The sequence below is a fragment of the Micromonospora mirobrigensis genome (assembly GCF_900091555.1).
GTDB lineage: Bacteria > Actinomycetota > Actinomycetes > Mycobacteriales > Micromonosporaceae > Micromonospora > Micromonospora mirobrigensis.
The window spans coordinates 1-54,299 of record NZ_FMCX01000009.1 but is presented as its reverse complement, the minus strand read 5'-3'; the positions used below and the strand labels follow the sequence as shown (position 1 = coordinate 54,299).

Annotated in this window: 58 protein-coding genes and 3 pseudogenes (1 of these 61 running past the window's edge); 24 read left to right on the top strand and 37 right to left on the bottom strand. The window is 73.8% G+C overall.

The features are described 5' to 3' along the window. From mobA to GA0070564_RS24920, 3 genes are all read left to right on the top strand, one after another. Positions 1 to 571, top strand: partial view of a molybdenum cofactor guanylyltransferase gene (gene mobA, locus GA0070564_RS24930; RefSeq protein ID WP_091613870.1) — the 3' portion only. It extends 29 nt beyond the left edge of the window; the window shows 571 of its 600 coding nt (coding positions 30-600); the start codon falls outside the window, past its left edge; it ends in the stop codon at positions 569 to 571. Beyond that, complete coding sequence (locus GA0070564_RS24925; RefSeq protein ID WP_091614211.1) at positions 568 to 840, top strand: DUF6457 domain-containing protein; 273 nt, start codon at positions 568 to 570, stop codon at positions 838 to 840. Before mobA ends, GA0070564_RS24925 begins: the two co-directional genes overlap by 4 nt. A 76-nt stretch (positions 841 to 916) precedes the next feature. Beyond that, the gene (locus GA0070564_RS24920; protein WP_091613867.1) at positions 917 to 2,017 is read left to right on the top strand and encodes a T3SS (YopN, CesT) and YbjN peptide-binding chaperone 1; all 1,101 of its coding nucleotides are present in this window, start codon (positions 917 to 919) and stop codon (positions 2,015 to 2,017) included. An 81-nt stretch (positions 2,018 to 2,098) separates the two neighbouring features. On the opposite strand, the pseudogene GA0070564_RS30575 reads toward GA0070564_RS24920, so the two are convergent. Together GA0070564_RS30575 and GA0070564_RS24910 are read right to left on the bottom strand one after the other, a co-directional pair. Continuing rightward, positions 2,099 to 2,182: pseudogene (locus GA0070564_RS30575) on the bottom strand (hypothetical protein); the annotation flags it as partial. Between the two features lie 2 nt (positions 2,183 to 2,184). Further along, complete coding sequence (locus tag GA0070564_RS24910; protein WP_091613864.1) at positions 2,185 to 2,640, bottom strand: Lrp/AsnC family transcriptional regulator; 456 nt, start codon at positions 2,638 to 2,640, stop codon at positions 2,185 to 2,187. 59 nt (positions 2,641 to 2,699) lie between these two features. Between GA0070564_RS24910 and ddaH the strand changes: the two genes are divergently transcribed. Further along, positions 2,700 to 3,533, top strand: a complete 834-nt coding sequence (gene ddaH, locus GA0070564_RS24905; protein WP_342672581.1) for a dimethylargininase — start codon at positions 2,700 to 2,702, stop codon at positions 3,531 to 3,533. Between the two features lie 75 nt (positions 3,534 to 3,608). Here the strand turns inward: ddaH and GA0070564_RS24900 are convergent, their stop codons facing one another. Both GA0070564_RS24900 and GA0070564_RS24895 read right to left on the bottom strand, forming a co-directional pair. Next, a complete protein-coding gene (locus tag GA0070564_RS24900; protein ID WP_091613857.1) occupies positions 3,609 to 4,802 on the bottom strand; it encodes an ABC transporter substrate-binding protein in 1,194 nt (397 codons plus the stop codon). Between the two features lie 87 nt (positions 4,803 to 4,889). Next, complete coding sequence (locus GA0070564_RS24895) at positions 4,890 to 5,666, bottom strand: prolyl oligopeptidase family serine peptidase (RefSeq protein ID WP_091613852.1); 777 nt, start codon at positions 5,664 to 5,666, stop codon at positions 4,890 to 4,892. Between the two features lie 52 nt (positions 5,667 to 5,718). Here GA0070564_RS24895 and GA0070564_RS24890 point away from each other — a divergent pair, with 52 nt between their 5' ends. Beyond that, positions 5,719 to 6,321: a bacterial proteasome activator family protein gene (locus tag GA0070564_RS24890; RefSeq protein WP_091613849.1), complete on the top strand. Its 603-nt coding sequence runs from the start codon at positions 5,719 to 5,721 to the stop codon at positions 6,319 to 6,321. A 42-nt stretch (positions 6,322 to 6,363) separates the two neighbouring features. Here the strand turns inward: GA0070564_RS24890 and GA0070564_RS24885 are convergent, their stop codons facing one another. The 3 genes from GA0070564_RS24885 to GA0070564_RS24875 form a co-directional block, all read right to left on the bottom strand. Beyond that, positions 6,364 to 7,182 (bottom strand): HAD family hydrolase, encoded by an 819-nt coding sequence (locus GA0070564_RS24885; protein WP_091613846.1) that lies wholly within the window; start codon positions 7,180 to 7,182, stop codon positions 6,364 to 6,366. After that, on the bottom strand, positions 7,182 to 8,003 hold the full coding sequence (locus tag GA0070564_RS24880) for an HAD family hydrolase (protein WP_091613843.1): 822 nt from the start codon (positions 8,001 to 8,003) through the stop codon (positions 7,182 to 7,184). The genes GA0070564_RS24885 and GA0070564_RS24880 overlap by 1 nt, the downstream gene beginning before the upstream one ends. A 179-nt stretch (positions 8,004 to 8,182) precedes the next feature. Continuing rightward, a complete protein-coding gene (locus GA0070564_RS24875) occupies positions 8,183 to 8,926 on the bottom strand; it encodes a hypothetical protein (RefSeq protein ID WP_091613839.1) in 744 nt (247 codons plus the stop codon). 160 nt (positions 8,927 to 9,086) lie between these two features. On the opposite strand from GA0070564_RS24875, the gene GA0070564_RS24870 reads away from it, so the two are divergent. The 3 genes from GA0070564_RS24870 (at position 9,087) to GA0070564_RS24860 (ending at position 10,877) form a co-directional block, all read left to right on the top strand. Beyond that, positions 9,087 to 9,518 carry an OsmC family protein gene (locus GA0070564_RS24870; RefSeq protein WP_091613836.1) on the top strand — a complete coding sequence of 144 codons (432 nt, stop codon included), beginning with the start codon at positions 9,087 to 9,089 and terminating at the stop codon, positions 9,516 to 9,518. Between the two features lie 177 nt (positions 9,519 to 9,695). Next, a complete protein-coding gene (locus GA0070564_RS24865; protein WP_091614208.1) occupies positions 9,696 to 10,037 on the top strand; it encodes a metallopeptidase family protein in 342 nt (113 codons plus the stop codon). 117 nt (positions 10,038 to 10,154) lie between these two features. Further along, positions 10,155 to 10,877: an AIM24 family protein gene (locus GA0070564_RS24860; protein WP_091613833.1), complete on the top strand. Its 723-nt coding sequence runs from the start codon at positions 10,155 to 10,157 to the stop codon at positions 10,875 to 10,877. A 58-nt stretch (positions 10,878 to 10,935) separates the two neighbouring features. Here GA0070564_RS24860 and pheA read toward each other — a convergent pair whose 3' ends face one another. From pheA to GA0070564_RS24835, 5 genes are all read right to left on the bottom strand, one after another. Next, the gene (gene pheA, locus GA0070564_RS24855; protein WP_091613829.1) at positions 10,936 to 11,895 is read right to left on the bottom strand and encodes a prephenate dehydratase; all 960 of its coding nucleotides are present in this window, start codon (positions 11,893 to 11,895) and stop codon (positions 10,936 to 10,938) included. Between the two features lie 10 nt (positions 11,896 to 11,905). Beyond that, positions 11,906 to 12,640: a hypothetical protein gene (locus tag GA0070564_RS29510; RefSeq protein WP_176730830.1), complete on the bottom strand. Its 735-nt coding sequence runs from the start codon at positions 12,638 to 12,640 to the stop codon at positions 11,906 to 11,908. Between the two features lie 129 nt (positions 12,641 to 12,769). Continuing rightward, positions 12,770 to 13,159, bottom strand: coding sequence for an ACT domain-containing protein (locus tag GA0070564_RS24845; RefSeq protein ID WP_091613822.1), 390 nt, complete (start codon positions 13,157 to 13,159; stop codon positions 12,770 to 12,772). A gap of 73 nt (positions 13,160 to 13,232) precedes the next feature. Beyond that, the gene (locus GA0070564_RS24840) at positions 13,233 to 13,691 is read right to left on the bottom strand and encodes a hypothetical protein (protein WP_091613817.1); all 459 of its coding nucleotides are present in this window, start codon (positions 13,689 to 13,691) and stop codon (positions 13,233 to 13,235) included. A 178-nt stretch (positions 13,692 to 13,869) separates the two neighbouring features. Continuing rightward, entirely contained in the window at positions 13,870 to 14,607 is a 738-nt protein-coding gene (locus GA0070564_RS24835; RefSeq protein ID WP_091613813.1) for a hypothetical protein, read from the bottom strand. A 163-nt stretch (positions 14,608 to 14,770) separates the two neighbouring features. Here GA0070564_RS24835 and GA0070564_RS24830 point away from each other — a divergent pair, with 163 nt between their 5' ends. After that, positions 14,771 to 15,982, top strand: a complete 1,212-nt coding sequence (locus tag GA0070564_RS24830; RefSeq protein WP_091613808.1) for an arginine deiminase — start codon at positions 14,771 to 14,773, stop codon at positions 15,980 to 15,982. Positions 15,983 to 16,012: 30 nt separating this feature from the next. Here GA0070564_RS24830 and GA0070564_RS24825 read toward each other — a convergent pair whose 3' ends face one another. From GA0070564_RS24825 to GA0070564_RS29505, 13 genes are all read right to left on the bottom strand, one after another. Continuing rightward, the gene (locus tag GA0070564_RS24825) at positions 16,013 to 16,897 is read right to left on the bottom strand and encodes a DUF5926 family protein (RefSeq protein WP_091613805.1); all 885 of its coding nucleotides are present in this window, start codon (positions 16,895 to 16,897) and stop codon (positions 16,013 to 16,015) included. A 60-nt stretch (positions 16,898 to 16,957) separates the two neighbouring features. Next, positions 16,958 to 17,374, bottom strand: a complete 417-nt coding sequence (locus GA0070564_RS24820; RefSeq protein ID WP_176730829.1) for an ATP-binding protein — start codon at positions 17,372 to 17,374, stop codon at positions 16,958 to 16,960. Positions 17,375 to 17,449: 75 nt separating this feature from the next. Then, the gene (locus GA0070564_RS24815; RefSeq protein WP_091613796.1) at positions 17,450 to 18,907 is read right to left on the bottom strand and encodes a sensor histidine kinase; all 1,458 of its coding nucleotides are present in this window, start codon (positions 18,905 to 18,907) and stop codon (positions 17,450 to 17,452) included. A gap of 106 nt (positions 18,908 to 19,013) precedes the next feature. Continuing rightward, positions 19,014 to 19,805, bottom strand: coding sequence for a glycerophosphodiester phosphodiesterase (locus GA0070564_RS24810; RefSeq protein WP_091613791.1), 792 nt, complete (start codon positions 19,803 to 19,805; stop codon positions 19,014 to 19,016). Between the two features lie 13 nt (positions 19,806 to 19,818). Continuing rightward, on the bottom strand, positions 19,819 to 20,154 hold the full coding sequence (locus tag GA0070564_RS24805) for a rhodanese-like domain-containing protein (protein WP_091613788.1): 336 nt from the start codon (positions 20,152 to 20,154) through the stop codon (positions 19,819 to 19,821). Between the two features lie 61 nt (positions 20,155 to 20,215). After that, complete coding sequence (locus GA0070564_RS24800) at positions 20,216 to 21,238, bottom strand: LCP family protein (protein ID WP_483819062.1); 1,023 nt, start codon at positions 21,236 to 21,238, stop codon at positions 20,216 to 20,218. A gap of 107 nt (positions 21,239 to 21,345) precedes the next feature. Continuing rightward, positions 21,346 to 22,563, bottom strand: coding sequence for an LCP family protein (locus tag GA0070564_RS24795; RefSeq protein WP_091613786.1), 1,218 nt, complete (start codon positions 22,561 to 22,563; stop codon positions 21,346 to 21,348). 165 nt (positions 22,564 to 22,728) lie between these two features. After that, on the bottom strand, positions 22,729 to 23,946 hold the full coding sequence (locus GA0070564_RS24790; protein WP_091613783.1) for an LCP family protein: 1,218 nt from the start codon (positions 23,944 to 23,946) through the stop codon (positions 22,729 to 22,731). Between the two features lie 66 nt (positions 23,947 to 24,012). Continuing rightward, positions 24,013 to 24,990, bottom strand: a complete 978-nt coding sequence (locus GA0070564_RS24785; protein WP_091613780.1) for an NAD-dependent epimerase/dehydratase family protein — start codon at positions 24,988 to 24,990, stop codon at positions 24,013 to 24,015. A 95-nt stretch (positions 24,991 to 25,085) separates the two neighbouring features. Beyond that, complete coding sequence (locus GA0070564_RS24780; RefSeq protein WP_091613777.1) at positions 25,086 to 26,759, bottom strand: solute symporter family protein; 1,674 nt, start codon at positions 26,757 to 26,759, stop codon at positions 25,086 to 25,088. After that, on the bottom strand, positions 26,737 to 27,105 hold the full coding sequence (locus tag GA0070564_RS24775) for a DUF485 domain-containing protein (protein WP_091613774.1): 369 nt from the start codon (positions 27,103 to 27,105) through the stop codon (positions 26,737 to 26,739). The genes GA0070564_RS24780 and GA0070564_RS24775 overlap by 23 nt, the downstream gene beginning before the upstream one ends. Before the next feature lie 166 nt (positions 27,106 to 27,271). Continuing rightward, on the bottom strand, positions 27,272 to 27,847 hold the full coding sequence (locus tag GA0070564_RS24770; protein ID WP_245670236.1) for a flavin reductase family protein: 576 nt from the start codon (positions 27,845 to 27,847) through the stop codon (positions 27,272 to 27,274). 155 nt (positions 27,848 to 28,002) lie between these two features. After that, positions 28,003 to 28,212: a hypothetical protein gene (locus GA0070564_RS29505; protein WP_176730827.1), complete on the bottom strand. Its 210-nt coding sequence runs from the start codon at positions 28,210 to 28,212 to the stop codon at positions 28,003 to 28,005. 196 nt (positions 28,213 to 28,408) lie between these two features. Between GA0070564_RS29505 and GA0070564_RS24765 the strand changes: the two genes are divergently transcribed. The 3 genes from GA0070564_RS24765 to GA0070564_RS24755 all read left to right on the top strand — a co-directional run bounded on the left by GA0070564_RS24765 (position 28,409) and on the right by GA0070564_RS24755 (position 29,736). Continuing rightward, the gene (locus GA0070564_RS24765) at positions 28,409 to 29,194 is read left to right on the top strand and encodes a helix-turn-helix domain-containing protein (RefSeq protein ID WP_091613771.1); all 786 of its coding nucleotides are present in this window, start codon (positions 28,409 to 28,411) and stop codon (positions 29,192 to 29,194) included. Then, positions 29,191 to 29,382 carry a DUF397 domain-containing protein gene (locus GA0070564_RS24760; RefSeq protein ID WP_091613769.1) on the top strand — a complete coding sequence of 64 codons (192 nt, stop codon included), beginning with the start codon at positions 29,191 to 29,193 and terminating at the stop codon, positions 29,380 to 29,382. Before GA0070564_RS24765 ends, GA0070564_RS24760 begins: the two co-directional genes overlap by 4 nt. 96 nt (positions 29,383 to 29,478) lie before the next feature. Continuing rightward, on the top strand, positions 29,479 to 29,736 hold the full coding sequence (locus tag GA0070564_RS24755; RefSeq protein ID WP_091613766.1) for a hypothetical protein: 258 nt from the start codon (positions 29,479 to 29,481) through the stop codon (positions 29,734 to 29,736). A gap of 217 nt (positions 29,737 to 29,953) precedes the next feature. Here GA0070564_RS24755 and GA0070564_RS24750 read toward each other — a convergent pair whose 3' ends face one another. From GA0070564_RS24750 to GA0070564_RS24715, 8 genes are all read right to left on the bottom strand, one after another. After that, the gene (locus GA0070564_RS24750; RefSeq protein ID WP_091613764.1) at positions 29,954 to 31,633 is read right to left on the bottom strand and encodes an ABC transporter permease; all 1,680 of its coding nucleotides are present in this window, start codon (positions 31,631 to 31,633) and stop codon (positions 29,954 to 29,956) included. After that, the gene (locus GA0070564_RS24745; RefSeq protein ID WP_091613761.1) at positions 31,618 to 32,382 is read right to left on the bottom strand and encodes an ABC transporter ATP-binding protein; all 765 of its coding nucleotides are present in this window, start codon (positions 32,380 to 32,382) and stop codon (positions 31,618 to 31,620) included. The genes GA0070564_RS24750 and GA0070564_RS24745 overlap by 16 nt, the downstream gene beginning before the upstream one ends. A gap of 126 nt (positions 32,383 to 32,508) precedes the next feature. Further along, positions 32,509 to 34,149: a sodium/solute symporter gene (locus GA0070564_RS24740; protein ID WP_091613759.1), complete on the bottom strand. Its 1,641-nt coding sequence runs from the start codon at positions 34,147 to 34,149 to the stop codon at positions 32,509 to 32,511. 1 nt (position 34,150) lies between these two features. After that, entirely contained in the window at positions 34,151 to 34,546 is a 396-nt protein-coding gene (locus tag GA0070564_RS24735) for a DUF485 domain-containing protein (protein WP_091614201.1), read from the bottom strand. Positions 34,547 to 34,651: 105 nt separating this feature from the next. Continuing rightward, complete coding sequence (locus GA0070564_RS24730) at positions 34,652 to 36,364, bottom strand: DUF4153 domain-containing protein (RefSeq protein ID WP_091613756.1); 1,713 nt, start codon at positions 36,362 to 36,364, stop codon at positions 34,652 to 34,654. Next, positions 36,361 to 37,449, bottom strand: a complete 1,089-nt coding sequence (locus GA0070564_RS24725; RefSeq protein WP_245670214.1) for a sensor histidine kinase — start codon at positions 37,447 to 37,449, stop codon at positions 36,361 to 36,363. The genes GA0070564_RS24730 and GA0070564_RS24725 overlap by 4 nt, the downstream gene beginning before the upstream one ends. Continuing rightward, the gene (locus GA0070564_RS24720) at positions 37,446 to 38,123 is read right to left on the bottom strand and encodes a response regulator transcription factor (protein ID WP_091613754.1); all 678 of its coding nucleotides are present in this window, start codon (positions 38,121 to 38,123) and stop codon (positions 37,446 to 37,448) included. The genes GA0070564_RS24725 and GA0070564_RS24720 overlap by 4 nt, the downstream gene beginning before the upstream one ends. A 167-nt stretch (positions 38,124 to 38,290) precedes the next feature. Beyond that, the gene (locus tag GA0070564_RS24715; protein WP_091613751.1) at positions 38,291 to 38,956 is read right to left on the bottom strand and encodes a DUF5701 family protein; all 666 of its coding nucleotides are present in this window, start codon (positions 38,954 to 38,956) and stop codon (positions 38,291 to 38,293) included. A 34-nt stretch (positions 38,957 to 38,990) separates the two neighbouring features. Here GA0070564_RS24715 and GA0070564_RS24710 point away from each other — a divergent pair, with 34 nt between their 5' ends. From GA0070564_RS24710 to GA0070564_RS24670, 9 genes are all read left to right on the top strand, one after another. After that, complete coding sequence (locus GA0070564_RS24710) at positions 38,991 to 39,776, top strand: A24 family peptidase (protein ID WP_425412533.1); 786 nt, start codon at positions 38,991 to 38,993, stop codon at positions 39,774 to 39,776. A 197-nt stretch (positions 39,777 to 39,973) separates the two neighbouring features. Continuing rightward, positions 39,974 to 40,165, top strand: coding sequence for a Flp family type IVb pilin (locus GA0070564_RS24705; protein WP_141714861.1), 192 nt, complete (start codon positions 39,974 to 39,976; stop codon positions 40,163 to 40,165). Continuing rightward, positions 40,165 to 40,578 carry a TadE family protein gene (locus tag GA0070564_RS24700; RefSeq protein WP_342672578.1) on the top strand — a complete coding sequence of 138 codons (414 nt, stop codon included), beginning with the start codon at positions 40,165 to 40,167 and terminating at the stop codon, positions 40,576 to 40,578. The genes GA0070564_RS24705 and GA0070564_RS24700 overlap by 1 nt, the downstream gene beginning before the upstream one ends. Before the next feature lie 53 nt (positions 40,579 to 40,631). Continuing rightward, a complete protein-coding gene (locus GA0070564_RS24695; protein ID WP_141714860.1) occupies positions 40,632 to 41,636 on the top strand; it encodes a pilus assembly protein TadG-related protein in 1,005 nt (334 codons plus the stop codon). A 36-nt stretch (positions 41,637 to 41,672) separates the two neighbouring features. Continuing rightward, positions 41,673 to 42,455, top strand: coding sequence for an RcpC/CpaB family pilus assembly protein (locus GA0070564_RS24690; protein ID WP_091613737.1), 783 nt, complete (start codon positions 41,673 to 41,675; stop codon positions 42,453 to 42,455). Positions 42,456 to 42,461: 6 nt separating this feature from the next. Further along, complete coding sequence (locus GA0070564_RS24685) at positions 42,462 to 43,637, top strand: CpaE/TadZ family protein (protein ID WP_091613734.1); 1,176 nt, start codon at positions 42,462 to 42,464, stop codon at positions 43,635 to 43,637. Further along, a complete protein-coding gene (locus tag GA0070564_RS24680) occupies positions 43,634 to 45,001 on the top strand; it encodes a TadA family conjugal transfer-associated ATPase (protein WP_091613732.1) in 1,368 nt (455 codons plus the stop codon). Before GA0070564_RS24685 ends, GA0070564_RS24680 begins: the two co-directional genes overlap by 4 nt. A gap of 62 nt (positions 45,002 to 45,063) precedes the next feature. Then, the gene (locus tag GA0070564_RS24675) at positions 45,064 to 46,911 is read left to right on the top strand and encodes a type II secretion system F family protein (protein WP_141714859.1); all 1,848 of its coding nucleotides are present in this window, start codon (positions 45,064 to 45,066) and stop codon (positions 46,909 to 46,911) included. Positions 46,912 to 46,914: 3 nt separating this feature from the next. Beyond that, a complete protein-coding gene (locus GA0070564_RS24670; protein ID WP_091613726.1) occupies positions 46,915 to 47,823 on the top strand; it encodes a type II secretion system F family protein in 909 nt (302 codons plus the stop codon). Positions 47,824 to 47,844: 21 nt separating this feature from the next. Here the strand turns inward: GA0070564_RS24670 and GA0070564_RS24665 are convergent, their stop codons facing one another. After that, on the bottom strand, positions 47,845 to 48,417 hold the full coding sequence (locus GA0070564_RS24665) for a sigma factor-like helix-turn-helix DNA-binding protein (protein WP_176730828.1): 573 nt from the start codon (positions 48,415 to 48,417) through the stop codon (positions 47,845 to 47,847). A gap of 175 nt (positions 48,418 to 48,592) precedes the next feature. Here GA0070564_RS24665 and GA0070564_RS30015 point away from each other — a divergent pair, with 175 nt between their 5' ends. Beyond that, positions 48,593 to 50,686 (top strand): protein kinase domain-containing protein, encoded by a 2,094-nt coding sequence (locus GA0070564_RS30015; protein ID WP_245670212.1) that lies wholly within the window; start codon positions 48,593 to 48,595, stop codon positions 50,684 to 50,686. Positions 50,687 to 50,697: 11 nt separating this feature from the next. Here GA0070564_RS30015 and GA0070564_RS24655 read toward each other — a convergent pair whose 3' ends face one another. After that, positions 50,698 to 51,456, bottom strand: coding sequence for a LytR/AlgR family response regulator transcription factor (locus tag GA0070564_RS24655; protein ID WP_091613718.1), 759 nt, complete (start codon positions 51,454 to 51,456; stop codon positions 50,698 to 50,700). Then, positions 51,453 to 52,676 carry a sensor histidine kinase gene (locus GA0070564_RS24650; protein ID WP_091613714.1) on the bottom strand — a complete coding sequence of 408 codons (1,224 nt, stop codon included), beginning with the start codon at positions 52,674 to 52,676 and terminating at the stop codon, positions 51,453 to 51,455. Before GA0070564_RS24650 ends, GA0070564_RS24655 begins: the two co-directional genes overlap by 4 nt. Before the next feature lie 100 nt (positions 52,677 to 52,776). On the opposite strand from GA0070564_RS24650, the gene GA0070564_RS24645 reads away from it, so the two are divergent. Both GA0070564_RS24645 and GA0070564_RS30010 read left to right on the top strand, forming a co-directional pair. After that, positions 52,777 to 53,244 carry a hypothetical protein gene (locus GA0070564_RS24645; RefSeq protein WP_245670210.1) on the top strand — a complete coding sequence of 156 codons (468 nt, stop codon included), beginning with the start codon at positions 52,777 to 52,779 and terminating at the stop codon, positions 53,242 to 53,244. A gap of 325 nt (positions 53,245 to 53,569) precedes the next feature. Then, positions 53,570 to 53,734 (top strand): annotated as a pseudogene (locus GA0070564_RS30010) (IS5/IS1182 family transposase); the annotation flags it as partial. A gap of 233 nt (positions 53,735 to 53,967) precedes the next feature. Here the strand turns inward: GA0070564_RS30010 and GA0070564_RS29500 are convergent. Continuing rightward, positions 53,968 to 54,299: pseudogene (locus GA0070564_RS29500) on the bottom strand (IS701 family transposase); the annotation flags it as partial.

The following is a 54,299-nucleotide window of genomic DNA, read 5'->3' as shown; positions in this document are numbered from 1 at the left end:
CGGTGGGGCGGCGCGCCGGATGGGTGGGGTGGACAAGCCCGGCCTGCCGGTCGGCGGTCGACCGATGCGCGACCGGGTGCTGGACGCCGTCTCCGACGCCGTGCCCCGCATCCTGGTCGGGCCGGCCGGCGCCGTCCCGCCCGACGTCCTGGTCACCCGGGAGGACCCGTCCGGTGGCGGCCCGGTCGCCGCCACGGCCGCCGGGCTGGCCCTGCTCCCCGCCGACGTGACCACGGTCGCGCTGCTCGCGGCGGATCTGCCGCTGCTCACCCGGGCGGCGGTCGGTGGGCTGCTGGGCGAGCTGGTCGGGTCCCCGGTCGACGGAGTCTGCCACGTCGACGACGAGGGCCGGCGGCAGACCTTGTGCGGGGTGTGGCGGGTGGCCCCACTGCGGGCGGCGCTCGCCGGGTTGACCGCCCGGCGGGGCGGCACGCCGGACGGCGCCCCGATCCGGGAGCTGCTCGCCGGGCTCACCGTGCGGGGCTTGCCGTGGGTCGGCTCGGGGCCGCCGCCCTGGTTCGACTGCGACACTGACCTCGACGTACGACGGGCTGAGGAGTGGACGCGATGACGGTGATGGACGACTGGGTGACGGCGGCCTGCGCCGAGCTGGGCCTCGATCCGGCCGAGGTGTCGGTGCCCACCGTGCTCGACCTCGCGAAGGACGTCGCCCATCAGGTGCTGCGCCCGGGGGCGCCGGTCACCGCGTACCTGCTCGGGGTCGCGGTCGGTCGGGGCGCGGATCCGGCGGCGACGGCCGGCCGGTTGAGCGAGCTGGCGGGGACCTGGCCGGTGGAGCTGGGCTCCGACCGACCTGCCGGGAGCGACCCCGCGCGGTGAGCCCACGGCGGCCGGTCCGCGCCGAGTCGCGGCTCCCGTCGCGTGGGTAGGGTGATCGTGACGGACGGAGGCGATCATGACGGCAGACCACCCCTCGGAGCCGGCCGCAGCGCAGGCGGGCACCCCGCCGGAGCAGTACGAGTCGATCCTGCTGGACGAGCCGAGCACGGCCGACCTGCGGGCGAAGGTCAACGAGGCCTGGCGGGAGCTCGCCCGGGCGCTGGCCGAGCGGCTGCGGGAGCTGCCCGCCGGGGCGCACCTGGAGCTGACCCTCGACCCGACCGCCTCCGGCACCGGTGACGCCGTCTACTCGACAAGCGTCGACGTCGGCGAGGAGGGGAAGATCTCCGCCCGCGCGGTCGGCAACGCCACCCTGCCGCAGGGCTACCGGCTGGACCGGGCCGCGGTGGCCGACATGATCGCCCTGGGTTGGTCGCCGCCGGGCGTGGTGGCGGGTTCGGGTGAGGACTTCGGCCTGGACGGCTCCACCGCCGAGGCCGCCAAGCTGGCCCCGGTGCTGACCCGTACGCTGCGCGACGTCTACGGGGCTCCGCACCCGGCCTTCCTGGTCTATCTGGTGCACGACGGGCAGGGTGAGTCGTTGCCGGTGCCGCCGCTGGGCACGGCGCGCAGCGAGTTCGGGCCGGACCGGGACGTGGAGGCCGACCTGGACGAGGCGCTGGCCGCCGCGGGGTCCAAGGAGGGCGAGAAGGACGTGCTGGAGCTGGCGGACCGGGTGCGGACCGTCGTCTCCACCATGTTGAAGTCGGACGCCGACCAGCTCCAGGTCGACTCGGACGGCGACATCAACATCCGGGCCGGCTCGGCGATGGTCTTCGTCCGGGTCCGGGACAATCCGCCGCTGGTCGACGTCTTCTCCCCGGTGCTGACCGAGGTGGAGCCGACCGAGCGGCTCTACGTGAAGCTCTCCGAGCTGACCAACCGGATGCCGATCGGCCGGCTGTACTGCGCCGACGACACGGTGTGGGCCTCCATCCCGGTCTTCGGCCGCAACTTCCAGGCCACCCACCTGATGCTCGCGGTGCAGGTGATGACGGGGTTGGCAGACGAGTTGGACGACCGGCTGCACGGCGAGTTCGGCGGCAAGCGCTTCTTCGGCGAGGGCGACAAGCCGGCCCGGCCCGAGGGGGAGCACCGCACCGGCATGTACCTCTGACCGGTCCGGTCGGCGCACGTCGAGCAGGGTCTTGCCGACCGTGGCCCGGGCCTCGATCGCGGCGTGCGCTTCCGCGGCCCGGTCCAGTGGGAACGGCTGGCCGATCAGCGGCCGCAGCCGGCCGGCCGCGCCGTCGGCCAGCGCCTGCCGGGTGTACGCCCGCAGGGTCAGCTGGACGGGCCGACGCCCGGCGACTCGACCAGCCGGGAGAGCACGATGGTGCTCCGGGTGGAGGTGACGAACCCCTCGGCGCGGAGCCGCTCCAGGGCCTCCTCCAGGTGGGAGATGTCGGCGGCACGCAGGTGCACCAGGGCGTCCGCCTCCCCGGAGACGGTGTACGCGCCGACCACCTCGGGGTGCCGGCGGGCGGCCGCCCCGATCTGGGCGGGGGTGGTCCGGCCGGCGCAGAAGAGCTCCACGAACGCCTCGGTGGTCCAGCCGACGGCGGCCGGGTCGACGACCGCGGTGAATCCCCGGATGACCCCGGTGGCGCGTAGCCGGTCCACCCGTCGCTTGACGGCGGGGGCGGAGAGTGACACGCGGGTGCCGATGTCGGCGTACGACGCGCGGGCGTCTGCGACCAGCAACGCAATGATTCGTTGGTCAACCGCGTCGATCTGCAATGTTCCGCCTCTTGGAAGCAATGGTTGTGGCTGTTACCAAAGTTCTACGCTACCTACTCTTGGTGACCGTGAACCAGCAGCGAGTCCCGCGAAAGCGGACATATCTCATGTGCTCACCCGAGCACTTCGCCGTCGAGTACGCGATCAACCCGTGGATGGACGTCACCACGCCCGTCGACGCGCAGCTCGCGGTCAAGCAGTGGGACCGGCTGCGGGAGACCCTGGTCGGTCTCGGGCACGACGTCCACCTGCTCACCCCGGAGGCGGGGTTGCCGGACATGGTCTTCGCGGCCAACGGCGCCTTCGTGGTCGACGGTCACGTCTATGGCGCGAGGTTCAAGCACCCGCAGCGCTCGGGCGAGGCCGCCGCGCACCGGGCCTTCTACGAGGCGCAGGGCTGGCCGTTCATCGCCCCGAGCGAGACCAACGAGGGCGAGGGAGACTTCGCGTACCTGCCGGAGGCGCACGGCGGGCTGGTCCTCGCCGGGCACGGCTTCCGGACGGAGCTGCCGGCGCACGCCGAGGCGCAGGAGGCGCTGGGTCGGCCGGTGGTCTCGCTGCACCTGATCGACCCGCGCTTCTACCACCTGGATGTGGCGCTGGCCTCGATCGACGACGAGAACGTCGTCTACTACCCGGGCGCCTTCTCGGCGGCCAGCCAGCGGGTGCTCACCCAGCTCTTCCCGGACGCGGTGATCGCGGACGACTCCGACGCCCTGGCGTTCGGGCTGAACCTGGTCAGCGACGGCCTCAACGTGGTGCTGAACACCGAGGCGACCCGGCTGGCGGGCAAGCTCAAGGCGGCCGGCTACCACCCGGTGCCGGTGGAGCTGGGCGAGCTGAAGAAGGGCGGCGGCAGCGTGAAGTGCTGCATCGCCGAGCTGCGCCACTGATCCCACCGGCGGACCTGCACGCAGGGCCGGTCTCCCCGTCCGGGGGGACCGGCCCTTCGCCGTCCTGCCGGGCCGTCAGCCGAGCGTGGAGAGCTCGTTGACCAGCACGTTGGAGATCAGCTGGCCGTCGCGCTCGACCCGGCGCAGGTACCACTTCTGCTGGGGCGTACGGGACTGGTTGAACTGCCACGCCCCGCGCGGGCTGTCGATCTGGCCGATCTTGCCGAGCGCGAGGTTGACCTGCTGCGAGGTCGGGTCCGTCCCGGCCAGCCGGATCGCCTTGTCGAGCACCTGTGCCGCGTCGTACGACGCCATCGCGTAGGTGGTCGGTGAGACGTTGTACGTCTTGCGGTACGCCGAGGCGAAGATCCGGTTCGCCGTGTTGTTCAGGTCGGCGGAGTAGTTCAGCGCGGTCGCGACCTTCGCCACCTCCTGCGGCTTCGCCTCGTCGAGCACGGTGCCCTCGGTGAGGAAGCCGGGCGCATAGATCTCACCGCGGTAGCCGGCCGCGTACAGCTGCTTGACGAACTGGATCGCGGCCGGGCCGGCGAAGAAGCAGAAGACGACTGTCGGCTTGCGGCGCAGCATCTGGGTGATGTCGTAGGCGTACGCGTTGCGGCCGGGGTCCAGCGTGTCGGTGGTCCAGATGGGCGCGCCGGCCAGCCGGCGGTCGCTGGCCCCGAAGCCGTCCCGGAAGCCGGCCATCACGTCCTGGCTGCCCAGCCCCTCGGGTGCGATCATCGCGATCCGGCTGCCGGCCGGGAGCCGTTGGCGGAGGTACTCGCCGAGGGCCTCACCCGGCTCGTCCAGCACGTACGAGGTGCGCCAGATGTAGACGACGCTCTGCAGGCTCTCGGGTGAGGCGTTGGAGCCGATCAGGGGCACCCGGGCCTGCTCGACGGTGTCCCGGATGCCCACCATGACGGCCGAGTTGACCACGCCGGTGAGGGCCAGCACGCCCTCCTTGAGCAGCCCGTCCACCGCGGCCTTGCCGGTCTTCGCGCCGTCACCCTCGTCGGCGGCGAGCAGCGTGACGGGATGGTTCCCCAGCCGCTGGTCGTTGAGGGCGAGGAAGAGCTGGAAACCGTTGGTGATCTCGTCACCGATCGCCTTGTACGCCCCGCTCTGCGGTGCCACGAGTCCGATCTTGATCGGGCTGCCCGGGGCGGTGGTGCCGGTGTCCTCGTCGGTGCCGCACCCGACGGTGAGGCCGGTCGTACCGAGCGCTGCCAGCAGTTGGAGTGCCCGCCTGCGGTTCATCTGCGACACCGAGTTCCTTCCGGGAGCGTTGCAGGGCAGGTCACCGGCCCCCTCGGCGTTCTACCTGGTTGGCGACGCTGCGTCAATGCTTGATGATCATGCGACGAGAGACCGCAACGCATCGGTGACGTGCGGCCATGCCGTGGACTCCGGATCGATCAGCCCGAAGTGTTCGCATTCGGGCAGCTCAACAAGGGCCGTGTCGGCACCCGCGGCGGCCGCCGCGGCCGCGTACCGGCGACTGATCGCGATGGGCACCTGGCGATCCTCGACACCGTGCAGGATTACTGTGCGTGTCCCCTTGGGCACCAATGAACGTGGATCGGCGGCGGCGTACCGGTCCGGGACGTCGGCCGGCCCGCCACCCAGCAGCGCGGCCACCGCCCCGCCGTCCAGATCCAACCGGTACGCCTCGGCCAGGTCCGCCACCGGGGCCAGCGCCAGCACCCCGCCGACCGATCCGGGCGCGTGCGCGGCCGCGTACAGGGCGAGCTGACCGCCCGCCGAGTGACCGACCAGCACCGGCGGGTCCGCGGTCACCCGCCCGGCCAGCCCCGCCGCGGCCAGCGCGGGCAGCGCCGCCACCCCGGCGAGCACGTCGGTCAGGGTGTACGGCCAACCGGTCCGGCGGTACTCCAGCTGCGCCACCGGGTGGCCGAGGGCGGCCAGCGCCGCCGCCAGCGGGCCGGTGTGCGTGCGGTCGTACTCCGGTCGCCAGAAGCCGCCGTGCACCACCACGACGAGCCGCCCGGCGGGCCCGGCCCCGGCGGGCCGGCGCAGGTCGGCGAGCTGGTCCGGATGGTCCCCGTAGGCCACGGTCGCGTCCGGCGGTGGGGCGGGGCGGGTGAGCACGGCGCGCGGGTCGGCGGGCATGCCGGCGACGGTAGCCGGTCCCGGCGCGTGCGAGCCACGGCGGTGGGTAAAGATGGGTGCCATGACCGAAGCGCGCTCAGCTGGACAGAACGACGAGCCGGGCCGGGCCGACACCGGGCACCCGGGCACCGTGGTGGTGGTCGGGCCGGACGGCCGGCCGGTCGGCACGGTGCAGACCGACGACGGGCCGGGTGAGGACCCCACCCGCCTGGTCGAGCAGCCCGCCAAGGTGATGCGGATCGGCAGCATGATCAAGCAGCTGCTGGAGGAGGTCAAGTCCGCCCCGCTGGACGACGCCAGCCGGCAGCGGATGCGGGAGATCCACGAGCGGTCGATCGTCGAGCTCAAGGAGGGCCTGGCCCCGGAGCTGCGCGAGGAGCTGGAGCGGCTCTCGCTGCCCTTCGCCGAGGACCAGGCGCCCAGCGAGGGTGAGCTGCGGATCGCCCACGCCCAGCTGGTCGGTTGGCTGGAAGGGCTGTTCCACGGCATCCAGGCCGCCCTGGTCGCCCAGCAGATGGCGGCCCGGGTCCAGCTGGAGCAGATGCGCAACGGCCGGCACGCGCTGCCGAGCGGCCCGGCCGGGATGGTGCCCGGCATGCCCGGGATGGGGCAGCCGCAGGGCGGCGAGGGGCACAGCACCGGCCAGTACCTCTGACCTGCACGTCGGCGGGCGCCCGGGCGGCGCCCGCCGCGGCGGTCAGACCGACGGAAAGACCTTCTCCAGGTACGCGGCGACGCCGTCCTCGGTGTTCGCCGCGGTCACCTCGTCGGCGATCTCCAGCACCGCCGGGTGCGCGTTCGCCACCGCCACCGCCCGCCCGGCCCAGGTCAGCATCGGCACGTCGTTGGGCATGTCGCCGAAGGCGAGCACGTCCCGCTCGTCGATGCCGTGCCGGGCGCAGTACCACGCCAGGCCCGCCGCCTTGGTCACCCCGGCCGCCGAGATCTCCACCAGCCCCGAGTACGACGAGTGGGTCGCCTCGGCCAGACCGGCCAGCGCCCCCGCCACCGTCCGGACGAACACGTCCGGGTCCTGCTCACCGTCGGCCCGGGCCAGCAGCTTCACCGCCGGCACGGCCGCCAGCTCCTCCGGTGACTCGATCGCCCGGATGGCGTCGGTGTCGGCGTCCCAGCGCAGCGGGTAGTGCGCCTCGTGCCGCATCTGGCGGCTGTCCACGATCTCCACCGCGAAGCTGACGTCGGGCACCTCGGCCCGTAGCCGCCGGGCCACCTCGGCCAGCAGCTCCGGGGCGAGCGGGTCGGCGCGCAGCACCTCGTCGGTCACCGGGTCGTAGACCACGGCGCCGTTCGCGCAGATCGCCGGCAGCGGGGCGGTGAGCTGGTCGTACACGAGTTGGAGCCAGCGGATGGGACGGCCGGTGACCAGCACGACCGGCGTGCCCGCCGCGGTGATCCGCTCCAGGGTCGCCGCGGTACGCGGGCTGATCGTGCGCTCGTCGCCGAGCAGGGTGCCGTCGATGTCGGTCGCGACGAGCCGGGGTGGTGGTGACGCCATCACCGGGACAGTAGTCGGTCCAGGTAGACCGCGACCCCGTCGTCGTCGTTGCGCAGGGTGATCTCGTCGGCGGCGGCCCGGACCTGCGGGTGCGCGTTGGCCACCGCGACCCGCGCCCAGCCGGCCCAGCCGAACATCGGCAGGTCGTTCGGCATGTCCCCGAACACCAGCACGTCCGCCGGGTCGACGCCGAGCCGCTGGGCCACCACGGTGAGCCCGGTGGCCTTGTCCACCCCCGGCGGGCAGATCTCGACGAAGCCCAGGCCTGCCTGGGTGACCGTGGCGACCTCGGCCGGGACGACCCGGCGGGCGATCGCCAGCAGCTCGTCCACGTGGTGGTCGGCGGTCCGCACGAAAGCCTTGATCACGTCGCAGGAGAGGCACTCCGCGCGGCTGCGCTCCTCGAACCGGTCCTGGTAGGGCCAGCTGGGGTGGTAGTCGCCCCAGAGCGGCGCGTCGTGCTCGTCGGACGCCTCCACCATCACGGTCAGCGGGCCCACCTCGGCCTCCAGGTCGGCGAGCAGCCGGGCCAGCAGCCCGCCTGAGAGCCGCTCGTCGCGGAGCACCACGGGCCCGGCCGGGTCGCTCTGGTCCACCACGCAGCCGCCGCCGGCCATCACCAGGAAGTCCGCGGCCCGGATGTCGTTGCGGGTCAGCTCCGCCAGGCGCGGTCCGCGGCCGGTCGCGCCCACCACCGGAATCCCCGCGGCCCGCACCCGGTCCAGCACCCCGTGCGTGTACGCCGACACGGTGTCGTCGCTGCGGACGAGCGTCCCGTCGAGGTCGGTGGCGATCAGTTTGGGCAGTCCCGGGCGGGTCATGGCTCCTCCTTCGCCCGCCGCCGTCGTACCGGCCGTTCTGGTCGTCGGTGCCTCGACCGACCGACGGCGGGCAGCAACCGTACCTCGCGGAACGGGCCGCAACCATGACTTCCCGGCGAATCGGGCACCAACGGAGAGTGGCCGTTCCGGACGTCTCGGTGAACGCCCCGGGTGGCGGGTCAGGCCGGGTTGTCGGGGCGGGCGAAGGGGGCCGCGGGCTCGACCGTCAGGTCGGCCGGGGCGGACGGCAGGTCCGGGCGGGCCGACACCCGCTGCCACCGGCCGTGGTCGGCGACCGGGACGGGCTCGTCGTCCGCCTCCTCCGGGCCGACGTCGACCGGGCCGCGCCCGGCGGCGCCCAGCCCGGTGAGCTGGAGAGCCCCGGCGAGCAGTGCGGTGGCGAGGAAGGCCATCACCAGCCCTCGGCCGTACTCGACCCGGAAGCCGTCCTCGGAGGAGTAGAAGAGGGTGCGCTCTCCCGAGTCGTCGAGGGAGAGCGCGGCGGCCGTGAGGACGGCCAGCACCGTGCCGGCGAGGGCGAGCCCGGCCACCCGGGCGTTGCGGCGTACCCCCGGGGTGCCGGCCAGGGCGAGCGCCAGCGCGGCGGCGAGCCCGAGCAGCCCGACCAGGTAGCCGACCCCGAATCCGCCGACCTCGGCGACGCCGCCGGGCACCCGGACCATCTCGCCGCCCTCGGGGCCGCCGTTCGGCACGGTCATCACCAGCCACTCCCCGACCAGGGAGGCCACGGCCGCCGCCGCGCCGAGGCCGGCGAGGATCAGCGGCACCCGCCGGTCGCGGGCGAGGGCGACCAGCGGCCGGCCGGTTCGGGTGGGGGCGTCGGACCCGGTCGGCCCCCACTCGACGACGGCGGTGCCGTCGGACCGGTTGTCCTGCCGGGGGATGGGGAGATCCTGGGACATCGGCAACCTTCCGCGCTCGCGGGTCTGCGTCGAATCATGACACAGCCGGCACCGGGTGACGGGGGACCGCAAGTCCGGCGTCCCGGCCCGTCGACGCGGCAGGCCGGCTTGGTCGGCGGCTCGGTCGCCGGGGGCCCGGCTTTCGGTTAGCGTCGGTGGCATGCCTATCCGTACCGCTTCCGCACGTTGGCAGGGCAACCTCACCGAGGGTTCCGGGACCCTCCGTACCGGCAAGGGAGGTCTGGAGGGGAACTACTCCTTCAAGTCCCGGTTCGAGGAGGGGGAGGGGACCAACCCCGAGGAGCTGATCGGCGCCGCGCACGCCGCCTGCTACTCGATGGCCTTCTCCAAGGCGCTGGCCGACGCCGGCACGACCCCCACCTCGGTCGAGACCACCGCCAAGGTGCACTTCGACAAGACCGACGCCGGGATGACGGTGACCGCGATCGACCTGGAGACCGTCGGCCAGGTGCCGGGGATCGACCAGGCGCAGTTCACCAAGCTGGCCGAGTCCGCCAAGGAGAACTGCCCGATCTCGCGGCTGCTCTCCCCGGGCGCCACGATCAACCTGAACGCCCGCCTCGCCTCCTGAGCCCCGCACCCCGCACCCGTCGCGCCGCTCGCGTCGCGCTCGCGTTCGGTGAGGGCGCATCTTGACGGAAAGAGTGGCCATCCGGAGCGTCGGTGGCCACTCTTTCGGTGAAGTAGGGCGGATCTTGGCGCGACGCATGGCTGCCCGGTCGGGGAGAATGGCCGGGTGGCCGTCGAGATGAGCCGGGAACGCTTCGAGGAGCTGGTCGGTGACGCCCTCGACGAGGTCCCCGAGGAACTGCTCGCCCTGATGAGCAACGTGGTCATCCTGGTCGAGGACGACCCGCCCCCGGGCGAACCCGACCTGCTCGGCCTCTACGAGGGGCACGCGCTGACCGATCGCGGCTGGGACTACTCGCTGGTGCTGCCGGACCGGATCTTCCTCTACCGGCACCCGATCCTGCGGATCTGCGACAGCGAGGAGGACGTCGTCGACGAGGTGGCGGTCACCGTGGTGCACGAGATCGCCCACCACTTCGGCATCGACGACGAGCGCCTGCACGAGCTGGGCTGGGACTGACCGTCCGGCCACCCACGCCGCGCGGGCCGGCCGACCGGTCGCGTCCCGCTCGACCGATGCCGCCGGTTGCGCCGCTCGCCTACCCTCCGGGTGAAACCCCGAATCAGGAGGAAACCCATGCGCAGCGCGCTGTTCTCCGCGGAGAACCTGGAGAAGGAGTCCGCCCAGCCCGGCCTGCGGCTGCAGAACTCCAAGATGCTCAAGATCGAGCTGAACGGCGAGGCGATGGCCCGCGTCGGCTCGATGGTCGCCTACCAGGGGCAGGTGCAGTTCCAGGCGCTCGGCTCGGGAGGCATCGGCAAATTCATCAAGCAGCGGCTCACCGGCGAGGGCGTGCCGCTGATGAAGATCTCCGGCCAGGGCGATGTCTTCCTCGCCGACCTGAGCAAGGACGTGCACGTCATCGACCTGGAGCCGGGTGACGCCCTCTCCATCAACGGCTCCAGCGTGCTGGCGTTCGACTCCACCCTCCAGTACGACATCCGGATGGTCGGCGGCGCCGGCATGGCCTCCTCGTCCGGCCTGTTCAACTGCGTGTTCAGCGGCCACGGACGGATCGCCATCACCACCAAGGGCACCCCGGTCGTGCTCAACGTCGACCAGCCGACGTACGTGGACCCGCAGGCGGCGGTCTGCTGGTCGGCGAACCTGCAGACCGGCTACCACCGCGCCGAGCAGCTCGGCCTGGGCACCCTGCTCGGCCGGAGCACCGGCGAGGCGTTCACGATGAGCTTCGCCGGCCAGGGCTTCGTGGTGGTCCAGCCCTCCGAGGAGCCCCCGGTCCAGGGCAGCGGCGCCCAGCAGCAGCAGGGCGGCCTGCTCGGCGGCCTGCTCTCCTGACTCCGCGCCACCCCGCTCCGTCCCGGCCGCCGTTGTGGCCGGGGCGGGGTGTGGGTGGTCAGGTGGGGTCGCCGGCGCGGAGGCGGGCCAGCCAGGCGGCGGCGTCGGCGTAGTCGACGTCGGAGAGGCCCGCGGGGGCCGGGACCGGACGATCGACCGGGCCGCCCTCCAGCCAGCGGTGCCGAGGGTACGAGCCGAGGAAGCGTACGTCGGCGCAGACCCGGCGCAGCCCCTGCAACGCCTCACCGAGCCGGACGTCCGCGACGTGCCCGGTGCAGTCCAGGAAGAAGACGTACCGGCCGAGCGCCTCACCCGTCGGGCGCGACTCGATCCGGGTCAGGTTGACCCCTCGGACGGCCAACTCCATCAGCACCGACAGCAGCGCGCCCACCCGATCGTGGGCGATGTAGACGGCCAGCGAGGTGACGTCGTCACCGGTCGGCGGGGGCGGCGGCCCGGGGCGGGACACCAGCGCGAACCGGGTCACCGCGTCCGCGTGGTCGGCGATCTTGTCGGCCAGCGTCTCCAGCCGGTGCCGGGCGGCGCCGACCGGGGCGCAGATCGCGGCGTCGTACTCGCCGGTGGCGGCACCGGAGGCCGCCGCGCCGTTGGAGAGCACGTCCACCACCACCGCCTCGGGCAGCCAGTCCCGTAGCCAGCCCCGGCACTGGGTGGACGCCTGGGGGTGCGCGGCGACCGTCCTGATCGAGCCGAGCGTGGTGCCGGGGCGGGCGCCGAGCACGAACTCCACCGGCAGGATCACCTCACGGGTGATCACCAGCGGCTCGCCCTCGGCCAACTCGTCGAGGGTCACCCCGACGGCGCCACCGATCGAGTTCTCCAGCGGCACCAGGGCGGCGTCGGCCTCCCCCGCCCGTACGCTCTCCAGCGCCTCACCGACGCTGCGGGCCGGCGTACGGCTGCCCCGGTCGGCGGCGGACACGGTGCGCAGCGCCTGCTCGGCGAAGGTGCCCTCGGGGCCCAGGTAGACGAAACGGGTCGGCGGTGTTCCCGGCATGCCGACCAGCCTACGCACCGGGGACGGCCACCGTGTCGGCGTCGCAGGCCAGCGCCCGGATGCCGGGCGGCGCATCGACGGCGACCCGGGTGCTGCAGACGTCGGTGCCGGCGGTGACCAGGGTCAGGCCGTCGGAGCCCGAGCGGGTGACCGCCTGGAGTTCCTCGTGACCGGTCACGTCGAGCACCGTGTAATGCCAGCTCTCGGCGCAGAGCGGACCGAGGGTGACCCGCGCCGCGACGTTGCGGGACAACACCCCGCCCGGTCCGCGCAGCAGGGTCAGCACGGCGGCGGCGGACGGCCGGCCCGGGCAGGGGGTGACCACCGGCGCCGGCGGCGGGGCCGGGACAACGGGTACGGCGGTGGTGGGCGCACCGGGAAGCGTGGTCGGCGGGACGCCGGGAACCGTGGGCAGCGCGCGGCCCGTCGGCAGCGGGTCGTCCGGTGGAAGCGTCGGGAGCGTGCCGTCCGGGGGAGGCGTCGGGAGGGTGCCGTCCGGCGGGAGGGTCGCCGGTGTGCCGCCCGGCCCGAGGGACGGCGGTGTGCCGGCCGGCGGCGCGGTGGGCCCGGAGGCGGAGGCCGTGGGCGTGCCGTCGGCCGGGGCGGGCGGGGCGGACCGGCCGGCGTCCCGCAGGTCCGGTGGGGCACCGCAACCGGCGAGCGGCACGGCGGCGAGCGCAACGGCGGCGACGAGCGCACGGACGGCCAGCCGGCGGGCGGTCGGCGGTGAGGGGGTGGGCGGCATGAGCCGATCCTTGGCATCGGGGAGTGTCGTTGTCGCGAGAGCCATCGTAGGAGGATCCGGCCGTCCGGTGAAGGTGCCCGATCCCGGGTACGCGCGATCCCGGCGTGATCCTCCGGTTCGTCGAGGGGATCAGCGCAGGACGCGGTGACCGGCCCGCTCCAGCGCGCCGGTCGCCTCGGTGAGCCGCACGGCGGGGACCAGCAGGTGGTCGGTGTCGAACGTGGAGAACGCCACCACGCTGACCCGGGCGGCGGCGAGCGGGTCGACCAGCGCGGCGAGGGTGCCGGTGACCGCGAGGTCGAGCGGGCCGACCACCCGCAGGCAACGCCAGTCCGTCTCGACGGTCGCCCCGACGGGCACCCGGGCGGCCGGGCAGATAACCGAGATGCCGTCCGTGGTCCAGCTGACCGTCACGACGTCCGCGCCGCCCAGCTCACCCCAGAGGGTCGCCGGCACGGGTGACCCGGCCGCCAGCCGGCACACCGCGTACTCCCCCGGCAGCAGCGCGACATCGAGCATGAGGGCACCTTACGGGGTCGGAGAGCGCCCTCCCCAGCTCCGCCGCGTGCCGCGTACGCGACAGACGTCGCAGTCAGACCTCGGAGAAGAACGTGAGTGAACCGGCCACCGAGTCGTCGGCGAGGACCGGGGTGGAGATCGCGTCGACGGTGGCATCGGGTGTGCCCTTCGCGGCCGCCTCGACCCGCAGCAGGCCGCGGGCGAGCCGGCCGGAGTGCAGGGCGAGCAGGGGTGGGATCTTGTCCGTCTCCTGCTCGGTCAGCTCGCCCCGGTTGGCGGTGAAGTCGAGCAGCCGTAACCCGCCGTCGAGCAGCGGGAAGCCGACCACGTCCTCGGGCGCCCCGAGGCAGAGCAGCTCGCAGCCCGACGCGGAGACCGCCACCACGCGGGTCCCGGCGTCGATCAGCAGGCATGGCTCGGCCGCCTCGCTGACCGTCTCCGCCCAGCGGCCCAGGCTGTCGGAACCCCGTCCTGTGGAACTCCGCGCCTCGGGCGCGAACACTTCCGACAGTGAGAGTTCGACGTGGGCCACCGAGCCTCCTCTGTACACCGGGCGTTCGTCCACGCTAGCCGGTCGCCACGAGGGCCGCCCGTCCGCGTGGCGAAGCCAGGTGCACACCGCCGGTCGGGCGGCCCCGGTGCGGGGCCGACGACGGCGGTTCGGTGGCGCTGCCCAGCGGGACGGGAGCCGCGTGGCGTCGCCGGAGACGTTACCGGCGGGCGGCCGGCTTGTCAGCGGCCGTTCGGCCCTCGTCGTACCACCGGTAGTCGGCGGCCGGCCGGTAGGTGCCGTTGAGCCAGGTCGTGGGGGACTGGGCGACCCGGGAGAGCTTCTCCGCGGTGGCCGGGCTGATCCGGCTGCCCCCGGCGACGAGGAGCCGGTCGAGCTCCCGGTGGGTCGCCATCAGACAGTCCTTCGGCAGGCCGTACACGCTGATGACGCCGGAGCCGACGAAGGTCAGCACCGGCGTCACCGGGATGGACAGCCCGACCGCGTCGGAGAGCGCCTTGCTCGCCCGCTTGGCGTCGCGCCGGGCCTCGGCCACGTACGGCGGGCGCTTGCCGTTGATCTGGACGACGTCCCCCGCCACCAGGACGCGGGCCCGGCCGTGGTCGGCGATGGTCACCGCGAAGAGGCCGCTCGGGCCGATGGCCAGGAAGCCGGCCCGGTCCTCCTGGCCGTGCTCCAGCACCAGGTCCGGAACGTCGGTCCGTGGCCACTCGACGACGTGCCACGCGGGACCGAGGTGGTCGAGTTGACCCACCGCGCGGGCTCCGGCCGCCTCGAGCCGGCGGGCGCCCCGCTCGGCACGGCGGCGGCGCGCCCACTGCAACGGCCCCGGGCGTACGGGTTCGAGCGCCGTGGGCGACTCGGCCCGGTGTGGCGGCGCCACGGGCGGCAGTGCCCGCGGGGTCGTCACGGCTCGGCGTGCGGGAAAGACAGTCATCGCGACCTCCGGCAAAAGGTCCCTCGAAGTTATGTCCCCACTACACTACGTTGTCACCACCGGGGCTCGGCAAGTTGGAGCACCGGAATGACTGCGGATGAATGCCATATTCATCCCCAGTTCTTTTGCCGGATGGTGCGGAAGCCTGCCCTACGCTGCGAGGGTGACCCACTACGTGGACAGCGAGGTCGGTCGGCTCGGCGCCGTCCTGCTGCACCGACCCGGCCCCGAACTCGCCCGGCTCACCCCTCGCAACAACGACTCTCTGCTCTTCGACGCTATCCCATGGGTGGGACGCGCGCAGGAGGAGCACGACGCCTTCGCCGCGCAGCTGCGCTCCCGAGGGGTGGAGGTGCTCTATCTCTCCACACTGCTCGCCGAGACGCTGGCCATCCCGGACGCCCGCGCCGAACTCACCGCGCAGGTGCTCTCCTCGCCCCGGCTGGGTGACTCGCTGCGCCGCCGGGTGGCCGACCACCTCACCTACCTCGACCCGGCGGCGCTGGCCGACGTGCTCACCGCCGGCCTGGCCCACGAGGAACTCCGGATCAGCCGGGAACGCCCCGGCGGCCTGGTCTACACCCTGATGGACCGGCACGACTTCGTCATCGACCCGCTGCCGAACCTGCTCTTCACCCGGGACTCGTCACTGTGGATCGGCGACCGGGTCGGGGTGACCAGCCTGGCCATGCCGGCCCGGCGCCGGGAGACCACGCTGACCGACGCGATCTACCGGCACCACCCGCGCTTCGCCGGCACCGAGTTCGTCTACCACCCGGAGCTGGAACACCTGGAGGGCGGCGACGTGCTGCTGCTCGCCCCCGGCGTGCTCGCCGTCGGCGTCGGCGAGCGGACCACCCCGGCGGGGGCCGAACGGCTGGCGCGGCAGGTCTTCGCCGCCGGCCTGGCGCACACCGTGCTGGTGGTGCCGATCGCCCAGGAACGGGCCACCATGCACCTGGACACGGTCTGCACCATGGTCGACGTCGACGCCGTGCTGATGTACCCGAACATCGCCAGCACGCTCTCCGCGTACACCGTGATCGCCGGCGCGGACGGCGAGGACCCGCGGGTCGACGGCCCCGCGCCCTTCCTGCGCGCCGCCGCCGACGCGATGGACCTCGACCAGCTCCGGGTCATCGACACCGGGCTGGACCCGGTCACCGCCGAGCGGGAGCAGTGGGACGACGGCAACAACACCCTCGCCCTGGCCCCCCGCCTCTGCGTCGGCTACGAGCGCAACGTCGAGACCAACGCCCAGCTGGAACGGGCCGGGATCGAGGTGATCCCGATCGCCGGCTCGGAGCTGGGCTCGGGCCGGGGCGGGCCGCGCTGCATGTCCTGCCCGCTGACCCGCGAGCCACTGCGCCGCTGACCCGTCCGACCCGGCCCGGCGGCTGAGGTGTCAGCGCAGGGTGAGCTGGCGACCGAGCAGGCCGTGCCGGGCCCGGCGGCCCGCCGCGTCCAGCGGCTCCGACTCCTCCAGCGCCTCGGCGTAACGCTTGGCGAACTCCGCCACCGGGCCCTCCCACTCGGCCGCGGCGACGTCCTCCGGCAGGTCCCACACCGGGACGAGTCGCCCGTGCGCCCGGAACATCCCGGCGAAGCGGGTGTCGTCGCCGAGGGTCAGCGTGCCCGCCACGCTCAGCCGGGACAGGGCGTCCAGCGCGGCGTCCTCGTCCTCCGGCAGCACCCAACGCACGTGGGCCTTCTCCGGCACCTGGCACCAGTAGGCGGCCTTGGCCGCGCCGAGCCGCACCGTCGGGTAGATCGCCGCGTTGGCCCGCTCCAGGGATGCCTGGACGTTCGGGTCGTCGGCGGCGCCCGGGTCGAGCCAGAAGTCGAAGCCGGAGTGCATGCTGATCTCCAGCGGGCCGTCGACCAGCACGTCCTGGAGGCGGGGACCGGGGCCGGGCAACGGAGGCACGGTCACCGGCTGGCCCGGCTCGACCCGCAGCGCGCTGATCAGCGCGTCGGCCAGGTCCCGGGACACGTCGCCGGACTGCTGGTGGCGCTGCAACCCGATGAAGACCCGGCCGTCCTCCTTGGTCATCGCCGGAGCGGCCATCGGCAGCACGGTGGCCAGCACGACCGGGCGGTCGCCGTACTCCTCGACGAGCTGCGGGGCGAGCCGCAGCGGGGCCGACGCGGCCGGCACCAGCTCGCGCAGGGCGATCCATTCCGGCTCGTCCGCCAGCCCCTCGAAGGGACGGGGGACGAAGATGTCCCGGACCTTCTCCCGCTTCGGGGTGGCTTCGACGGCGCGCTGGCTCTTTCGACGCTTGCTCACGGCGTCACAGCCTAGATGCCGGCGTCGGGCCGGGTGGGGAGGACCCGCCTACCGCCCTGGTCAACCGGTGGCCACGAGATCCGGCCGGGGGGTGCCGGTCGGGTCGAACTCGGCCCAGACGCTCTGCCCCAGCCCGTCCCGGTCGACCCCCCACCGGCTGGCCAGTCCGGAGACGATGTGCAGGCCACGGCCGTCGATCGCGTCCGGGCTGGCCGTTCGCATCCGGGGGCCGGCGCCCGCGCCGCCGTCGGTCACCCGCAGCTGGACACCCGGACCGGTCGGGCCGGACCGCAGCCGCCAGGCGACCCGCACGACCCCGCCGGGCAGTGGCTCGGCATGCCGGACCGCGTTACCGACCAGCTCGGCCAGGACCGCCACCAGGTCGGCCAGCAGGGCCGGGGGTACGAGGTCGGCCAGCTCGTCGGCGAGCCGATGGCGGGCGAGCCGGGCCCCGGTGCCGTGGTGAGGCACCACCACGCACCACGAACGTTCGACCGCACCCGTCGACACCCGTCGTCCCTTTCCGCCTGCCGAGCCCCCGTCGCACCCGGGTCATCCGCACGGCAGGCGCACCTCTGCGACCGTACCGCCGCCGTCCCTTGGTCGGAGGGATACCCATCCATTCTGCTGTTCAACGATCCGGCGGACCAGATAGAGGCCGAGCCCGGCGCCCGGGTAGCCGCGCCGGTCCCCCGACTCGCCCTGCCAGAACCGGTCGAAGGCGCGTTCGACGTGCTCGGGGCGGATGCCGATGCCCCGATCGCTGACCCGGAACGAGACCACCCGGTCCCGCGACGTCGCGGTGATCTCGATGGGGGAGTCCGGCGGGGAGTACTTGCCGGCGTTGGTGCTCAGCTCGGTCAGCACGGTGGCCAGGGTCTGCCGCTCCCCGAGCGCCTTGGGCAGCCCGGTCGGCAGGTCCAGGACGACCCGGCGGCGCAGCTCCGACGGCAGATCGGCGACCGCCGCCCGCAGCGTCTCGGCCAGGTCGAACGGGGTCGGGGAGCCGTCGTCCGGCCGGTCGTCGGTGGCGGAGGTGAGCAGCCGGTCCACCAGGCGGGCCAGCTCGTTGGCGCGCTGGCCGATGACCCGGGCGGCCTGCCGCCGGTCGGTGTCGGTCAGCGACTCCCAGTGGTCGGTGAGGGTGTCCGCGTACCCCTTGATCACCGTGACCGGGGTGCGCAGCTCGTGGCTGGTGACCGCGACGAAGAGGTCGCGGTCCTGGTCGCGGCGCTGCTGGACGGTGATGTCGCGGAAGGTGACCACGCGCAGGCCGCCCGGCCCGGGCAGCTCACCTGAGGTGATCTTCAACCAGCGGCCCTCCGGGAGCCGGTGGTCGAGCACCTGGCCGGACGGGGGGATCGGAAACGGCAGCGGACGGTCGATCGCCTCTATCGGGGCGACCCCGGTGACCTGGGCGGCGGCCGGGTTCCAGAGCCGGACCTGGCCGTCCCGGTCGACCACCGCCAGGCCGTCCGCGAGCGCCGCCACCACCGGCCCGTCCCCGTGCACGGGCAGGCCGCTCTGGTCGCCGTACATGTGGGCGACGCAGGAGGCGATGTAGCCCAGCACGTCCCGTTCCGTCTCGTCGGCCGGCCGGTCGTCGTCGGGGTAGAGGGCGTGCAGGCTGCCGACGGTGCGGCCGGCGATCTCGGCGCGGGCCACCACCATCCGACGCAGCCCGTGGTCGGCCAGCTCGTCCGCGAACGGCCCCGGGATGTGGTCGCTGCGGACCTGCCGCACCCGTGGCCCGCGCAGCAGGCAGACCACGGCCGGGTCGGTGACGGAGACGGGCCGCCCGATCGCCCACTCGGCGATGCCGGTCGCGGCGATCACCCGGCCCCCGGTGGGGGTGAACTCGACGAACGCCAGGCTGGCCGCCCCGATCGCCGGCTGGACGACCCTGAGCAGCCGGGTGAGGACGGCGACCCCACCCTCACCGGCATTGATCATTTCGATCACCCGGCCGTGACCGGCGATCATGGCGGCGAGATCGGAGTGCTCCGGCATGCCCAGAGTGTGCCCCGCGGACCGGTTCAGGGGCACCCCCCGCCCGGCCGTGATGCCCCACCCTCGGCGCAACCCCTGAAACTGAGGTCCGGTCCACCGCCCGCGGTCAGCGCCCCAGCCGGGCCAGTGCCCGCGCCGGCCGGTCGGTGATGATCCCGTCCACGCCGGCGGCCAGGACCAGGTCCAGCTCGGCCGGCTCGTTCACCGTCCAGACGTACACCTGGTTGCCGGCCGCCCGCAGCGCCGGCAGCAGCCGTGGGCGGGCCCGGACCAGCTCGATCCCCGGGCCGGCGATTTGGGCGCCGAAGGGCAGCCGGCCCGGTGGCAGCCAGCGCGGGACCACCTCCAGCAGCAGGACGGTGGGCAGCGCCGGGGCCAGCTCCCGGATCCGGCGTACGGCCAGCGGGGAGAAGGACATGACGGTGACCTGGACCGGGGCGTTCCGGGCCGGTTCGGCGAGCCCGTGCCGGCGCAGCAGGGCGACCAGCCGCCGCTCGACGTCACCGCCGTACCTCGACGGGTGCTTCGTCTCGATCAGCACCCGCACCGGACGGCCGGCGTCGCGGACCGCGCCGAGCAACCGGTCCAGGGTGAGCAGCCGGGTACGCGAGTCGTCCAGCACCTCGTCGCCGTCGGCCGGTACGCCACCCGGGTGCCACGAGCCGAAGTCCAGCGCCTCCAGCTCGGCGAGGGTACGCGCGCTGACCAGCCCGTGGCCGTTGCTGGTCCGGTCCAGCCGGCGGTCGTGCACGCACACCAGGTGCCCGTCCCGGGTCAGCCGGACGTCGCACTCCACCCCGTCGGCGCCCTCGTCGAGGGCCCGCAGGTACGCGGCGAGGGTGTGCTCCGGCAGGTCGTACGAGGAGCCGCGGTGGGCGAAGACCAGCGGTTCGGTCATGACGCCGGTGCCCTCAGACGACCCGGCCCGGCTGCCCGTCGTCGGTGACCACGGGACGGCCGGCGGCGGCCCACTCGCCCATCCCGCCGTCGACGTTGCGCACCTGCTCCCAGCCGTTGCGCATCAGGTAGGCGACGACCTGGGCCGAGCGCCCGCCCGAGCGGCAGATCACCGCGACGTCCCGGTCGGTCGGCACCTCCGCGATCCGGGCCGGCAGCTCCATCATCGGCAGGTGGTGGGCGCCGGGCGCGTGGCCGGCGGTCCACTCGTCGTCCTCCCGGACGTCGAGCAGGTAGGTGTCGTCGGGCACTGCCGACGCGGGCACGCTGGGGATCCGGGGTCCGAACACGGTTACCAAGCCTAGATCCTCGACCGCCGGGGACCGGCGCGGGAGGGCGCGGGCGCGTCGGTCACAGCCGGGTGATCCACCGCGGGTTGGCCGCCGCCCACTGCGTCGCCCGCCCGTCCCGGACGGCGGCGAAGAGACCGTCCCCGGCGCCGTCGAGCAGGACGTACGACACGCCGTCGATGGTCTGCGGGTAGGACGGCAGCTGCACGCCGCGCAGGCTCTCCGCCGGCAGCGCGCGCAGCGCGAGGACCAGGTCGTCCAGGGGTACGCCGTTGGTGTCCACGGTGAGCGAGGCGCCCGCCGCCCGGATCACCCGGTCCAGCTTCACCGGATCGCCGCGCAGGTTGGTCTGGCCGGCCCGGTCCAGCATCGCCCGCAGCAGCTGCTGCTGGTGGCGCTGCCGGTCGTAGTCGCCGCCGGGGAGGCCGTACCGCTGGCGGACGTAGTCGAGCGCCTGGGCCCCGTCCATCTGCTGGCAGCCGGGCTGGAACGAGGCGCCGGTGTGGATCGACCGGACCGGCGTGTCGACGCACATCCGGACCCCGCCGAGCAGGTCGATGACGGTACGGAAGCCGGCGAAGTCCACCAGGGCGGCGCCGTCGAAGCGCAGCCCGGTGAGCCGGCTGAGGGTGGCCGAGAGCAGCCGGGCCCCTCCCTCCCCGCCGCCGCCGTGCTCGTACGCCGCATTGATCTTGTCCCGGCCACCACCCCAGCCGCCGGTGGCCGGGATCGTCACCAGCAGGTCCCGCGGCACGGAGATCAGGTACGCCTGCCGCATCCCGGCCGGGACGTGCACGATCAGGATGGTGTCGGACCGCTGGTCGTCGCCGCTCGCCCCGGGGCGCTGGTCCGAGCCGACCAGCAGGTAGTTCAGGTCCTTCGAGAGGTCACTGCGGCGCTGTCGCGCGGCCGGGTCCAGCAGCTCCTCGCGGGCCACCGAGCGGTCGTAGCGGGCGGCGAGCAGCTTCATGCCCACCACGGCGACGCCGGCCAGCAGGACCAGGGCCAGCCCGACGCGGAGCAGCAACCTCGGCCAACGGGGCCGGCGGCGGCCGGGGGTGTGCCCACCCCACCCGTCGTCCACCCGCCGCGACCTGGACGTGACAGCCTCCCCCGTGGCCTGACATGAGTCCCGCTCACGTCAGGCTACGGGCGGCTTCTCCGCGCCGGACGGCTTTCCCGAGATCGCTGTCACTTGCGGGTGGAGAGGACGTTCGGGTTCGCGAAGACGAACTCGGCGAGCTTGTCCTCCTTGACCGCCTTGAACATGTCCAGCGTGGTCTGGCTCAACGCCTCGCGGTGGCTCGCGGTGGTGTTGTACGTGCCCGCGTTGGTCCGCAGCATCACCAGGTCGTTGGCGGTGACGCCGCGCATGGTGAAGATGAAGTCCGCGACCGGCACGCCGCCGGTGTCCAGCACCAGCGACTCGCCGGCCGCCTTGGTGAGCTTCTGCAGCTTGACCGGGTTGGTCAGGGTGCCGTTCTGGGTGGCCTTGCGGGCCATCGCCTTGATCAGCTGCTGCTGGTTCTGCTGGCGGTCGTAGTCGCTGTTCTTCAGGCCGTAGCGCTGCCGGGCGAAGTCGAGGGCGAGCGCGCCGGACATCTCCCGGCAGCCCTTCTTGTGGATCAGCGGCTCCCACTTGTCGCCGTCGAGTTTCGCGTTGGCGATGTACTTCGGCTTGCCGTTGACCAGGCCCATGTGGATCGACTTGACGTCCTGGCTGACGCAGAGCCGGACCGAGCCGAGCGCGTCGATGACCTTCTTGAAGCCGCCGAAGTTGATGATCGCGGCGCCGTCGAAGCTGACGCCGGTCATGTTCTTGATGGTCTGGGCCATCAGCTGGGCGCCGCCCTCCCAACCGCCGCCGTTGGCGGCGCCGGCCTGGAACGCCGCATTGATCTTGTCGGTCCCGCCCCGGTAGCGGCTCTTCTTGAACGGCGGGATCTGCGCCTCGGTGTCGCGCGGGATGGAGATCATGTACGCCTGGTCGTGCGAGGCCGGGATGTGCAGCACGATGATGCTGTCCGACCGGACGTTGTCGGCGGCCCACTGCTCGCGAGCGTCGACGCCGAGCAGGAGCAGGTCGATCGGGCCGTCCAGGCTGGCGCCGCCCTCGGCCTCCGACTTGCCCGCGCCGCCGAGCAGGTTGCGCTGCGCGATGTCCCCGGTGGCCTGGCCGATCACGGCCTTGCTGCCGACGATGGCCACGCCGCTGGTCATCATCAGCACCGCGCCGATGATCACGGTGAGTCGGGCCCAGAGCGGGTCCTTGGCGCGGGCGCGTTTGCGCGGCGCACCGCCGGTGCGGGTGCGACCGCCACCCGGCTGGGCCGGGGGGCCGGCCGGGACCCGGGCGGAGGCGCTCATGGGTTCGGGGAAGGTGGGGCGACGGCTGGTCTCAACCGGCATGCGTGCTCCAGCTCGGGACGAACGGGGGGCGGGACCACTGTACGTACCGCCTACCGTTCCCGCGACCTCTTCGCGGCGCAAAATGCCGTTTCTCCTGGGAATGGCGAGCGACTTCTGACCGAAGAGCCGACGTCGATGTGTCCTGTCGGCCGTGCCCGGCCCGCGTCAGTTGCCGGCCGGCTGCTGGTTGGCGGCGACCCAGTCGGCCATCGTGTCCTGGGTCATCGCCTTGTACATCCCCAGCGCCTTCTCCCGGTCGGAGACCACCACCGACTCACCGTTGATGTTCTTGCTGCCGGAGTTCGGGCTGGTGATGAAGGTGAGGTTCTGCCCGCGCAGGTTGCGGAACTGCACCGCCATGTCGATCATCTGGAAGTCCTTGTCCACGGTGGTGGCGGCGGTGACCGCCTTGAGGAAGTCGTCCAGCTTGCCCGGGTTGGCCAGCGTGCCCGTGCTCGCCGCCTTGTCCATCAGCGCCCGCAGGAACTCCTGCTGGTGCCGCATCCGGGCGAAGTCCCCCTGCGGGAACTGCTTGCGCTGGCGGATCCAGTCCAGCGCCTCCTCGCCGTTCATGTGGTTGGTGCCCTTGGTGAACGTCCGGTAGGGCTTGTGGATGGACTTGATGGTCCGCTCCACGGGCAGGTCCACCCCGCCGAGCGCGTCGGTCACCTTCTTGAACCCGGCGAAATCGATCGACATGGCGTGGTCGATGCGTACGTCGGTGAAGCACTCGATGGTCCGGACGGCCAGCGGCACGCCGCCGAACGCGAAGGCCGCGTTGATCTTCGCCCGCCGTCCCGAGTCGCACGGCGCGCCGGCGTTCTCCGGGATGGGTACGTAGAGGTCACGCGGGATGGAGACCAGGTAGGCGGACTTGTGGTCGGCCGGGATGTGCATGACGATGATCGTGTCGGCGCGCCACTTGCCGGCCCTGTCGACCGGCGCGTCCGGGTCCCGCGAGTCCGTGCCCACCAGCAGGATGTTCAGCGCCCCGTTGACCGCCTTGGCCGGCCGGCCGCCGGTGATCTGCGCGAACGGGTCCATCCGGTTCAGGTCGTCGTTGAGGTTGCGGGCGTAGAACCACGCGCCACCCGCGCCGATCAGCGCCAGCACCAGCAGGGCCACCCCCGCCACCAGGCCGATCCGGCCCCAGCGCGGCCGCGGCCCGCGCCGGCCCGACCCACCCGGTCCGTCCGGCCCCGGGGGGCCACCCGGGCCGCCGGGACCGGTCGGGCCGCCGGTGTGCGGCGCGTCGTCGTGCGAGGGGTACCACTGCGCGCCCGCGCCGCGCGGCCGGTCCCCGCTGCCCGGACGGGGCACGGAGGCACGACCCGCGCTGCGGTGCAGGCGGGGAAGCGGGAGGGCGGGCATGCTCGCTGACATGTCCCCGAGGGTACGTAGCCCGGGCCACCACCGCCGGTGAGGCGCGGCCGGCACGGCGGAGGGGCGTTACCCTAGCCGCTCGCGGAAGTACTCGATCGTGCGTCGCAGGCCGTCTTCGGGCGCCACGGTGGGCTCGTATCCGAGCAGTTCACGGGCGAGGGTCAGGTCGGGGCGGCGCATCTCCGGGTCGTCCGCGCTGCGGGTGACGTATGTCACCTGTGACGCGCTTTCGGAGAGTGACACGATCAACTCGGCGAGTTGCCGCATGGTCATCTCGTGTTCGGTGCCGCAGTTGACCGGGCCGGTCTCGGTGGAGTCGAGCAGCAGCAGGATGCCCCGGACCAGGTCCTCGACGTAGCAGATCGAGCGGGTCTGCTGCCCGGTGCCGTGCACGGTGATCGGCTCGTCGCGCAGCGCCTGGGAGATGAAGGTGGGGATGGCCCGCCCGTCGTCCGGCCGCATCCGCGGCCCGTACGTGTTGAAGATCCGGACGATCGCCGCGTCCAGGCCCCGGTAGCGGTGGTAGGCCATGGTGGCCGCCTCGGAGAAGCGCTTCGCCTCGTCGTAGACGCTGCGGACGCCGATCGGGTTGACGTTGCCCCAGTACGTCTCCCGCTGCGGGTGCTCCCGCGGGTCCCCGTACGCCTCGGAGGTGGAGGCCATCAGGAACCGGGCGCCGTCGGCGACCGCCCGCTCGAGCAGGTTGAGCGTGCCCACCGAGCCGACCCGGAGGATCTCCAGCGGGATCTGGGTGAAGTCGGTGGGGCTGGCCGGCGAGGCCATGTGCAGGATCGCGTCGAACCGCTCCGCCAGCGCCGGGTGGTAGGTCGGCAGGCCCTCGGTGACGTCCGCCTCGACCAGCGTGAAGGTCGGCTTCTCCAGCAGGTGGGCGACGTTGTCCTTGGAGCCGGTGATGAAGTTGTCCACCGCCACGACGGTGCAACCGCGGGAGACGAGCGCGTCGACCAGGTGCGACGGCACGAAGCCGGCTCCTCCGGTGACGAGGACGCGGTGACCGGTTCCGAAGCGCTGGGCAACCTTCATGCCGGTCAGCCTACTCAGCGCCACCGGCTCACGCCTCACGGCGTGGCCGAGCCGGCCCGTGGGGCCCGCCTGGAACGGGCGGGCCCCACGGTGGTTCAGTGCGCGCCGGCGCCGGTGAGCGACCGGACCTCCAGCTCCGCGTACTTGGCGTCGTCACGTTCCTTGGAGATGACCGTGCCGATCCAGCCGCACAGGAAGCCGAAGGGGATGGAGATCAGGCCCGGGTTGGACAGTGGGAACCAGTGCCAGTCGTGGTCCGGGAACATGGCGGTGGCCGAGCCGGAGACCACCGGGGAGAAGAAGACCAGCACCACGGCGGAGACCAGGCCGCCGTAGATGGCCCAGACCGCTCCCGAGGTGTTGAACCGCCGCCAGAACAGGCTGTAGAGGATCGCCGGCAGGTTGCCGGAGGCGGCCACCGCGAAGGCGAGGGCCACCAGGAACGCCACGTTGAGACTCTGCGCGAAGATCGACAACGCGATCGAGACCGCGCCGATGACCAGGGCGGAGATCCGGGCGACGCGTACCTCCTGGCGCTCCGACGCCTGCCCGTTGCGGATGACGTTGGCGTAGAAGTCGTGCGCCAGGCTGGACGAGGAGGCCAGGGTGAGCCCGGCGACCACGGCCAGGATGGTGGCGAAGGCGACCGCCGCGATGATCGCCAGCAGGGTGGCCCCGCCGAGGCTGCCGCCGAAGAAGTCCTTGCCGAGCGCCTCGGCGAGCTGCGGCGCGGCGGTGTTGCCGGCCTTGTCCTGCGCGGTGATGGCCTTGCCGCCGACCAGCGCCGCGGCGCCGAAGCCGAGGGCGAGGGTGAGCAGGTAGAACGCGCCGATGATGCCGATCGCCCAGAGCACGCTCTTGCGGGCCGCCCGGGCGGTCGGGACGGTGTAGAAGCGGATCAGGATGTGCGGCAGGCCGGCGGTGCCGAGCACCAGGGCGATGCCGAGCGAGAGCAGGTCCATCTTGTTGTAGAAGGTCTGCGTGGCGTCGCCGGCGACCTCCTTGCCGTAGCGCAGGCCGGGTTCGAGGAACGCGCCGCCCTTGCCGGAGGACTCGGCGGCCTGGCCGAGCAGCGCCGACAGGTTGAAGTTGAACTTGGCCAGCACCAGCACGGTCATCAGGACGGCGCCGGTCATCAGCAGGAACGCCTTGACGATCTGGACGTACGTGGTGCCCTTCATGCCGCCCACGGTGACGTAGATGATCATCAGGGCACCCACCATGACGATCGTCGCGATCTTGGCGGTGTCCGCGCTCATGCCGAGGAAGGTGGTGCCGGGCTTGATGCCGAGCAGCAGCGCCACCAGGGCGCCCGCGCCGACCATCTGGGCCAGCAGGTAGAAGATCGACACGGTGATGGTGGAGACCGCCGCGGCGGTCCGCACCGGCCGCTGGCGCATCCGGAACGCCAGCACGTCGGCCATCGTGTACCGACCGGAGTTGCGCAGCAGCTCCGCCACCAGCAGCAGGGCCACCAGCCAGGCGACCAGGAAGCCGATCGAGTAGAGGAAGCCGTCGTAGCCGTAGAGGGCGATGATGCCGGCGATGCCGAGGAACGACGCCGCCGACATGTAGTCGCCGCCGATCGCCATCCCGTTCTGGAAGCCGGAGAAGGAGCGGCCACCGGCGTAGAAGTCGGTGGCGGTCTTGGTCTGCCGGCTGGCCCAGATGGTGATGGCCAGCGTGATCGCCACGAAGATCAGGAAGAGCGTGATGGTGAGGTTCCGGGCGGTGGTGCTGCCCGCCTCAGCCGCGAGGACCGTGTTCATGGTTCACCTCCCCGATCTCGGCGCGGATCCGGTCGGCGACCGGGTCGATCCGCCGGTCGGCGAACCGCGAGTAGAGCCAGGCGATCACGAAGGTCGAGACGAACTGGAGCAGGCCGAAGACCAGCGCCACGTTGATGTTGCCGATCAGCTTCGTGCCCATGAAGCCCCGCGCGTACGCGGACAGGATCACGTAGAGCGCGTACCACAGGAAGAACGCGACGGTCATCGGGAAGACGAAGCCGCGCAGCGTGCGCCGCAACCCGGCGAACTCGTCCGACCGTTGTACGGCCAGGTATCGCTGCGCCGCCGACTCGGCCGGGGCGGACGCGGGTGTGTCCGTGGACATCTGTGGATCACCACCTTCACAGGCGTGGGAAGTTTCGGGCACGGTAGAGACCGCGCTCCCATCGCCGGAAGGCTCGGATCGACGTCGGTAGCTCGCTGCGCCGAACGGCCGTTCCACTGCGCCGAGTGACCCAGGTCACTCCGTTCACCGGTCGGCCGGCGCCGGCTCAGCCGAGCTCGTGGTAGCGCCCCCGGTAGTGCAGCAGCGGAGCGGTCTCCTCGGCCAGGTCGACGGTCTCGATGGTGGCCTCGACCAGCAGCGCCCAGCCGTACTCCCGGGCGGTGTCCAGCCGGCAACCGGCCCAGCCGCCCGCGTCCGTCGGGACCGGGCCGTAGTCGGTGTCGGTCCAGCCGCCGGTGGCGAAGAGCCCGCCCGGCGACGGGAAGAGGCCGGCGAAGCGGTCGGCGAGCTGCCGGTGCGGCGGGCCGAGCGGGGCCACCGCGAAGCGGCCGGCCGCCTCGATCGCCGCCCACAGGTCCGACTCGGCGTCGACCAACCCGAGCAGCCGGTCCGGCTCGCCCTCGGCGACCAGGGTGGACGAGACGGTCAGCCCGGCCGGCCCGGGGGCGGTCCAGAGGGTCACCGGTGCCGCGAGCCGGCCGCGCAGCCGGCGGACCGGTGAGCGTCGGCCGGTCGGCACGGCGAACGGGTCGGTGTGGTGGATCTCGGCGCCCGGCTCATGATTCACGTGAAACATTGTGCCGCCCCGGGCCCGCGCCCAACCCAGGAAGCGGTCGTGCAGCCCGTCGGGGCGGGCGCGCCCGTTGAGCTGGGCGAGTTGGTCACCCGCCTCGGCGTCTCACCGCCCGCCGCCCGGCTCACCTGTGTCGCGGCGACGGCCCTCCGGCGTGTCATCCGCCGGAGCGCCGATCCCGAACGAGCGTGACGCGGCGACCGTCACCAGCGCCCGCCGTTCGCCCGCCAGGTCTGGGCCGGGGTCAGCCAGCCCGCGCGGCCGGGTCGCGGCTCGGCCACCGTCGGCGCGGTGGCCCACGCCGGTGGCTGGTTCGGCCGCGTGACCGGCCGTTCCGGCCCGGTCGGCACCGCCGGCCTCCTCCTCCGGTACGACCACAGCGCCGCATTCCTCCGGCGGATGAACTCGATCATCGTCTGGACCTCCCGGGGCTCGGGGGTCGCCCCGGCCGGGGGAATGGCCGGGGCGACCCTTCGCAGGGACCGGCCGCCGGGTCATCGCCTCCACCGTCCGGTCCGCGTGCCTCCACCCTGGACGGCGGGCCGTCGGCAGGGGAGGATGCCAGGGCTTACTACGCAGCGAAGTCGCATACTTACTCGCGAGGTACGGATGAACGTCGAGATGTGGATCCGGGCGTTGAAGGCCGCCCGGGCCGGCGCGGACGTCTCCCAGGAGGCACTGGCCGCCTCGATCCGGTGGAGCCCGTCGACGGTCGCCGCCATCGAGACCGGCCGCCGCCGCCCCACCATGGAGTTCGCCGTGGCCGCCGACGAGGCCCTGGGCACCGGCGGCCTCCTCGCCGGCCTGCTCGGGGCGGCCGACCGGCAGCGACTTCCCACCTGGTTCGTTCCGTGGCGGCAGTACGAGGAGCAGGCCACCCGGCTCTGCGAGTTCGAGCCCTCGCTGATCCCGGGGTTGCTGCAGAACGAGGACTACGCGCGTGCGGTCATCTCGGCCGGTGGGCTGAATCCGGCCGCTGTGGTGGACGAGTTGGTCGCCGTGCGGATGGAACGCCAACAGCTGTGGCAGCGAACCGAGCCACCTCAGTGCGTCTTCGTGCTCGATGAGGTGGCGCTACGGCGCCCGGTGGGAGGCCCGCCGGTGTTGGAAGGCCAGCTCGGTCGTCTCCTGGACCTCGCTCAACTCCCGGCTGTCCGGCTGCACGTCGTGCCGCTCGACTCGGGTGCCCATGTCGGGCTCACGGGAGGGTTTCTGCTGGCCGAGCTGCCCGACGGCGAGCGGGTCACCTACGTCGAGGACGTGGCGCGTGGACACGTCATCGACGACCCGGAAGTCATCCGTCTGATCGATCGCAAGTGGGATAGCCTGCTCGGCGAAGCCCTGTCCACCAGCGCCTCACTGGATCTGATCCGAAAGTTGAGGGTGACGGCATGACGATCACCGGCCCACGCTGGCGCACATCGACCCGGTCGGGCGACACCGGTGGTGCCTGCGTCGAGGTGGCGGGCAATCTGCCCGGGGTGGTGCTGGTGCGGGACAGCAAGGACCGGTCCGGCCCGACGCTCTCCTTCACCCCGACCGCCTGGCGGACGTTCGTCGCCGGCACCCGCCGCCCCGGCTGACCTGCCCCCGAGGGGTAACGAGCCCGGACGCCCCCGCGACGAGACAGGGCGTTCCGTGACCGGGCGATCCGTGACCGGGCGTCCTACGCTGCCGGCATGTCTCTCGTCTCTCCGCAGCAACTCGCCGAGGAACGGGTCGTCACCGCCGACGCGCTGCTCGGCGGCAGGGTCGACCTGCGTGCGTACCCTCACCGGCACCTCATGGTGACCACGCCGCACCTCTGGCGGCGGCCCGGGTTCCCGGCGCTCATGGCGGCGGTGGAGTACCTGTCCCAGTACGGCTGGGAGCTGGTGAACGTGACCAGCGTCGGCGAGGGCCACCACCTCTACGCGGCGATGCGGCGTAGGGCCTGAACTTGAGGATCTTGGACAGTCTCCGTTCGCAGCGAACGGGAACTGTCCAAGATTGTGAGGATCGCTCAGCGGGAGGTGGCGGCGGCCCGGGTGGACGCCCGGTCCAGGAGGTGGCGCGCCAGGGCGTGTCTGCGCCGCACACCCCGGATCCGGAGCGGCGGTTGCAGCACCCTACTGTCGGCTGCGCGTCACAGTGGACGGTCGGCGGGGCCCCGGTTCAGCGCCGCGGGGTGACCGCGGTCAGCAGCTCCGGCTGGCGACGGTCCAGCAGATCCCCCGCCAGGTACGCGCCGAGCAGCGCCGCACCCAGGCCGTACGCCACCCCGACCGGCAGCGCCAGCCAGAGCCAGCCGGCGCCGAGCAGCGCGGCGGCCACCACCATCGGCACCCCGGCGATCGCCACCACCACCATGGACAGGAACACGAGCAGGCCGCGGGTCATCCCGGCGCCGGTGTTCATCGCGAACGGGTTGCTCGTCTCCGGCAACGAGTACGCCCCGAGCACCGAGATCATCGTGTTGACCGCCAGCCCGCAGCCGTAGGTGGCCAGCAGGGTGCCGGCGGTCAGCCCGATCCACCCCGGCTCGCCCAGCACCACGGCGATCACCACCGACACCACGGCCAGCAGCGGCACCACGTACAGGGAGAAGGCGGTCATCCGGGCGTACAGCTCCAGCCGGCCGCGCACCCCGGCCACGACGTTCGCCGCGTACGCGCTGCCGTCGTAGCCGAACTGGTTGGCCAGCGTCACCGAGGCGAGCACCCCGACGAAGACCATCGACGAGGTGACCAGTGCCGGGGACGAGTCGCCGGCCCCGCTGAGGTCCCCCTCGGGGCTCATCGAGAAGCCGCCGCCGGTCAGGTTGACCATCACCGGCACGAAGACGCCGACCACGGCGATGGTGATCAGGCCGGCCCGCCGCCGGGCGTCCCGCCACCAGTAGCGGCACTCCCGGGCGACCAGCGCGCCGAACCGGTTCCGCGGCAGCCGGCCCAGCAGCCGGGGGAAGAGCTGCGTCACCGCGCCCCCGGTGACCTCCTTCACCGGCCGGGCCGACCCGGCGCTGGCCGCGCCGACCATCGCCGACTCCAGCGACCGCGACCACCACCACAGCAGCAGCCCGATCCCGGCGGCGGTGATCAGCAGCTTCACCGGCGCCGCCCAGGCCCGCCCGTCGGCCACGTCGAACGCGGCCGTCCAGGGTGCGCCCAGCGGCGTCCAGCCGACCACCGCGGCCACCCCGCGCAGCCGGTCCCAGTCCGCGTCCCGCAGCGCCGCCGTCACGCCGATCTGCAACGGCCCCAACGACGCGGCGACCACCGCGAGCAGCACGGCGGCGAGGTCGCGTACCCGACGGGAGCGCAACATGGTCGCGAACGCGCTGGTGACCGCGCGGCTGGCCGCCACGCAGAGCAGCACCCCGCCCACCGCGCCGACCACCGCCACCACGGCGGCCACCGGGCCGCCGAGCAGGGCGGCGCTCAGCACCAGCCCGGCCACCGCGACCACCGTCGCGACCACCGGCACGCTGACCAGCGCGGCGGCGAACAGGCCGGTGACCAGGGTCCGGCGGGACAGCGGCAGCAGCGCGAACCGGGCCGGATCCAGGGTCTCGTCCACCCCGAAGAACACCAGCGGCACGAGCAGCCAGCCGAGCACCAGCAGGCCGCCGCCGAACGCGGCCGCCATGCCGGCGTAGCCGATCTCGTCGGCGATGCCCGGCGACGCGAACAGCAGGAACCCACCGGCGGCGAACCACAGCGCCACCATCACGCCGACCAGGAAGAGCGCGATCCGCCGGCCCTGGCCACGGAAGTTGTTGCCCAGCACCCGCAGCTTCAGCCGGACGAAGTGCCACGTCGACACCCGCCGGGGCGGGCTCAGTTCGACAGCCACGCCAGCTCCTCGCCGGTGGCGGTGCGCCCGCCGACCACCTCCACGAAGACCTGCTCCAGCGAGCGGTCGCCGCGTACCTGGTCGAGGGTGCCGACCCGCTTGATCACCCCGTCGGCCAGGATCGCCACGTGCGAGCAGAGCCGCTCCACGACCTCCATCACGTGACTGGAGAAGACCACCGTGCCGCCGCCGACGACGTACCGGTGCAGGATGTCGCGGATCAGCGCCGCGGAGACCGGGTCGACCGCCTCGAACGGCTCGTCCAGCACCAGCAGCCGGGGGCCGTGCAGCAGCGCGCAGGCCAGGCCGATCTTCTTCTTCATGCCGGCGGAGTAGTCCACCACCAGGGTCCGGCCGGCGTCGGTGAGGGCCAGCACGTCGAGCAGCTCCGCCGCCCGCCGGTCCACCACCGCCGGGTCCATGCCGCGCAGCAGACCGTGGTACGCCAGCAGCTCCGCGCCGCTGAGCCGGTCGAAGAGGCGTACGCCGTCCGGCATCACCCCGAGCAATGCCTTGGCCCGCACCGGGTCGCCCCAGACGTCCTGACCGAGCACCCAGGCCTGCCCGTGGTCCGGCCGGAGCAGGCCGACCGCCATGGACAGGGTGGTGGTCTTGCCCGCGCCGTTCGGACCGAGCAGCCCGTAGAAGGAGCCGGCCGGAACGTCCAGGTCGACCCCGTTGACGGCGACCTTCTGGTCGAACCGCTTGGCCAGGCCGCGCAGGACGAGCGCGGGGTGCTGATCGGTCATGGCCCCGACCGTATCCGGCCGCCGCCACGCCGCCCTCCCGCCCCGGGATGATCCACCGTCCTCCTCGGGGCGTGTTGTTAAAAGGGGGCCCCTGCTATACCGAATGCGTTAACAGGGGGCCCCTCCTTACAGCCGGAGGCTGTCCGGTGCGTGCAGCCGCAGCATCGTCGCCCCCACGTCGGCAGGAAGCCGGCGGCGTGACGCCACCGACACCGCCACCATCACCGTGAACGCCAGCGGCACCGTCCAGGCCGCCGGCTGGGCGGTGAGCGTGGCCGGCCAGCCGGCCAGCGGCGGCCCGAGCACGGTGACCAGCACCGACGTGATCGCCGCGCCGCCGCCCACCAGCACCCCGGCCGCCGCGCCCAGGTCGGTCAGGCCGCGCCACCAGATGCCGAGCACCAGCAGCGGGCAGAAGCTGGACGCGGCCACCGCGAAGGCCAGCCCGACCACCTGTGAGACGTCCAGCCCGGAGACGTTCAGCGCGAGGATCGTCGGCACCCCGCCGGCGATCACCGTGGCCAGCCGGAAGCCGCGTACCGAGCCGCGGCCCAGCACGTCGGTGGAGATCACCCCGGCGACGCTGGTGAGCAGCCCGGAGGAGGTGGAGAGGAAGGCGGCGAACGCCCCGGCGGCGACCAGCGCGGCGAGCAGCCGGCCGGCCGGCCCGTCGCCCAGCGCCGCGCCGGGCAGCAGCACCACCACCGCATCGGTCTGCCCGCTGACCAGCAGCTGTGGGGTGTAGATCCGGCCCAGCACGCCGTAGATGGTGGGCAGCAGATAGAAGACGCCGACCAGGGCCAGCACCACCAGGGTGGTGCGCCGGGCCGCCGCGCCGTCCGGGTTTGTGTAGAAGCGGACCAGCACGTGCGGCAACCCCATGGTGCCCAGGAAGGTGGCCAGGATCAGCGAGTAGGTGCCGAACAGCCCCCGGTCGTCGTCCCCGGCGGTGTCCGGCAGCAGCCAGTCGGTGGCGGCGGTGGCGGTGCCGGAGACCGCCGGCACCGGGTCACCGGCGGCGAAGTCGAGGCGGTCGCCGGGGCGTACCTCCCGGACGTCGCCGTCTGCAAGGGTGAGGGTCGCGCGGTGCTCGACCACGACGGTGGTCGCGGTCCGGAACGCCGGCCCGTCGGGCGGGGCCACCGCCGGGCGGGCGTCGGCCTGCCACTGCAACGCCAGGAAGATCGCGGGTACGGCCAGCGCGGTCAGCTTCAGCCAGTACTGGAACGCCTGCACGAAGGTGATCGCCCGCATCCCGCCCAGCGCCACGTTCGCGGTCACCACCACGGCGACCAGCAGGGCGCCCACCGGGTACGGCGAGCCGGCCACCGTGGCCAGGGTCAGCCCCGCCCCCTGGAGCTGCGGCACCAGGTAGAGCCAGCCGATGAAGATCACGAAGACGGTGGCCAGTTTCCGCAGCCGCCGCGAGCCCAGCCTCAGCTCGCAGAAGTCCGGCAGGGTGAACGCCCCGGAGCGGCGCAGCGGCGCGGCCACGAAGAGCAGCAACGCCAGATAGCCGGCGGCGAAGCCGACCGGGTACCAGAGCACGTCCACGCCGTACTTGAGGATCAGCCCGGCCACGCCGAGGAAGCTGGCCGCCGACAGGTACTCCCCGCCGATCGCCGCCGCGTTCCAGGTCGGGCTGACCGCGCGGGAGGCGACCAGGAAGTCGGAGGTGGTCCGGGCCAGCCGCAGCCCGTAGAAGCCGATGCCCAGGGTGACCAGGGTGACCGCGACGATGGCCGGGACGACGTACCCGTTGCCCACCTCAGCGCTCCGGCCGCTGGACCAGGTCGGTGAAGTCCTGCTCGTTGCGTTCGGCCAGCCGCACGTACGCCCAGCCCACCACGATCAGGAACGGGAAGGCGAAGACCCCGAGCAGCAGCCACGGCAGGTTCACCCCGAACACCGTCGTACGCCCCAACGCCGGCGCGATCGCGAAGAGCCACGGCAGTCCGCCCAGCGCGATCAACACCAGCAGCGACAGCCGCAGCGCCAACGTCAGCTGCGCCCGTACCAGGCCGCTGACCAGCGTCTCCCCGATCCGGGTCTGCTGGGTCAGCTCGCTGCGGGTCCGGTCGGCGCGGCTGTCCCGGCGTACCTCGGCGAGCACGATCCGGGCCCGGCCGGCCGGCGGCGGGACCGGTGGCCGGGGCCCGGGCACCGGCGCGGCCGAGGTCGACCCGTCCCGCGCCGGCGCAACCGGTTCGTCAGGTACCGCCACCCCGGCAGTCTCGCCCGATCGGCGGGATTGTCAAGGGTGGGCCGGTCACCAGCGCTGCGGCCACGGGCAGGTGAGGGCGGCGGGGACGATCGGGTGGGCGTCGAGCAGCTGCCGCGCCCGAGCCCGGCCCAGGTTCGCGCTCCGCCAGTCGTCCTCGGTCACCAGCCGGTCCCGGATGTCGTCCAGCGCGCAGGAACGCTGCGGCTCGGGCAGCCGGGCCAGGGCCGGCGCCGCGTCGGCGGAGAGCCCGGCCAGATAGCCGACGTCCAGCCGGCCCGAACGCAGGTACCGGTCGACGTTCTGCTCGGCGATCAGCCGGTCCGGGTTCAGCACGGCCAGGGTGAGCAGGGCGGCCACCGCCGTGCCGACCGCCAGGACGGGCAGCCAGGTGGCCCGCAGCCGCAGCACGGCCACCCCGACGTAGCCGAAGAGCAGGCCCAGGCAGCACTCGACCGTCGCCACGAAGAGCCGCAACCGGGTCGCCCCGTACGCGTCGGTGTAGACCCGCATCCGGTAGAGCGCGGAGGCGACCACGACCAGGCTGAGCGCGGTCAGCGCGCCGAGCAGGACGCGGATCAGGAGCCGGTCGGCGCGGGTGGCCCGGGGCGCCCAGCGCGCTGCACCGCCGATCACCAGCAGGGTCAGCCCGGAGACGACGAGGAGCTGCCAGAAGCCGCCGCGGGCGTACTCGGCGTAGGTCAGCCCGCCCGTGCGCAGCACGTGCCCGGAACCGCCGAACAGCACGGTCAGCTGCACCAGCACGAACACCGCGAAGAGCCCGTCGAGCAGCGCCAACGGCAGCACCCACTCCCGCCGCCGGACCGGCCGGCCCGGCGCGAACCGCAGGTCGACAAGGCGCGGCGGCGCGGCCAGCAGGTACGCCCCGCCGAGCAGCAGCGGCCCCGCCACCAGCAGGCGGACTCCCCAGCCCAGCAGGTCGGGCGGGGAGCCCGCCGGCACCAGGTCGGTGACCAGGCCGGCGAAGACGGCATCGGCGGAGGAGAAGAGCAGCCCGAAGACCACCAGCAGGGCGATCGACACCGCCACGCTGACCAGCGAGCGGCCCAGGGTCCCCCCGGCGTTCGCCGCCGACATCGACCGGCGGGCCCAGGGCAGCGACCGGGCCGGGGCGACCGCCGCCATCCGGACGGCGGTGAGCATGCCGCGCCCGGTCCGCCCGCCGGCCACCGCCAGCGCCGCGACCGGCGCGGCGGCCAGCAGGCAGAGCACGACGAGCCAGCCAGCGTCGCGGACCGCCCCCACCGTGAGCAGCGCGAGGGCGGCTGCCGCCCAGGCCACCCGGGCGACCCGGCCGGTGACCGGTGCGGCAGCCCGCCCCGGCGCCCCCGTGGCGCCGGGACGGACAACCGCGGTGACCAGCGCGGCGATCGCCGCGAGGCCGGCCACCGGCCAGCCCAGCCCGGGCCGGTCCAGGGGCACCGCCACCGCCGCCACCAGGGCGGCGACGCCCACCGCGCCGAGCGCCACCGGCCGGGCCGGACCGGTCGGGCCCGGCCAGCGCAGCTGCCACTCCGACGGCGGCAGCGGGACCGGCCGGGGCAGGGGCGGCGGCCCACCGGTGGGCGTACCCGGGGCTCCTGGCGGGCCCGGCGCGGGCCGCACGGGCGGTCCCGCCGGTGCCGGGGCGGTGGCCGGCCCGGCGGTCGGCGGCGCCGGTGCGGCGCCGCTCGTCGCCGGCTGCGGCACGGGTCGGTGCGCCGCGGGCTCGTCCGGGGCGGGCTGGGGCGGGGTGGTCATGCGGCTTCTCCCGTTCCGAGGGTGGTGAGGGGGAGCGACACCTGGATCCGGCAGCCGCCGCGCCCGGCGCCGGCCGGCGCGGCGGGTTCGCGTACCCGGATGGTGCCGCCGTGCAGCTCCACGACCCAGCGGGCGATGGCCAGGCCGAGGCCGGTGCCGCCGCCGCCGGAGCGGTCGCCGCGGGTGAACCGTTCGAAGACCCGGGGACGGTCGGCGACCGGGATCCCCTCGCCCTCGTCGCTCACCTCGAAGTGCAACTGCCCGGCCCGCGCCTCGGCGGTCACCAGCACGGTGCCGCCCCGGGGGCTGTGCCGGGCCGCGTTGTCCAGCAGGTTGGCGAAGACCTGGTGCAACCGGCCCGGGTCGGCGGAGACGGCCAGCGGACCCGGCAGCGGCTCCAGCCGGAACCGGACCTCCCGGCCGGCCCCCGCGGCGGCCGCCGCCGCGTGCCCGATCGCCTCGTCGAGGAAGTCCGCGACGTCGATCCGGGTCCGGCGCAACGGCACCACCCCGGCGTCCAACCGGGACAGGTCGAGCAGGTCGGCCACCAGGTGCCCGAGCCGTTCGGTCTGCCCGAGCGCGGTACGCAGCGCCGCCGGCTCCGGGGCCGCCACCCCGTCGACCATGTTCTCCAGCACGCCCTGGAGGGCGGTGATCGGCGTACGCAACTCGTGCGAGACGTTCGCGATCAGCTCGCGTCGCCGCTGGTCGGCCGCGGCCAGGTCCTCGGCCATCTTGTTGAACGCGAGCGCCAGCTCACCCACCTCGTCCCGGGAGGTGGCCCGGACCCGCCGGGTGTAGTCGCCCCGGGCCATCGCCCCGGCGGCGGCGGTCATCTCCCGCAGCGGCGAGGTCATCCCGTGCGCCAGCACCTGGGAGGTGAACAGCGCCAGGCCGATCGCCGTCGCCGAGGTCATCGGCGGCACCCAGCCGATCACCCACCAGAAGTACGCCAGCCCGGTGGTGCCCGAGGCGACCAGCAGGAAGCCGAGCTTCGCCTTGATCGACCGGACCGGGTCCAGCGGCCGGGGCAGCACCCGGTCGAGCCAGTCCGTCACCGCGACGGCCCTGGTCACCCGGGTCACGCCGGCACCTCCAGCGCGTACCCGACGCCGTGCACGGTGCGGATCAGATCCGGCCCGAGCTTGCGGCGCAACGCCTTGACGTGGCTGTCCACCGTGCGGGTGCCCGAGCCGTCGGCCCAGCCCCACACGTCGGCGAGCAGGCGTTCCCGGGGCAGCACGGTCCGCGGCCGCCGGGCCAGGTGCACCAGCAGGTCGAACTCGGTGGGGGTCAGGTGCACCTCGGCGCCGCCGCGGCGGACCCGCCGCTCGGCCTCGTTGATCTCGATGTCGCCGAGCCGCAGCGCGGGCTGCTCACCGCCGGCCGCCCGGTCCATCCGGCGCAGCAGCACGTGCACCCGGGCGGCCAGCTCCCGCATCGAGAACGGCTTGGTCAGGTAGTCGTCGGCACCCACCGCCAGCCCCACCAGCAGGTCGGTCTCGTCGTCCCGGGCGGTCAGCATCAGCACCGGCACCGGTCGCTCGGCCTGGATCCGCCGGCACACCTCCAGGCCGTCGAACCCCGGCAGCATCACATCGAGTACGACGAGGTCGGGCCGACCGCTGCGGAACCGCTCGACGGCCGACGGGCCGTCACCGGCGATGTCCACCGTGAACCCCTCGGCGCGCAGGCGGGCGGCGACCGACTCGGCGATGGTCCGCTCGTCCTCGACGACCAGTACCCGGCGTTCCCTCATGGGTCGGAACTGTAGGCAGCGGCCGTGGAGATCGGTGGCGCACGTTGTGAACAACCTGTGGAGAACCCGCCACACCTGTGGACAACCCGGTGGACAGGGGTGGCAACTTCGGGGAAGTTGCTGCCTGGATCGGTGCCGAGGCAGCAACTTCCCGGGAGGTGTTCGGGTCAGCCGAGGCCGGCGCGGACGGGGTGGGCGGAGGCGGAACCGAGCCAGGTGTGCGGGTTGCCGTACCAGCACCAGCCCAGCTTGGGCGCGTTCTGGCTGATCCAGAGCGCGGGCACCCGCCGGTCACCGCAGCGCGACCCGACCAGGGAGAAGCACTTGTTCTTCTCCAGCGCGGCGGGGTGCTGGGTGACCAGGGCGATGCCCTCGTCGATGCTGATCGGCAGCCGGTCCCGCCCGGCCAGCGCCTCCACCGCGGCGGCCGGCGCGAGGTTGACCAGGTCGGCACCGCGATCCACCTCGAAGAGCAGGTACGCCGGCCCGGCCGGCACCTCCAGCTCCTTGATCGGGTCGAAGGTCGGCAGGTCCTTGTCGGGGAAGTTCCTGTCCCGGACGCCGGGCTTCGGGTTGCGCTTGCCGGCCAGCGCGGTGCGGGCCAGGCGCTCGTCGACCCCGATCAGCTCCCGGGTCACCACCAGCACGAACGGCACCCGGTCCGGGGTGGGCGCCGGCAGCGCGGCGGCCCGGTCCAGCGCGACCGCCCGCAGCGGCGTGACCAGCTCGGTGAACCCGTCGGTGCTCAGCCCGGCCAGCTCCGGGTAGCCCTTGGCGATCAGTGTGGCGACCTGACGGTCGAACTCGGTTCCGGCGCCGAACGGTGCGGTCACGGCGGCCTCCCTTGGTCGTACCCTCTACCGTACAGTGTACGGGAAGCCTCGGATATTCCCGCCGGTCTACCATTCGGCGGTGCCGCTCCCCCTCCTCGCCGCCGTCGCGCTCGCCGGCGCGGGCTGGGGCCTGCTCCTGCCCGGCCTGGTCGAGCGGTACGCCGTCGAGTGGCCCGACGGCACCCCGCAGCCGCCCTGGCGCACCGCCTGCCCCGACTGCGACGCGATGCGTCCGCACTGGTGGCGGGCCGCCGGACCCTGCCCCGCCTGCGGCCGGCGACCCCGCCCCGGATGGTGGATCACCGTGCCGCTCACCGTGGCCGTGCTGGTGCTCCTCACCATCGCGGTCGGGCCGGTCCCGGCCCTGCCGGCCTTTCTGCTGCTCGGCGCCCTCGCCGTGCCGCTCGCCCTGGTCGACCTCGCGGTGCTGCGACTGCCCGATCCACTGGTCGGCGCGGCGTTCCTCGGCGGTGCGGCGCTGCTGGGCCTGGCGGCGCTGGTGGAGCGCGACGGGACGCCCCTGCTGCACGCCGGCATCGCCGCGCTCTGCTCCGCAGTCGGCTACCTGACACTCGCGCTGCTGCCCCGCTCCCAGCTCGGCTTCGGCGACGTCAAGCTCGGCGCCGTGCTCGGGATGTACCTCGGCTGGCTCGGTTGGTTCCCGGCCGCGGCCGGGGTGGTGCTCGCCCCACTGCTGAACCTGCCCCTGGTCATCGGCCTGGTGCTGCTGCGCGGGGCCGGCCGGAAGACGCTGGTGCCGTACGGGCCGGCGATGCTGGCGGCGGCCCTGATCGCGGTGGTCGTCACCGGAGCGCGATAGGTCGATCGGGTGAAATCGAATTCAGGCGATCGGCGGGTTTAGGTGTAGTCGTCGTCGGCGATCGGCCGGGGTCGGCCGGTCCCACCGATGGGATTGACACCCCTGCCCACCTGCAGGAAAACTCGTCTCGTTCCTTGTTGCACGTCAACAACCTGCACGCGGTCACGACGACGCGCATCCCCCCTTGGAGCTACCCGATGCTTGAGTTCATCCACCGCGTCATGGCCTGGCACCAGACGCGCGACCGTGGCGCCAGCGCCGTCGAGTACGCCCTGATCCTCGCCTTGGTCGTCGGCGGCGTGGTCGCCCTCTACTTCGCCATCGGCGGCAACATCCAGGACCGCCTCGGCCAGGCCTGCCGTCAGATCACCCAGCGGGCAGCCTGCTAGTGAGCCGAGGCCGACCCGTGCCCGGGCCGGTGTCCGAGCGGGACCGATGTCGCGCCGACCAAGGCGCAGCCGCCGTCGAGATGGCGCTCGTGCTGCCCCTGCTCCTCCTGCTCGTCTTCGGGATCATCGACTTCGGACGGCTGCTCAACCAGCAGATCACCGTCACCGAGGCGGCCCGCGAAGGCGCGCGGGTGGCCTCCTTCGGCGGTGACCCGGCCCCGCGCGCCCGGCTCGTCGCCGGCGACGACGTGCAGGTCGCCCTGAACCAGCGCTGCTCCGGCCCGGACCTCACCCGGGACGCGGAGGTGACCGTCACCCACCGGTTCACCTTCGTCACCCCGGTGGGCCTGCTCGGCGGCGGCTTCGACGGCGCGGTGACCCTCACCGGCCGGGGAGTCATGCCGTGCCAGTGAGCGGGCCCGCCGGCCGCCGACCGCGAAGGGCAGCCGACCGTGGCGGGGTCGCGGTGATCGTGGCGCTGCTGCTCGGCTCGGGCGTCCTGCTCGGGCTCGCGGCGCTGGTCGTCGACGTGGGCAACCTCTACGTCGAGCGGGCGCAGCTCCAGGGCGGGGCCGACGCCGCCGCCGTCCGGGTCGCGCAGCGCTGCGCGGTCGCCCCGGACGGCTGCGCCTCGGTGCCCGCCGACGACCTCGCCGAGGCGTACGCCGGGCGGAACGCGAACGACGGGGTCGCCGCGGCGGACGTCTGTGGGCCGCGCGTCGGGCTGGGCGACTGCCCGGCGCCGACCGGCTCGCTGACCGACTGCGTCCGGCCCGCCCCGGCCACCGGCCCGTACGTCGAGGTGCACACCGGCACCCGGCAGCGGGACGGCACCACCGTGCTGCCGCCGGTCTTCGCCCAGGCGGTGCTGGACGAGTTCGACGGCGTACGCGTGAGCACCTGTGCCCGGACGGCCTGGGGCGCCCCGGCGGCGGCGACCGTGCTGCCGCTCGCCTTCTCCGCCTGCGACTGGAACCGGTACGGCCGCACCCCGGACGGCGTCGAACGCTCCTTCCCGGTGTACGACGAGACCGCCTCGACGACCTGCGCGCCGGGCGGCGGCACCGGCGGCGGGCCGGGCGGCTTCCGCTGGCTGACCGACGCGGCCACCGGTTGCCGGCTTGCCGTCACGGTGGGCCGCGACTACCCCGTCGACACCGGCGACCGCACGCCCACCGGGTGCCGGAACACCGACCTGGACGACCTGGCCCGGGCCGGCCGGCCCATCCTGGTGCCGGTCTTCGGCGCCGTCAGCGGCAGCGGCGGCAACGCCGAGTACACCGTGTCCGGCGTGGCGGCGTTCGTGGTCACCGGCTGGCGGCTGCCCGGGGCCGGGATCGAGACCGGGCCGGCCTGCGCCGGCACCGCCACCAGCTGCGTCTCCGGCTACTTCACCCGCACCATCGTGCCCGGCGGCGGGGTGATCGGCGGCCCGGACCTGGGCGCCCGGATCGTCACGCCCGTCGGCTGAGCCAGCAACCATGAAACGGCAGGGGAGCACCACACCATGACCCGACGCATCATCCCGGTGCTGATCTCGATCGTGCTGGCGGCCGTGGGCACCGGCGCGATCATGCTCTACCTTCGGACCGCCGACGCCCGGGCCGTCGAGGGCAAGCAGGCCCGCACGGTGCTCGTCGCCGACAAGCAGATCCCGGCCGGCACCTCCGGCCGGCAGCTGCGCGACAAGGGCTACCTGCGGCAGGTCCGGATGCCGGTGGAGACCCTCCCCGACGGGGTGCTCGACCGGGTCGGCGGCGACCTGGACACCCTGGTCACCACCGCCGTCGTGCAGCGCGGCCAGCTGCTGCTGCGGGTCATGTTCGGCACGGCCGTCGGCGACGGCACCGGGCTGGCCATCCCCGACGGCCAGCTCGCCATCACCGCCCGGGTCCGGTCCACGGTGTTCGGCCCGGCGTCGGTGAAGGCCGGCACACGGGTCGCCATCTTCTACACGTACACGCCGGTGGACCCCGACAAACGGGACGTGGTGTCGGGGGCCGGGCTGGAGAAGGGACGCACGGTCAACAGCGTCACCCGGCTGCTGATGACCGACGTCGAGGTGATCTCGGTGGGTCCGGCCCCGACGGAGACCGCGGGCGGCGGGGTCGGCGCGCCAGCCCCGGGCGCCAACGACGAGCTGTCGGTGACCTTCGGGCTGAACCAGGTCGACGCCGAGCGGCTGGCCCACGCGGTAGCCCTCGGCGGGGAGCTGAACATCGGCCTGCTGGGCGCCAACTCCGACGTCGACGCCGACGCCGGGGTCGACAACCGGACCCTGTTCCGGTAGGCCGCGATGACCATCCTCTTCGAACCCGACCGCCGCTGGAGCGGCCACCTCGCCGCCCAGCTCGGCCCCGGCGTGCTCACCGTCAGCCGGCTGGAGGACGCCGAGCGGCTCCTCGCCGACCAGCACGTCGAGCCCCTGGTGCTCTTCGGCCCCGGCACCGACGCCCGGACCGCGCTGGAGTTCGCCGAGCGGCAACGGCTCACCCGACCGGCGCTGGGCGTGCTGCTGCTGCGCGAGCGGCTGGACGTGGACACCCTCGGGCGGGCGCTGCGCGCCGGCGTACGCGACGTGGTGGACGCCCGGGACACCGCGGCCGTGCGGGCCGCCTGCGCCCGATCCCGGGAGGTGTCCCGGCACCTGCGCGGCGCGGTGGCGGCAGACCAGCCGGACGAGCCGGCGGCCCGGGTCGTGACGGTCTTCTCCGCCAAGGGCGGCTGCGGCAAGTCCACCCTCGCCACCAACCTGGCGGTGGCGCTGGCCGACGGCGGCCGGCACAACGTCTGCCTGGTCGACCTCGACCTCGCCTTCGGCGACGTGGGGATCATGCTCCAGCTGGTGCCGGAGCGCGGCATCGGCGACGCGCTGAACGCCGAACACGTCGACGACACGCTGGTCCGGGCACTGCTCACCCCCTACAAGGCGGGGGTGCAGACGCTGCTCGCGCCGGTCAGCCCCACCGACGCCGAGCGGATCGGCCGGGAGCTGGCCGGCCGGCTGCTCGCCGCGGTCCGGACGATGTTCGACTACGTCGTGGTGGACACGCCCCCGGCCTTCTCCGAGGCGGTGCTGGCCGCGCTCGACGTCTCCGACGTGCAGGTGCTGGTCGCCACCCCCGACGTGCCCGCGCTGAAGAACCTGCGGGTCGCCATGGACATGCTCGACCTGCTCGGCCTGCGCCGGGAGGCCCGGCTGGTGGTGCTCAACCGCAGCGACGCCCGGGTCGGGCTGACCGCCGCCGACGTGGACCGGGTGCTGCGTACGCCGACCGCCGCGCACATCCCGTCGAGCCGTGACGTGCCGATCTCGATCAACCGCGGAGTGCCCATCGTGCTGGACAAACCGACCCACCCGGTGAGCCGGGCCGTGCGGGAACTGGCCCAGCAGCAGATCGCCGACCCGGGCCGGCCCGCCCGCGGCGGGCGCGGACTGCGCGACCGGCTCGGCCGGGCGGTCAACCGATGAGCCTCTCCGACCGGCTGGCGCAGCGGCACTCCGGCGACGCCGGCCGGCCCGGCCGGACCTCCGGCGCGCTCACCGTCCCGCTCGCCGGGGGCTCCGGCGCCGCGGCGCTGCGGCTGCGCGTGCACCGCGAGCTGCTCGACATCCTCGGCCCCCAGCTGTACGACAACCGCACCGCCGACGCCGTCCTGGAACAGAAGGTGCGGGACACCATCGCCGACGTGCTGGCCCGCAACGACTCCCCGCTCGCCGTCGCCGACCCGGCCCGGATCGCCGCCGAACTGCTCGACGAGATCCTCGGCCACGGACCGGTCGAGCCGCTGCTACGCGACCCGGACGTCACCGAGATCATGGTGAACGGCCCGGACCAGATCTTCGTGGAACGCTTCGGCCGGATCCAGCAGGTCGACGCGACCTTCGTGGACGAGCACCACCTGCGTCGGGTGATCGACCGGATCGTCTCCCGGGTGGGCCGCCGGGTGGACGAGTCCAGCCCGATGGTGGACGCCCGGCTCCCCGACGGCAGCCGGGTCAACGTGGTCCTGCCGCCGGTCGCGCTGGACGGGTCGATGCTGACCATCCGCAAGTTCGCCCGCGAGGCGCTCACCGTCGACGACCTGATCGGCTTCGGCACCTTCACCCCGGAGATCGCGCAGTTCCTGCACGCCTGCGTACGCGGCCGGCTGGACGTGCTGATCAGCGGCGGCACCGGCTCCGGCAAGACCACCACGTTGAACGTGCTCTCCAGCTTCCTGCCGCCGGACGAGCGGATCGTCACCATCGAGGACGCGGCGGAGCTCCAGCTGCGGCAGAACCACGTGCTGCGGCTGGAGTCCCGCCCGCCGAACATCGAGGGCCGGGGCGAGATCACCGTACGGGACCTGGTCCGCAACGCACTGCGGATGCGCCCGGACCGGATCGTCATCGGCGAGGTACGCGACGGCGCCGCCCTGGACCTGCTCCAGGCCATGAACACCGGCCACAACGGGTCGCTCACCACCGTGCACGCCAACAGCCCCCGCGACTCGATCGCCCGGCTGGAGACCATGTCGCTGATGGCCGGCCTGGAGTTGCCGCTCCGGGCGATCCGGGAACAGGTCGCCTCCGCCGTCGACGTGATCGTGCACCAGAGCCGGCTGCGGGACGGCACCCGGCGGGTCACCCACGTGACCGAGGTGCTCGGCATGGAGGGCGACGTGGTCACCATGCAGGACCTCTTCGTCTTCGACCACCGGGCCGGGCAGGACGAGAACGGCCGGCACCAGGGAACGCAACGCTGGACCGGGCTGCGCCCGAGGCTGCTCGACACCCTCGCCGACGCCGGCGTGCCGCTGCCCCCCGGGTTGTTCGGCGGCCGACCGTGGTGAGCCGCCCGGCCGCCTGTCGCGCCGACAGGATCCGGGCCGTCCGCCGTCCGGACGGGATCCCGGTGGCCCGTCGTGCCCTCGCGGCCCTGGCCGTCCTGCTCGGCGTGCTGCTCCTCCCGGCGGCCCCCGCCCGGGCCGACGCGCTGCCGGTGACCGTCGCCGAGGTGAAGCCCGGCGAGGTGAGCCTCCTCGCCGACGTGCCCGGGACGGTGGGGAACCGGATCACCGTCACCCGGGACGGCTGGCTGCTGCCCGTCACCGTCACGCCCGCCGAGGCGGCCGACCGCTCCACGGTCGTGGTGGTCGACACCGCCGCCGGCATGGCGGGCACGCCGATGCGGGCCATCCGGTCCGGGCTGCTCGCCCTGGCCGACGCCGCCCCGGCCGACGTGGCCGTCGGGCTGGTCACCACCGGTGGCGAGCCGGCGGTGCTGTTGCGCCCGACCCGGGACCGGACCGCGCTGCGGACCGCCGTCTCCGGCCTGCGCGCCGGCGGCCGGGACGCGCTCGGCGCCGGGCTGCGGGCCGCGGTGGCGCTCGGGCCGGGCGGGCCGGGCAGCCGGCTGCTGGTGGTGGCGGGCGGCCGGCAGGTCGCGGCGGCCGGGTCGGTCGCCGTACCAGCCGGCTCGCCGGTCGACCTGGTCGCCCTCGGCGGAGACCCGACCGGTACGCCGCTGGGCAGGGTGGCCCGCGGGTCGGGCGGCGCCGTGCGTACGGTCGACGAGGCCGCCCGGCTGACCGGGGCGCTGCGGGCCGTGGCCACCGGCTACCCCCGGCGGATGGTCGTCACGGTCACCGTCGGCCCCGAACTGGCCGGTACGACGGCGGCGTTGACCGTCACCGCCGCCGGCACCCGCACCGAGGTGCCGGTACGCTTCGCCGCCGCGCCGGCCACCGCGTCCACCGCACCGACCCTGGCCGGCCTGCCGGTGCCGCGACCCACCCTGCTCGCCGTGCTGATCTTCGTCGCCCTGCTGGTGGCGGTGCTGCTCACCGTCACCGGGGCGGGCGGGTCGGTGCGGCGCGGCCGGATCGAGCAGGTCGAGCGGTTCCGGCTGCCCGACCGGGGTCCCCGCCCGGACGGCGGGGACCCGCCGGCCCGACCGGAGAGCGGCCTCACCCACGCCGTGCTCGGCCTCTCCGAGCGGGTGGTCCGCGGCGGCGGCCGGGAGGAACGGATCGCCCAGCGGCTGGACCGGGCCGGGATGACCGTCCGGCCCGCCGAGTGGACCGCCGTACGCGGGACCGCCGTGTTCCTCGGCGCAGTGCTCCTCGGCCTGCTCGCGGGCTTCCTCGGCGCGCTGGCCGGGGCGCTGCTGGGCTGGCTGGGCACCCTGACGTACCGCCGGCTGCGCGAGGAGCGTCGCCGCCGCTCCTTCGCCGACCAGCTCCCGGACGCCCTGCACCTGGTGGTCGGGTCGCTGCGCTCCGGCTTCTCGCTCGCCCAGTCGATCGACGGGGTGGTCCGGGACTCCCCGCCCGGCCCGCTCACCGTCGAGCTGGGCCGGGCGATGGCGGAGGTCCGGCTCGGCTCCGACCTGGACGACGCGCTGGGCCGGGCGGCGGCCCGGGTGGGCAACGACGACCTGGCCTGGGTGGTGATGGCGGTCCGGATCCAGCGGGAGACCGGCGGCAACCTGGCCGAGGTGCTGGAGACCACTGTGGAGACGCTGCGGGAGCGCGACCGGCTGCGCCGGCACGTACGGGCGCTGTCGGCGGAGGGTCGGCTGTCGGCGTACATCCTGGTGGCGTTGCCGATCGTGCTGGCCGGCTGGATGCTGCTGGTCCGGCGGGAGTACCTCAGCCCGCTCTGGACCACCCCCGCCGGGCTGGTCATGCTCGTCGGGGCGGTCGTGCTGATGCTGGTCGGGGCGTTCTGGATGGCCCGCTGGGTGAAGGTCGAGGTGTAGGGCGTGGACCCGTTGCTGCTGGTGGGACTGGGCGCGATGTTCCTGGCCCTGGTCGCCGCCCTGGTCGGGCTCCTCGCCGCCCGGGAACGCGGCGCGGTGACCCGGACGCTGGCCGCCGCCGACCGCGGCTACCGGGTCGCCGGGACGCCGGAGGGGCCACCCGCCCCCGGACCGGGAGCACTGCTCGGGCGCGCCGGTGAGCTGGGTGGTCGGCTGACCCCGGCCGGGATGTTCGCCGGGCTCGGCCGCCGGTTGGACCGGGCCGGCAATCCGGGCTGGCTGGGCATGGACGCGCTGCTGGCGTACAAGGCGGTGCTGTTGTTCGTGGGCGCCGCGGTGGGTCTGCTGCTGGCGCTGCTGTTCGCCGGGCCGTTCGGCGTGGTGGTCTGGGTGGTGGTCGGCGCGGCCGCCGGGTTCTTCGCTCCCGACCTGTTGGTGGCGCACCTGGCCCAGGAGCGTCAGGAGGAGATCCGGCGCACCCTGCCGGGCATCCTGGAGACGCTTGTGGTGACCGTGGAGGCCGGGCTGGGCTTCGAGGCGGCGCTGGCGCAGGTGGTCCGCAACGGCCGGGGGCCGATGGTCGGCGAGTTCGCCCGGGTGCTGCACGAGATGCGGATCGGCCGGTCGCGGGTGGACGCGCTGCGGGAGATGGCGGCCCGCAGCAGCGTCGCCGAGCTGAAGTCGTTCGCGTCGGCGACCGTGCAGGCCACCACCCTCGGTGTGCCGGTGGCCGGGGTGCTGCGCCAGCAGGCCGCCGAGATGCGGCTGCGACGCCGGCAGCGGGCCGAGGAGCTGGCCCAGAAGATCCCGGTGAAGATCCTCTTCCCGATGATCTTCTGCATCTTCCCGGCGCTCTTCGTGGTGGTGCTCGGCCCGGGACTGCTCCGGATGCTCGACGCCCTGGCGCCCTGAAGCCGGCCGCAACCCCGGACGTCAGCCGCGCCGGCCCTCGTGGGCGGTCTTGGCCCGGGCCCGGGCCAGGTACGTCCGGACCGCCGACTCGCTGATCCCCAGCAGCACCGCCACCTCGACGGCCGGCACCCCGTCGCCGACCAGCGCGGCGACCTCCCGTTCCCGGGGGCTCAGCCGGGCCGGCGGGTCCCGGCGCAGCGCCCCGGCCAGGAACCGGGCCGGATAGCTGGTCCGGCCGGCCAGGCAGTCCCGCAGGGCGGTGCCCACCTGCCCCGCCTCGGGGTGCACCGGCAGGTACGCCGGCATCCCGGCCGCCACCGCCCGGCGCAGCAGGGTGTCGCTGGCCGGCCCGAAGAGCACCACCCGCAGCTGTGGCCGCAGGTCGCGCAGCCGGACGGCCAGGTCGATCCCGTCGCCGTCGGGCAGCCGCACGTCGACGGTCAGCGCGTCCGGGGCGAGCGTGCCGAACACCCGCAGCGCCTCCCCGGCGGTGCCGCTGCTGCCCACCAGCTCCACCTCGGGCAGGGTGGCGACGGCCTGCCGGACCAGCAGGTGGGTACGCGTCCGGGCGTGCACGGTGAACAGCTTCGGCACCGGTGCACCCTCTTCCTCGCTGGACGACCACCGGGGTCCGGTGACCGCGGTCGCCGGGAGTGTCCCCCGCCGGAGGGGGTGACGAACATAAATCTCCACGCTGAGTCGGGGATCGGTCACCGCGAGGGATGCCCGTCGCCGGGCCGATGTGCCGCCGACCAGGCAGACTGTGCCGGTGGGGGGAGAAGAGATCCTGGCCGACCGGTACCGGCTGATCGACCGGCTCGGGTCCGGCGGCATGGGCGTGGTGTGGCGGGCCCACGACCGGGTGCTGGACCGGGAGGTGGCGGTGAAGGTCCTCAGCGGGCAGTACGCCGAGGACCCGGTCGCCCGACAGCGGGTGCTCGCCGAGGCGCGTGCCGCGGCCCGGCTCTCCCACCCGCACGTCGGCGGCGTCTACGACTACGGCGAGTCGGTCTCCGACGCCGGTGACCCGGTGCCGTTCGTGGTGATGGAGCTGTTGCCGGGCCGGACGCTGGCCCAGCGGCTCAAACGCGGCCCGGTCTCGGTGGAGTCGGCGCTGCGGATCTGCGCCGAGATCGCCTCCGCGCTCGCCGCCGCCCACGCCCAGGGGCTGGTGCACCGGGACGTGAAGCCGGCCAACGTGATGCTGACCGCCAACGGCGCCCGGGTCGTCGACTTCGGACTCGCCGCGGCGGTCGGCCAGGTCGAGGAGGCCACCGGGCAGCTGCTCGGCACCGCGGCGTACCTGGCCCCGGAGCGGCTCTCCGACGACCCGGTGGTCGCCGAGAGCGACGTCTACGCCCTCGCCCTGATCCTCTACCGGCTGCTCGCCGGCCGGGCCCCCTGGCCGGCCGAGACCGCCACCCGGATGCTCACCGCGCACGTCTACCTGGAGCCGGCGCCGCTGCCCCGACTGCCCGGGGTGCCGCCGGTGGTGATCGACCTGGTGCACCGCTGTCTGGCGAAGAAGCCGACGAGGCGCCCGGCAAGCGCCGAGGTGGCCGTCACCCTGGCCCACGCGGCGGGCATCCGGGTGCCCCTGGAGCTCGCCGACGAGCTGGCCGACGTCGACGACACCGGCCCGGACGCCGGGGGCGGGCCGGACCGGGGCCGGGCGGCGGTCCGCACCGACCCGCTGGCGGGGCTGCCGGTCAGGTCCGGTGAGCCGTACGTGGCGCGGCTGGGCAGCCACCTCGACCTCACGCTGGACCACGTCGACCTGCGCCGGCAGGCCAGCGTGCTGCTGCGCGGCACGGTCGGCTTCGACCTGGCGATCTGGGCGGTGCTGGACCCGGTGACGCTGATGTGGGCGTCCTGCGTGGTCGACGGCGGCGCGGACGACGAGCGCTTCGAGCAGGAGCTCTTCGCCAACGAGTACGGCCAGGAGGACGTGCTGAAGATCGCCGAGCTGGCCGAGGGGCCCCGGATCGGCACCCTGCACGCCGTCAGCCAGGGGGACCCGGCCGCCAGCCGCCGCTTCCGGCACGTGCTGCACCCGCGCGGGTTCTCCGACGAGCTGCGGCTGACCTGCTACGACAACGAGGGCGCCTGGGGCACGCTGCTGCTCTACCGGGCCGGCGGCCGGTTCACCGACGCCGACGTCGCCCAGCTCGCCCCCGCCGGCCGGCCGCTCGGGTCGGCGCTGCGGCAGACGCTGCTGCGCGGCGAACCCGAGCCGGAGCGGCCCGTCGAGGTGCCCGCCGACCCGCCGGCCCCGCGCGGCGGCCGGCTGCTGCGGCCCCGGTTCGGCCGGGCCGCCCGCCCGACCGTGGCCGAGCCGCCGCCCGGCCCGACCCGCCGGCCGGTGGCCGGCTCGCTGACCGTCTCCCGGGACGGCCGGCTCTTCGACATGAGCGACGACGCCCGGGCGCTGCTGGACACCGCGGAGCTGGACCGGGTCGGCGCGGCGGTGGCGCGGGGACGCCTCTCCGGCCTGGTCGGCTCGGCCGCCGGGGCCCGGCACGACGGCCGGTGGCTGGCGTTCCACGCCGCCGAACGGGACACCGGCGTGGCGGTCACCGTGCAGCGGATCCGGCCGCACCAGGTCAGCGAGTTCGTCGCCCGGGCCCGGGGGCTCTCCGCCGCCCAGTGGCGGCTGCTCGGCGCCGTGGTGCGCGGCCGCAACACCGGCCAGATCGCCCGGGAGCTGGGCATCTCCGCGTACGACGTGCAGCAGGGCATGCTGGCGTTGTTCCGGGCCTTCGGGGTGGGCGGCCGGGTGGAGCTGGTCCGGACCCTCTTCTTCGACCACTATGTGCCGCTGCACGCCGCCGACGCCAGCGTGGCGACCACCGCGGTCGCCTGACCGGCGTCGGTTCAGCGGTTCCAGTCCTGCTTGGCCGCCCGGACCAGCTTGTCCTTCAACTCTCGGGTGTGCCGGCGGCTCACCGGCAGCTCGGTGCCGTCGATCACCACCACGTAGCCGGAGTTGGCCAGCCGCAGCTCCGCGATCAGCTTCAACTGCACCAGGTACGACCGGTGGATCCGGACGAAACCGGCGTCCGCCCAGCGTTCGGCGAGGGTGGCCAGGGAGACCCGGACCAGGTGCGAGCCGTCGGCGGTGTGCAGCCGGGCGTAGTCACCCTGCGCCTCCACCCAGCGCACCGCCGAGCGGGGCAGCATCCGGGTGGTGCCGGCCAGCTCGATCGGGATGGTCGGGTCCTCCTCCGCCCGGGCCAGGGCCGCCGGGTGCGACGGCACCACCCGGGAGCCGATCACCCGGCGCAGCGACTCGGCGAGGCGTTCGGCGCGTACCGGCTTGCGGACGTAGTCGGTGGCGCCCAGGTCGAACGCGTCCACCGCCCCGTCGTCGTACGCGGTGACGAAGACGATCGCGGGTGGCCGGGCGAACCGGCGCAGCACCCGGGCCAGCTCCATCCCGTCCAGCCCGGGCATCCGGATGTCCAGGAAGACCACGTCCACGTCGCCGTCGCGGAGCACCCGCAGCGCCTCGGTGGCGTCCCCGGCGGTGTGCAGCCGGGCCACCCGCGGGTCGGCCCGCAGGTGGTACGCCAGCTCGTCCAGCGCCGGTGGCTCGTCGTCGACGGCGAGCACCCGGAGGAAACCCGTCGTCACGAGCCGGCCCGTACGCCCGGGTGGAACTTCGGCACCCGCATGCTCACCTTCGTACCCGAGCCGAGGCCGGTCTCGACGACCAGGCCGAACCGGTCGCCGAAGGCCGACCGGAGCCGCTCGTCGACGTTGGAGAGGCCGACGTGCTGGCCCGGGTCGTCGGCCGGGTCGCTGCCGGCGCCGGCCAGCTCGGCGATCCCGGCGGTCAGCGTGGTCGGATCCATGCCCACTCCGTCGTCCTCCACCGTGATGTGGCATTCGGCGCCCGCGTCCCGGGCCTCGATGCTCACCATGCCGGTGCCGGGCTTGCGGGACAACCCGTGCCGGACGGCGTTCTCGACCAGCGGTTGCAGGCAGAGGAAGGGCAGGGTCACCGGCAGCACCTCCGGGGCGATCTGCAACCGCACCTGCAACCGGTCGCCGAACCGGGCCCGCTCGATGGTGAGGTAGCGGTCGATCGAGCGCAGCTCCTCGGCCAGCGTGGTGAACTCGCCGTGCGAGCGGAACGAGTACCGGGTGAACTCGGCGAACTCCAGGATCAGCTCCCGGGCCCGGTCCGGGTCGGTCCGGACGAACGAACCGATCGCGGTCAGCGCGTTGTAGATGAAGTGTGGGCTGATCTGGGCGCGCAGCGCGCGTACCTCGGCCCGGGCCAGCCGCTCCCGGGACGAGTCCAGCTCGGCCAGGGCGAGCTGGTCACCGGCCCAGTGGGCGGTCTCCAGGGTGGCCTGCACCAGCCCGGGCGCGGGCCGCTCGTCGGCGACCGCGACCAGCGCCCCGACCACCCGGCCCTCCGCGCTCAGCGGCGCGACCACCGCGCCGCGTACCGGGCAGTCGACCAGGTCGCAGTCCAGCTCCGACTCGCGCAGCACGGTGGACCGCCCGCTGGCCACCGCCCGCCGGGCCGCCGCGACCAGCTGGTCGCCGTGGTGCGCGCCGTCGCCGTCGAGGGCGAGCAGCTGGTCCCGGTCGGTGAGGGCCAGCCCGGCCGCCCCCACCAGCGCCCGCAGATGGCGTACGGCCTTCGCCGCGCCGGTGGGGCTCAACCCGGTGCGCAGCGGCTCGGCGGCCAGGCCGGCGGTGTGCAGCACCTCGTAGGTGGCCCGTTGGGTGGCGGTGGCGATCCCCCGCCGCCCGCGCAGCCGCAGCACCGCCCAGAGCGCGGCGGCCAGCGCGGTGACCAGCGAGACGACACCGACCACGGCGGAGAGGTTGCCACCCATGCGGCGAATCCTGACCGGTGGCGGCCCCGAGCGCCAGCCTTCCCGATCGGGTCCGGCTGGGTACCACCCTCTCGCTCTGTTCTGAAGTAGTGTTGATGTCATGTCGATGCCGTTGGAGTCCGTCCCCTTCTCGGAACTGCTCCGCCGGCCTGCGGAGACCGCCGACCGGCTGTCCCGCGCTCGCGCGGTGCGCCTGCGCCGTCGGGACGCCGCCGATCTGGTCCTGATGTCCGCCGACCGGGCGGCGGCCGAGGGTGAGGTGGTCGACCTGACCGCACGGCTGCTGGCCAGCCTGGTACGCCGGGATCCCGTCCTGGTCCGGGAGGCGCTGCCCACCGTGCTGCCGTGGGTGCGGTTCCTGCCACCCGGTGACGCGGAGCGGATGGTCGATGAATTCGTGTCGACGGCGGAGGCCGCCGCGGCGGTGGGCAACACCGCGGCGGTGTCCCAACTGCTCACCGAGTGGCGGCACACCGCCGAGATCCACGCCGACCCCAACCTGCACCGGATCCTGGCCGCGCCGAGCGACGACGACTTCGGGCCGGTAGCGCGCCCGGCCGGCGCGTGAGCGCCAAGCGCGGCGACCGGGCCGCGCCGCCACCACGCCCCGGCGGCTACGCCCTGCGCTTCGCCACCAACGACGCGGCCAAGGGGTGGGAGGAGCTGTGCCGTCAGGCGGCGGCCAACACCCGTGCCGCATTCGACGCCATCGAATCGGACCCCTGCCCGTCCCCGCCCATCAGCCGCCAACACCCGCTCAAGGGCTCGCTGGCGAGTGCGATGCACAACGGCAGGTCACTGCCGCAGTGGCAGTACGAGGTCACTGCCGGCGGCCGCGTCTGGTACCTGCCCGACCACGACACAGGCACCTGCTGGATCAAGCACGCTGGCACCGGTCACCGGCCTTCGACAAGCAGGTCTACCGCAAGCGCAACGTCGTGGAATGCTGCCTCAACCGACTCAAGCAGTGACGCGACCTGGCCGCCCGCTACGCCAAACGTGCATCCCTATGCCGGGCCAGCCTGGTCCTGATCGCCGCAGTCATCTGGCTTCGATGACCGGCCGGCACATGTCAAGTGCCTCTCCAAGTGCAGAGACAGGACCAGCGCAGAGGAGACCGCCAGCCACGTCCGCATCGCGGTGCTGCATGAGCACTGCGCCTGAGGAATCGACAAGCAGCACGAGTGCGACGTCATAGGTTGCCACCGCAAGATCCTGCCACGCCCGAGGCCTCGCGGCAGCACCGCATGATCGGCAGGACACGCTCTAGTACGGCAGCCGCCGTTCGGGATCATGGCTGGAGTTCGAGGTTGAGGCGGCGTGTGTAGTGGGCTCGGCGGGCTCGGGCTTGATGCCGGCGTCGCCAGCCTGACCAGTGCAAACGGTGGGCGAGGTCGCTGATCGGGTGGATGATGCAGGCGTTGATCAGTCGGCGGATCTCGTTGACGGTGAGCTTGATCAGGCCGTTATCGGCGTGGTCCTGGTCGGCAATGTCGGCGGCGCAGATCGCCAGGACGGCGAGGGCGGCCAGGGCCAGGGTGGTGAACCGGTGCCAGGAGTCCCAACGGCGGACCTGGTGCTGGTCCAGACCGACCTGGCTTTTGGCGGCCTGGAAGCTCTCCT

Excerpts from the sequence above, each read along its gene's own strand:
- GA0070564_RS24720 (WP_091613754.1), bottom strand. The coding sequence starts at position 38,123 with ATGAGGGAACGCCGGGTACTGGTCGTCGAGGACGAGCGGACCATCGCC.
- GA0070564_RS24780 (WP_091613777.1), bottom strand. The coding sequence starts at position 26,759 with ATGAACACGGTCCTCGCGGCTGAGGCGGGCAGCACCACCGCCCGGAAC.
- GA0070564_RS29510 (WP_176730830.1), bottom strand. The coding sequence starts at position 12,640 with ATGCCGCCCACCCCCTCACCGCCGACCGCCCGCCGGCTGGCCGTCCGT.
- GA0070564_RS24925 (WP_091614211.1), top strand. The coding sequence starts at position 568 with ATGACGGTGATGGACGACTGGGTGACGGCGGCCTGCGCCGAGCTGGGC.
- GA0070564_RS24775 (WP_091613774.1), bottom strand. The coding sequence starts at position 27,105 with ATGTCCACGGACACACCCGCGTCCGCCCCGGCCGAGTCGGCGGCGCAG.
- GA0070564_RS24810 (WP_091613791.1), bottom strand. The coding sequence starts at position 19,805 with ATGACCGAACCGCTGGTCTTCGCCCACCGCGGCTCCTCGTACGACCTG.
- GA0070564_RS24885 (WP_091613846.1), bottom strand. The coding sequence starts at position 7,182 with ATGGCGTCACCACCACCCCGGCTCGTCGCGACCGACATCGACGGCACC.
- GA0070564_RS24920 (WP_091613867.1), top strand. The coding sequence starts at position 917 with ATGACGGCAGACCACCCCTCGGAGCCGGCCGCAGCGCAGGCGGGCACC.
- GA0070564_RS24835 (WP_091613813.1), bottom strand. The coding sequence starts at position 14,607 with ATGACTGTCTTTCCCGCACGCCGAGCCGTGACGACCCCGCGGGCACTG.
- GA0070564_RS24755 (WP_091613766.1), top strand. The coding sequence starts at position 29,479 with ATGTCTCTCGTCTCTCCGCAGCAACTCGCCGAGGAACGGGTCGTCACC.
- GA0070564_RS24860 (WP_091613833.1), top strand. The coding sequence starts at position 10,155 with ATGCGCAGCGCGCTGTTCTCCGCGGAGAACCTGGAGAAGGAGTCCGCC.
- GA0070564_RS24880 (WP_091613843.1), bottom strand. The coding sequence starts at position 8,003 with ATGACCCGCCCGGGACTGCCCAAACTGATCGCCACCGACCTCGACGGG.
- GA0070564_RS24705 (WP_141714861.1), top strand. The coding sequence starts at position 39,974 with ATGCTTGAGTTCATCCACCGCGTCATGGCCTGGCACCAGACGCGCGAC.
- GA0070564_RS29505 (WP_176730827.1), bottom strand. The coding sequence starts at position 28,212 with ATGATCGAGTTCATCCGCCGGAGGAATGCGGCGCTGTGGTCGTACCGG.
- GA0070564_RS24870 (WP_091613836.1), top strand. The coding sequence starts at position 9,087 with ATGCCTATCCGTACCGCTTCCGCACGTTGGCAGGGCAACCTCACCGAG.
- GA0070564_RS24795 (WP_091613786.1), bottom strand. The coding sequence starts at position 22,563 with ATGCCGGTTGAGACCAGCCGTCGCCCCACCTTCCCCGAACCCATGAGC.
- GA0070564_RS24645 (WP_245670210.1), top strand. The coding sequence starts at position 52,777 with ATGTCGATGCCGTTGGAGTCCGTCCCCTTCTCGGAACTGCTCCGCCGG.
- GA0070564_RS24730 (WP_091613756.1), bottom strand. The coding sequence starts at position 36,364 with ATGACCACCCCGCCCCAGCCCGCCCCGGACGAGCCCGCGGCGCACCGA.
- GA0070564_RS24815 (WP_091613796.1), bottom strand. The coding sequence starts at position 18,907 with ATGCCGGAGCACTCCGATCTCGCCGCCATGATCGCCGGTCACGGCCGG.
- GA0070564_RS24685 (WP_091613734.1), top strand. The coding sequence starts at position 42,462 with ATGACCATCCTCTTCGAACCCGACCGCCGCTGGAGCGGCCACCTCGCC.
- pheA (WP_091613829.1), bottom strand. The coding sequence starts at position 11,895 with ATGCCGGGAACACCGCCGACCCGTTTCGTCTACCTGGGCCCCGAGGGC.
- GA0070564_RS24785 (WP_091613780.1), bottom strand. The coding sequence starts at position 24,990 with ATGAAGGTTGCCCAGCGCTTCGGAACCGGTCACCGCGTCCTCGTCACC.
- GA0070564_RS24765 (WP_091613771.1), top strand. The coding sequence starts at position 28,409 with ATGAACGTCGAGATGTGGATCCGGGCGTTGAAGGCCGCCCGGGCCGGC.
- GA0070564_RS24760 (WP_091613769.1), top strand. The coding sequence starts at position 29,191 with ATGACGATCACCGGCCCACGCTGGCGCACATCGACCCGGTCGGGCGAC.
- GA0070564_RS24895 (WP_091613852.1), bottom strand. The coding sequence starts at position 5,666 with ATGCCCGCCGACCCGCGCGCCGTGCTCACCCGCCCCGCCCCACCGCCG.
- GA0070564_RS24790 (WP_091613783.1), bottom strand. The coding sequence starts at position 23,946 with ATGTCAGCGAGCATGCCCGCCCTCCCGCTTCCCCGCCTGCACCGCAGC.
- GA0070564_RS24745 (WP_091613761.1), bottom strand. The coding sequence starts at position 32,382 with ATGACCGATCAGCACCCCGCGCTCGTCCTGCGCGGCCTGGCCAAGCGG.
- GA0070564_RS24875 (WP_091613839.1), bottom strand. The coding sequence starts at position 8,926 with ATGTCCCAGGATCTCCCCATCCCCCGGCAGGACAACCGGTCCGACGGC.
- GA0070564_RS24865 (WP_091614208.1), top strand. The coding sequence starts at position 9,696 with ATGAGCCGGGAACGCTTCGAGGAGCTGGTCGGTGACGCCCTCGACGAG.
- GA0070564_RS24680 (WP_091613732.1), top strand. The coding sequence starts at position 43,634 with ATGAGCCTCTCCGACCGGCTGGCGCAGCGGCACTCCGGCGACGCCGGC.
- GA0070564_RS24690 (WP_091613737.1), top strand. The coding sequence starts at position 41,673 with ATGACCCGACGCATCATCCCGGTGCTGATCTCGATCGTGCTGGCGGCC.
- GA0070564_RS24890 (WP_091613849.1), top strand. The coding sequence starts at position 5,719 with ATGGGTGCCATGACCGAAGCGCGCTCAGCTGGACAGAACGACGAGCCG.
- GA0070564_RS24650 (WP_091613714.1), bottom strand. The coding sequence starts at position 52,676 with ATGGGTGGCAACCTCTCCGCCGTGGTCGGTGTCGTCTCGCTGGTCACC.
- GA0070564_RS24845 (WP_091613822.1), bottom strand. The coding sequence starts at position 13,159 with ATGCTCGATGTCGCGCTGCTGCCGGGGGAGTACGCGGTGTGCCGGCTG.